Origin of the sequence: Halovivax limisalsi, from assembly GCF_023093535.1 — an archaeon.
In the GTDB taxonomy this organism is placed as follows: domain Archaea; phylum Halobacteriota; class Halobacteria; order Halobacteriales; family Natrialbaceae; genus Halovivax; species Halovivax limisalsi.
This window is the reverse complement of sequence record NZ_CP095757.1, coordinates 1315036-1370563: the sequence shown is the minus strand read 5'-3', so window position 1 is coordinate 1370563 and position 55528 is coordinate 1315036. Positions and strand designations below refer to the sequence as shown.

At 65.9% G+C, this 55528-nt stretch carries 54 protein-coding genes, 1 tRNA gene and 1 pseudogene (1 of these 56 cut by a window edge); 28 read left to right on the top strand and 28 right to left on the bottom strand.

Going from position 1 to position 55528, the window contains the following annotated elements; all coding sequences use genetic code 11:
• The 5 genes from gnd to MXA07_RS06125 form a co-directional block, all read left to right on the top strand.
• Positions 1-467, top strand: partial view of a phosphogluconate dehydrogenase (NAD(+)-dependent, decarboxylating) gene (gene gnd / locus MXA07_RS06145; protein WP_247731165.1) — the 3' portion only. The gene continues 442 nt to the left of window position 1, outside the view; 467 of the gene's 909 nt are visible here — the last part of the coding sequence; its start codon lies beyond the left edge, outside the window; its stop codon occupies positions 465-467.
• A gap of 128 nt (positions 468-595) precedes the next feature.
• On the top strand, positions 596-2578 hold the full coding sequence (locus MXA07_RS06140) for an MATE family efflux transporter (RefSeq protein ID WP_425492197.1): 1983 nt from the start codon (positions 596-598) through the stop codon (positions 2576-2578).
• Positions 2579-2861: 283 nt separating this feature from the next.
• Positions 2862-3323: a cupredoxin domain-containing protein gene (locus MXA07_RS06135; protein WP_247731164.1), complete on the top strand. Its 462-nt coding sequence runs from the start codon at positions 2862-2864 to the stop codon at positions 3321-3323.
• A 167-nt stretch (positions 3324-3490) separates the two neighbouring features.
• Positions 3491-4906 (top strand): ATP-binding protein, encoded by a 1416-nt coding sequence (locus MXA07_RS06130; protein ID WP_247731163.1) that lies wholly within the window; start codon positions 3491-3493, stop codon positions 4904-4906.
• A gap of 250 nt (positions 4907-5156) precedes the next feature.
• Complete coding sequence (locus MXA07_RS06125; RefSeq protein WP_247731715.1) at positions 5157-5984, top strand: MBL fold metallo-hydrolase; 828 nt, start codon at positions 5157-5159, stop codon at positions 5982-5984.
• Between the two features lie 20 nt (positions 5985-6004).
• Here MXA07_RS06125 and MXA07_RS06120 read toward each other — a convergent pair whose 3' ends face one another.
• The 3 genes from MXA07_RS06120 to MXA07_RS06110 form a co-directional block, all read right to left on the bottom strand.
• Positions 6005-7024: a DUF5787 family protein gene (locus tag MXA07_RS06120; RefSeq protein WP_247731162.1), complete on the bottom strand. Its 1020-nt coding sequence runs from the start codon at positions 7022-7024 to the stop codon at positions 6005-6007.
• 118 nt (positions 7025-7142) lie between these two features.
• Complete coding sequence (locus MXA07_RS06115; RefSeq protein WP_247731161.1) at positions 7143-7415, bottom strand: hypothetical protein; 273 nt, start codon at positions 7413-7415, stop codon at positions 7143-7145.
• A 285-nt stretch (positions 7416-7700) separates the two neighbouring features.
• The gene (locus MXA07_RS06110; protein ID WP_247731160.1) at positions 7701-8708 is read right to left on the bottom strand and encodes a winged helix-turn-helix domain-containing protein; all 1008 of its coding nucleotides are present in this window, start codon (positions 8706-8708) and stop codon (positions 7701-7703) included.
• Positions 8709-8856: 148 nt separating this feature from the next.
• On the opposite strand from MXA07_RS06110, the gene MXA07_RS06105 reads away from it, so the two are divergent.
• Genes MXA07_RS06105 through MXA07_RS06085 form a run of 5 tightly spaced genes read left to right on the top strand, consistent with a single transcriptional unit; the run spans position 8857 to position 11890 of the window.
• The gene (locus MXA07_RS06105) at positions 8857-10092 is read left to right on the top strand and encodes a translation initiation factor IF-2 subunit gamma (RefSeq protein ID WP_247731159.1); all 1236 of its coding nucleotides are present in this window, start codon (positions 8857-8859) and stop codon (positions 10090-10092) included.
• A gap of 1 nt (position 10093) precedes the next feature.
• A complete protein-coding gene (locus MXA07_RS06100; protein WP_247731158.1) occupies positions 10094-10531 on the top strand; it encodes a type II toxin-antitoxin system VapC family toxin in 438 nt (145 codons plus the stop codon).
• Entirely contained in the window at positions 10532-11101 is a 570-nt protein-coding gene (locus tag MXA07_RS06095; RefSeq protein WP_247731157.1) for a DNA-directed RNA polymerase, read from the top strand.
• Positions 11102-11103: 2 nt separating this feature from the next.
• Complete coding sequence (gene spt4, locus MXA07_RS06090) at positions 11104-11301, top strand: transcription elongation factor subunit Spt4 (RefSeq protein ID WP_247731156.1); 198 nt, start codon at positions 11104-11106, stop codon at positions 11299-11301.
• Between the two features lie 10 nt (positions 11302-11311).
• On the top strand, positions 11312-11890 hold the full coding sequence (locus MXA07_RS06085; protein ID WP_247731155.1) for a GTP-dependent dephospho-CoA kinase family protein: 579 nt from the start codon (positions 11312-11314) through the stop codon (positions 11888-11890).
• A 117-nt stretch (positions 11891-12007) separates the two neighbouring features.
• Here the strand turns inward: MXA07_RS06085 and MXA07_RS06080 are convergent, their stop codons facing one another.
• The 6 genes from MXA07_RS06080 to MXA07_RS06055 form a co-directional block, all read right to left on the bottom strand.
• Positions 12008-12427 (bottom strand): PaaI family thioesterase, encoded by a 420-nt coding sequence (locus tag MXA07_RS06080; protein WP_247731154.1) that lies wholly within the window; start codon positions 12425-12427, stop codon positions 12008-12010.
• A 79-nt stretch (positions 12428-12506) separates the two neighbouring features.
• Complete coding sequence (locus tag MXA07_RS06075) at positions 12507-13109, bottom strand: DUF7519 family protein (protein ID WP_247731153.1); 603 nt, start codon at positions 13107-13109, stop codon at positions 12507-12509.
• Positions 13106-14449, bottom strand: coding sequence for a DUF58 domain-containing protein (locus MXA07_RS06070; RefSeq protein WP_247731152.1), 1344 nt, complete (start codon positions 14447-14449; stop codon positions 13106-13108). The genes MXA07_RS06075 and MXA07_RS06070 overlap by 4 nt, the downstream gene beginning before the upstream one ends.
• On the bottom strand, positions 14446-15390 hold the full coding sequence (locus tag MXA07_RS06065) for a DUF7269 family protein (protein ID WP_247731151.1): 945 nt from the start codon (positions 15388-15390) through the stop codon (positions 14446-14448). The genes MXA07_RS06070 and MXA07_RS06065 overlap by 4 nt, the downstream gene beginning before the upstream one ends.
• On the bottom strand, positions 15387-16211 hold the full coding sequence (locus tag MXA07_RS06060) for a DUF4129 domain-containing protein (protein WP_247731150.1): 825 nt from the start codon (positions 16209-16211) through the stop codon (positions 15387-15389). Before MXA07_RS06060 ends, MXA07_RS06065 begins: the two co-directional genes overlap by 4 nt.
• A gap of 1 nt (position 16212) precedes the next feature.
• Positions 16213-17196 carry an AAA family ATPase gene (locus MXA07_RS06055; protein ID WP_247731149.1) on the bottom strand — a complete coding sequence of 328 codons (984 nt, stop codon included), beginning with the start codon at positions 17194-17196 and terminating at the stop codon, positions 16213-16215.
• Between the two features lie 180 nt (positions 17197-17376).
• Between MXA07_RS06055 and MXA07_RS06050 the strand changes: the two genes are divergently transcribed.
• Positions 17377-18462 (top strand): geranylgeranyl reductase family protein, encoded by a 1086-nt coding sequence (locus MXA07_RS06050; protein WP_247731148.1) that lies wholly within the window; start codon positions 17377-17379, stop codon positions 18460-18462.
• 44 nt (positions 18463-18506) lie between these two features.
• Here MXA07_RS06050 and MXA07_RS06045 read toward each other — a convergent pair whose 3' ends face one another.
• The 3 genes from MXA07_RS06045 to MXA07_RS06035 all read right to left on the bottom strand — a co-directional run bounded on the left by MXA07_RS06045 (position 18507) and on the right by MXA07_RS06035 (position 20646).
• Positions 18507-18908, bottom strand: a complete 402-nt coding sequence (locus MXA07_RS06045) for a hypothetical protein (protein ID WP_247731147.1) — start codon at positions 18906-18908, stop codon at positions 18507-18509.
• A gap of 118 nt (positions 18909-19026) precedes the next feature.
• Complete coding sequence (gene ygfZ / locus MXA07_RS06040; RefSeq protein WP_247731146.1) at positions 19027-20190, bottom strand: CAF17-like 4Fe-4S cluster assembly/insertion protein YgfZ; 1164 nt, start codon at positions 20188-20190, stop codon at positions 19027-19029.
• Between the two features lie 162 nt (positions 20191-20352).
• Positions 20353-20646, bottom strand: coding sequence for a DUF6432 family protein (locus MXA07_RS06035; RefSeq protein ID WP_247731145.1), 294 nt, complete (start codon positions 20644-20646; stop codon positions 20353-20355).
• A gap of 151 nt (positions 20647-20797) precedes the next feature.
• Here MXA07_RS06035 and MXA07_RS06030 point away from each other — a divergent pair, with 151 nt between their 5' ends.
• Together MXA07_RS06030 and MXA07_RS06025 are read left to right on the top strand one after the other, a co-directional pair.
• A complete protein-coding gene (locus tag MXA07_RS06030) occupies positions 20798-21736 on the top strand; it encodes a DUF7093 family protein (protein ID WP_247731144.1) in 939 nt (312 codons plus the stop codon).
• 196 nt (positions 21737-21932) lie between these two features.
• The gene (locus tag MXA07_RS06025; RefSeq protein ID WP_247731143.1) at positions 21933-22316 is read left to right on the top strand and encodes a DUF5611 family protein; all 384 of its coding nucleotides are present in this window, start codon (positions 21933-21935) and stop codon (positions 22314-22316) included.
• Positions 22317-22621: 305 nt separating this feature from the next.
• Here the strand turns inward: MXA07_RS06025 and MXA07_RS06020 are convergent, their stop codons facing one another.
• Complete coding sequence (locus MXA07_RS06020) at positions 22622-22945, bottom strand: 4Fe-4S dicluster domain-containing protein (protein WP_247731142.1); 324 nt, start codon at positions 22943-22945, stop codon at positions 22622-22624.
• 77 nt (positions 22946-23022) lie between these two features.
• Positions 23023-24195, bottom strand: a complete 1173-nt coding sequence (locus tag MXA07_RS06015; RefSeq protein ID WP_247731141.1) for an MFS transporter — start codon at positions 24193-24195, stop codon at positions 23023-23025.
• A 309-nt stretch (positions 24196-24504) separates the two neighbouring features.
• Between MXA07_RS06015 and MXA07_RS06010 the strand changes: the two genes are divergently transcribed.
• Positions 24505-25650 carry a lipase family protein gene (locus MXA07_RS06010; RefSeq protein ID WP_247731140.1) on the top strand — a complete coding sequence of 382 codons (1146 nt, stop codon included), beginning with the start codon at positions 24505-24507 and terminating at the stop codon, positions 25648-25650.
• 267 nt (positions 25651-25917) lie between these two features.
• On the opposite strand, the gene MXA07_RS06005 is transcribed toward MXA07_RS06010, so the two are convergent.
• A complete protein-coding gene (locus MXA07_RS06005) occupies positions 25918-27081 on the bottom strand; it encodes an acyl-CoA dehydrogenase family protein (protein WP_247731139.1) in 1164 nt (387 codons plus the stop codon).
• 309 nt (positions 27082-27390) lie between these two features.
• Entirely contained in the window at positions 27391-28719 is a 1329-nt protein-coding gene (kynU, locus tag MXA07_RS06000; RefSeq protein WP_247731138.1) for a kynureninase, read from the bottom strand.
• Between the two features lie 118 nt (positions 28720-28837).
• Between kynU and MXA07_RS05995 the strand changes: the two genes are divergently transcribed.
• Positions 28838-29869, top strand: a complete 1032-nt coding sequence (locus tag MXA07_RS05995; RefSeq protein WP_247731137.1) for an alpha/beta hydrolase — start codon at positions 28838-28840, stop codon at positions 29867-29869.
• A 314-nt stretch (positions 29870-30183) separates the two neighbouring features.
• On the opposite strand, the gene trpB is transcribed toward MXA07_RS05995, so the two are convergent.
• Positions 30184-31341 carry a tryptophan synthase subunit beta gene (gene trpB / locus MXA07_RS05990; protein ID WP_247731136.1) on the bottom strand — a complete coding sequence of 386 codons (1158 nt, stop codon included), beginning with the start codon at positions 31339-31341 and terminating at the stop codon, positions 30184-30186.
• A 237-nt stretch (positions 31342-31578) separates the two neighbouring features.
• Here trpB and MXA07_RS05985 point away from each other — a divergent pair, with 237 nt between their 5' ends.
• Positions 31579-33105: a hypothetical protein gene (locus tag MXA07_RS05985; protein ID WP_247731135.1), complete on the top strand. Its 1527-nt coding sequence runs from the start codon at positions 31579-31581 to the stop codon at positions 33103-33105.
• A 126-nt stretch (positions 33106-33231) separates the two neighbouring features.
• On the opposite strand, the gene MXA07_RS05980 is transcribed toward MXA07_RS05985, so the two are convergent.
• The 3 genes from MXA07_RS05980 to MXA07_RS05970 form a co-directional block, all read right to left on the bottom strand.
• Entirely contained in the window at positions 33232-33966 is a 735-nt protein-coding gene (locus MXA07_RS05980; RefSeq protein ID WP_247731134.1) for a type 1 glutamine amidotransferase, read from the bottom strand.
• A 134-nt stretch (positions 33967-34100) separates the two neighbouring features.
• Positions 34101-34880 carry an alpha/beta fold hydrolase gene (locus MXA07_RS05975; protein ID WP_247731133.1) on the bottom strand — a complete coding sequence of 260 codons (780 nt, stop codon included), beginning with the start codon at positions 34878-34880 and terminating at the stop codon, positions 34101-34103.
• A gap of 243 nt (positions 34881-35123) precedes the next feature.
• Positions 35124-35282, bottom strand: a complete 159-nt coding sequence (locus tag MXA07_RS05970; protein ID WP_247731132.1) for an HVO_A0556 family zinc finger protein — start codon at positions 35280-35282, stop codon at positions 35124-35126.
• 365 nt (positions 35283-35647) lie between these two features.
• On the opposite strand from MXA07_RS05970, the gene MXA07_RS05965 reads away from it, so the two are divergent.
• Positions 35648-36913, top strand: a complete 1266-nt coding sequence (locus tag MXA07_RS05965; protein WP_247731131.1) for a hypothetical protein — start codon at positions 35648-35650, stop codon at positions 36911-36913.
• 341 nt (positions 36914-37254) lie between these two features.
• Here MXA07_RS05965 and MXA07_RS05960 read toward each other — a convergent pair whose 3' ends face one another.
• Complete coding sequence (locus tag MXA07_RS05960; protein ID WP_247731130.1) at positions 37255-38418, bottom strand: hypothetical protein; 1164 nt, start codon at positions 38416-38418, stop codon at positions 37255-37257.
• A complete protein-coding gene (locus MXA07_RS05955; RefSeq protein ID WP_247731129.1) occupies positions 38415-39752 on the bottom strand; it encodes a helix-turn-helix transcriptional regulator in 1338 nt (445 codons plus the stop codon). The genes MXA07_RS05960 and MXA07_RS05955 overlap by 4 nt, the downstream gene beginning before the upstream one ends.
• A gap of 203 nt (positions 39753-39955) precedes the next feature.
• On the opposite strand from MXA07_RS05955, the gene trmY reads away from it, so the two are divergent.
• The 3 genes from trmY to MXA07_RS05940 all read left to right on the top strand — a co-directional run bounded on the left by trmY (position 39956) and on the right by MXA07_RS05940 (position 41552).
• Positions 39956-40552, top strand: coding sequence for a tRNA (pseudouridine(54)-N(1))-methyltransferase TrmY (trmY, locus tag MXA07_RS05950; protein WP_247731128.1), 597 nt, complete (start codon positions 39956-39958; stop codon positions 40550-40552).
• A gap of 81 nt (positions 40553-40633) precedes the next feature.
• A tRNA-Pro gene (locus MXA07_RS05945) sits at positions 40634-40706 on the top strand.
• Between the two features lie 609 nt (positions 40707-41315).
• The gene (locus MXA07_RS05940; protein ID WP_247731127.1) at positions 41316-41552 is read left to right on the top strand and encodes a hypothetical protein; all 237 of its coding nucleotides are present in this window, start codon (positions 41316-41318) and stop codon (positions 41550-41552) included.
• 1318 nt (positions 41553-42870) lie between these two features.
• Here MXA07_RS05940 and MXA07_RS05935 read toward each other — a convergent pair.
• Positions 42871-43491 (bottom strand): protein kinase family protein, encoded by a 621-nt coding sequence (locus MXA07_RS05935; RefSeq protein WP_247731126.1) that lies wholly within the window; start codon positions 43489-43491, stop codon positions 42871-42873.
• Positions 43492-44500: 1009 nt separating this feature from the next.
• On the bottom strand, positions 44501-44728 hold the full coding sequence (locus MXA07_RS18280) for a site-specific integrase (protein WP_425492196.1): 228 nt from the start codon (positions 44726-44728) through the stop codon (positions 44501-44503).
• 128 nt (positions 44729-44856) lie between these two features.
• Here MXA07_RS18280 and MXA07_RS05930 point away from each other — a divergent pair, with 128 nt between their 5' ends.
• Positions 44857-45102: a hypothetical protein gene (locus tag MXA07_RS05930; protein ID WP_247731125.1), complete on the top strand. Its 246-nt coding sequence runs from the start codon at positions 44857-44859 to the stop codon at positions 45100-45102.
• A 12-nt stretch (positions 45103-45114) separates the two neighbouring features.
• Positions 45115-45708, top strand: coding sequence for a hypothetical protein (locus MXA07_RS05925; RefSeq protein WP_247731124.1), 594 nt, complete (start codon positions 45115-45117; stop codon positions 45706-45708).
• Positions 45709-45725: 17 nt separating this feature from the next.
• Here the strand turns inward: MXA07_RS05925 and MXA07_RS05920 are convergent, their stop codons facing one another.
• Positions 45726-46481 (bottom strand): hypothetical protein, encoded by a 756-nt coding sequence (locus tag MXA07_RS05920; protein WP_247731123.1) that lies wholly within the window; start codon positions 46479-46481, stop codon positions 45726-45728.
• A gap of 213 nt (positions 46482-46694) precedes the next feature.
• Here MXA07_RS05920 and MXA07_RS05915 point away from each other — a divergent pair, with 213 nt between their 5' ends.
• Positions 46695-46847, top strand: a complete 153-nt coding sequence (locus MXA07_RS05915; RefSeq protein WP_247731122.1) for a hypothetical protein — start codon at positions 46695-46697, stop codon at positions 46845-46847.
• A gap of 431 nt (positions 46848-47278) precedes the next feature.
• Here the strand turns inward: MXA07_RS05915 and MXA07_RS05910 are convergent, their stop codons facing one another.
• Positions 47279-47704, bottom strand: a complete 426-nt coding sequence (locus tag MXA07_RS05910; RefSeq protein WP_247731121.1) for a helix-turn-helix transcriptional regulator — start codon at positions 47702-47704, stop codon at positions 47279-47281.
• Between the two features lie 103 nt (positions 47705-47807).
• Between MXA07_RS05910 and MXA07_RS18235 the strand changes: the two are divergent.
• The 4 genes and pseudogenes from MXA07_RS18235 to MXA07_RS05885 all read left to right on the top strand — a co-directional run.
• Positions 47808-47984: pseudogene (locus tag MXA07_RS18235) on the top strand (HNH endonuclease); the annotation flags it as partial.
• A 21-nt stretch (positions 47985-48005) separates the two neighbouring features.
• The gene (locus MXA07_RS05900) at positions 48006-48209 is read left to right on the top strand and encodes a hypothetical protein (RefSeq protein WP_247731784.1); all 204 of its coding nucleotides are present in this window, start codon (positions 48006-48008) and stop codon (positions 48207-48209) included.
• A 289-nt stretch (positions 48210-48498) separates the two neighbouring features.
• Entirely contained in the window at positions 48499-49158 is a 660-nt protein-coding gene (locus MXA07_RS05895) for a hypothetical protein (protein WP_247731120.1), read from the top strand.
• A gap of 1280 nt (positions 49159-50438) precedes the next feature.
• Entirely contained in the window at positions 50439-51428 is a 990-nt protein-coding gene (locus MXA07_RS05885) for a glycosyltransferase family 4 protein (protein WP_247731118.1), read from the top strand.
• Here MXA07_RS05885 and MXA07_RS05880 read toward each other — a convergent pair.
• Positions 51344-52654 carry an ATP-grasp domain-containing protein gene (locus tag MXA07_RS05880; protein WP_247731117.1) on the bottom strand — a complete coding sequence of 437 codons (1311 nt, stop codon included), beginning with the start codon at positions 52652-52654 and terminating at the stop codon, positions 51344-51346. The two genes, MXA07_RS05885 and MXA07_RS05880, sit on opposite strands and share 85 nt — an antisense overlap.
• Positions 52655-52876: 222 nt before the next feature.
• Here MXA07_RS05880 and MXA07_RS05875 point away from each other — a divergent pair, with 222 nt between their 5' ends.
• Positions 52877-53764: a proline dehydrogenase family protein gene (locus MXA07_RS05875; RefSeq protein ID WP_247731116.1), complete on the top strand. Its 888-nt coding sequence runs from the start codon at positions 52877-52879 to the stop codon at positions 53762-53764.
• A 50-nt stretch (positions 53765-53814) separates the two neighbouring features.
• Here MXA07_RS05875 and MXA07_RS05870 read toward each other — a convergent pair whose 3' ends face one another.
• A complete protein-coding gene (locus MXA07_RS05870) occupies positions 53815-54831 on the bottom strand; it encodes a GNAT family N-acetyltransferase (RefSeq protein WP_247731115.1) in 1017 nt (338 codons plus the stop codon).
• Positions 54832-55528 lie beyond the last annotated feature (697 nt).

Here is a 55528-nt window from a genome sequence, read left to right as displayed (position 1 = left end):
CCTTCGACGCCGTCGCGACCGGCCCGGACGGTCACGCCCGGATGGGACCGTCGGGCTCGGGTCACTACGTCAAGATGGTCCACAACGGCGTCGAGTACGCGCTCATGCAGGCCTACGGCGAGGGCTTCGAACTCCTCCACGAGGGTCGGTACGACCTCGATCTGGAAGCGGTCGCGGGCGTCTGGAACAACGGCGCCGTCATCCGCTCGTGGCTCCTCGAACTCTGCGAGGAGGCCTTCCGCGAGGAGGGCGCCGACCTCGGCGACGTGGCCGACCGCGTCGAGGGCGGCTCGACCGGCACCTGGACGGTCCAGGAGGGCCTCGAGCAGGAGGTCCCGGTCCCGCTCATCTACACCGCGCTCGCCGAACGATTCGGGTCGCGAGCCGACGACGGCCGATTCTCCCGGCGCCTCGCGAACCGGCTCCGATACGGGTTCGGCCGCCACGCGGTTCCACGACGGGACTGAAGCGAGTGCTCGGTCAGCACACGGTATCGGTCCGCCTCGCGATCGGTCGCGCCCCTCCACCCGCGTGTAGGGGAACCCCCGACGGGGTATCACAATATTGATTTTAGTCGGCTGTCACTGCCCGTACAGTGCCAGACGAGCCCCGTGACGGATCCGACGGGGATCGCGAACCGCCGGGCAAGGGGGAGGATGCCGATCGCACCGGGTCGCCACCCGGGAGCGAGAACGGGGCGCCGCCGTCCGATTCCGACGGTGCGGAACCGCCCTCGCCGCCGGCGGGCGACGATCCCGCGTCCGGAACCGACCGACGTGATGGCGCCGCCGCGAGTGGCGACGCAGCCGGTAGTGACGACGCGAGCGGCGACGGTAGCTCGGCGGACGACACGCCGAAGACGGATGACACGCCAAGTCAGTCGATCGGGCCCACGTCGTCGATCACGGAGGGGAGTCTCATCGGGCCGCTGTTTCGCCTGGCGTGGCCGATCGTCGTCATCCAGCTGTTGCAGGTCACGTACAACGTCGTGGACACGCTGTGGCTGGGGCGACTCTCGACGGAGGCCGTCGGCGCGATCAGCCTCGCGTTCCCGCTGATCTTCCTCCTGATCGCGATCGCCGGCGGATTCACCACCGCGGGCGCGATCCTTGTCGCCCAGTACACGGGCGCGCGCGGCGAGCGATCGGCGGGCCTGGTCGCCGGCCAGACGATGTCGTTCGTCTCCATCCTTTCGGTCGGCATCGGCATCGTCGGCTACTTCTACACCCGCCCTGCGCTCTCGATCCTGCCGAGCGACCCGGAGACCGCGGCGACCGTGATCCCGCTGGCCGCAGATTACATGGAGGTGTTCTTCCTCGGGCTGCCGCTACTCTCGGGCTTTTTCGTCTTCTCCGCGCTCATGCGCGGCTACGGCGATACACGCACGCCGATGCTCATCATGCTCGTCTCGGTGGTACTCAACGTCGTCGCGGATCCGTTCCTGATCTTCGGCTTCTCCGCCAACCCGCTGTTCGCCGCGTTAAACGGCCTCCCGCTGCTCGGCGCGATCGATTTCCTCGGCCTCCAGGCGTCGCTGTACGACCTGACCGGCTTCGGCGGGTGGGGCATCGAGGGTGCAGCGGTCGCGACGATCGCGGCTCGGGCAGTGGCGACAGCCATCGGGGTATGGGTCCTCATCGCGACTTCACGCGGGCCGACGATCTCGATGGAGCACTTCGCGCTCGATCTCGACGTCATCCGCGACATCGTGCGCCTGGGTACGCCGAGCATGGTCGAGCAGGCCATGTCCGCGACCGCGATGATCACGCTGACGGCGATGGTCGTGACCTTCTCGCCGGCGATCGTCACCGCCTACGGCCTGGGCAATCGCCTGATCTCGCTGGTCTTCCTGCCGGCGATGGGACTCGGGCGCGCCATCGACACGATGGTCGGCCAGAACCTCGGCGCCGGGAGAGCCGATCGAGCGGCCCGCTCCGTCTGGCTCGCGGCCTCGACCGGGGCCGGGGTGATGCTCGTCGTCGCCGTCGTCGCGCTCGCCTTCACGGAGCCGATCGTCTCGGTCTTCATCGGCGCCGACGTCGCGAACGCCGCGATCGCGGAGGCATACGGCGTGGAGTACGTACGCACGCGGACCGTCGAGTTCGCCTTCATCGGCGTCTCGCAGGTCATCCTCGGGGGCTTCCGCGGCGCGGGCAACACGAAGACCGCGATGGTCATCTCGATGCTGACACTCTGGGTCGGTCGCGTCGCGAGCGTGCTCGTCCTGGCGTTCGACTGGTCGGTCACCGTCCCGCTCGTCGACGTCACCCTCTCCGCCTTCGGCTGGGAGGAGACCGGCATCTGGATCGGGATGGCGCTGGGCAACGTCCTGGGCGCGATCGTCGGCGTCGCCTGGTTCCTCCGCGGGACCTGGCGGGAGACGTACATCGACGACCCGGACCGACAGGCGGGCGAGGATCCATCCGTCGAGACGAGCCCGGTCGCCGCCGGCGGTGAGACCGGCGACGGGCCCGCCGGTGACCCACCGGCGACGGGGGTCGGCGGCGAATCCGGGGCGAGCGGACCGCCGGGGGACGGCGACGACAACCGGCCCGCCGCGCCGGCGCCCGACGAGTGATCGGCCGGCGTCCCCCTATCGACTCGTCGCGCTTCGGCAGCCAGAACCGTTCGATCCAGCCAGTCGCCGCCTCACTGCACCCCCGGGCGGTCGCGGAGCCGCTCCGCGGTTCGGCCGATCACGTCTCGCGGGGCCGTCCGCCGCGCTCGCCCGGCGCGACGGTCGACCCGAACATGTTTCCGCCGCTCCCACGCGGTGGGAATCAAAACCCCTATTCAACGGGCATCGCTACGTACGCTCAGACGCTTCGATTATGTATTCGAACGACTCCACGCGACGGACGATGTTGAAGGCGACAGGTGGCGCGCTCGCGACGGTCGCGATCGCCGGCTGTTCGAGTTCCGAAGACGGCGGCGACGGCGGCGACGGTGGCGACGGCGGTGACGGCGGTGACGGCGGCGACGGTGGACCCTACGAAATTTCGGCCGGCGAGGACATCCGCCTCTTCGCCAGCCAGAGCGGCTGGGAGGGTCGCGCCCCGAGCGCGATCGAGGGAACGGAGAACCCGACGCTGGCCCTCGAAGAGGGCGAGTCCTACACGATCGGCTGGGAGGAAGGCGACGGCAGCACGCACAACATCGAACTCAGAAACGAGAGCGGCGACGTCGTCAACGACTGGGCGACGGACCTCACCGGAGACACCGAACCCGACAACCAGATCATCGAGTTCGAGGCGACCAGCGAAATCGCCGTCTATCGTTGCAACCCGCACTCGCAGATGGAAGGCGAAATCCAGATGCAGTAACCTCGGATCTCGCCTCCGGTACCATCCGCTCGTTTGCTTGGCGGTCGAGAACCCGTGACCGGCTGGACTGTCGATCGAGACGGCGGGGCGGTGGCCCGCCGTTCCCGTCCAGTTCGCTGGGCGACGAGACGACGCCGTTAAGGCGCTAAAGCGAGAAGCTCCGGGGAATGACTGATGGGGCAGTCGACGTCGTGGAGTTCGTTCTCACGGCGGCCGTCTACACGGACGACCGCACGCTCGACGAGAACGATCTCCCGCCGGCGTACCGCCGCGTCTTCTGGAGCGCCGACGGAGACGCCGACGCGTCGGCCGCGACCGAGCGCGACCGATCGGCTCGCGGGGGTATCGAACGGCCACTGTCGACGACGAACGCCACGGCGCGCGAGGCGACCGGGATCGACGCGCCGTGGAAGGAGATCTCCGGCCTGATGTTCACCGAGCGCGACGACTTCTCGGGGTCGATATCGTTCACCGACCGGGAGATGGCCGAATCGTGGCTCCTCGACCGGATCGACGACGAACGCCTCCTCGAGAATCCGGTCCTGGCCAAGCACTTCGAGGGCGCCGACGGCGTCGGGGCGGACTACGAGACGGCCCGCGAACGGAACCGGCCGATCCAGGCCGATCGCGTCTGGATCGACGGCCTCCTCCAGGAGTACTTCGCAGACGAGGACGAAGAGGAGATGCTCGACCTCGTCGAGGTGCGCGCGCCCGAGGAGGTCGACATCACGCTCGACGATCTGGTGCTCACCAGCGACCAGGAGGCCGAGATCAACAAGATCGCGAAGGCGATCGAACACCGCGACTACCTCGCGGACATCGGGCTGCGCGAGATCGGCAAGTTGCTCTTCGTCGGCCCGCCGGGGACGGGGAAGACCTCGACCGCGCGCGCTCTCGCGCGGGACATGGACCTGCCGTTCGTCGAGGTGAAGCTGTCGATGATCACCTCCCAGTACCTGGGCGAGACGGCCAAGAACGTCGACAAGACGTTCGAGGTGGCAAAGCGGCTCTCGCCGTGTATCCTCTTCATCGACGAGTTCGACTTCGTCGCGAAGACCCGCCGGAGCGACGAGCACGCCGCGCTCAAGCGGGCGGTCAACACCCTGCTGAAGAGCATCGACAACATCTCGCTCATCCAGGACGACGTGCTCCTCATCGGCGCGACGAACCACCCAGATCAGCTCGACGCGGCCGCCTGGCGCCGCTTCGACGAGATCGTCAACTTCCCAAAACCGGACACCCGGATGCGGGGGGACATCCTGCAGGTCATCACGCGCGCGATGGACATCGAGGAGTTCGACCCGCAGGCAATCGCCGAGATCACGGAGGGACTCACCGGCAGCGACCTCCGGATGGTGCTGCGCGAGGCCGTCCTCGAGGCGCTGACCGAGAACCGAACGACGCTCACCCAGGACGATCTGGAGCTGGCCGTCCAGGGGTTCGAGGAGCGGGACAACCTGAAGAACATGGACATGATCGAGGGCGACCACGACGCCCTCGTCGCGGGCGGCGACATCAGCGGCGCGGCCAGCGACGGTGGAGAGCCGAGCGGTCACGATCACGAGCACACCCACGAGCACTAACGCGCACACGATCGGTGCGCACTCAACCCCGGCGCTCTGATCGATCGCCGTCCCGTTCCCTGTTTCGAGTGTCCTCCGAGCGTGACCGGAGGTGCACCGGCACCGAGCGGTCGAGAAACACCCTTGTATCGCGGGTTCGAACGCCGAGGTGATGACGGGGTGTGATCGCTCGCGCGCGAGCACGATAGCCGCGAGCGAGGACCGCGAACCCGCCCTCGCCGAGCGGCCTCCCGCGGACGGGGGACCTAGCGTGCGCGTCACCCTCCTCGGCACCGGCGACACGACCGGCACGCCGACCGTGGGCTGTGACTGCGAGACCTGCGAGGCCGCCCGCGACCGCGGCGTCGAGCGCACCCGGTTTTCCGTGCACGTCGAGAACGAGCGGACCGGCGAGTCGATCCTCGTCGACGCCAGTCCGGACTTTCGGTACCAGTTCCTCCGGGAGGACCTGTCGCCGCCAGACGCCATCGTGATCACGCACGTTCACTTCGACCACCTCGACGGGCTGGGCAACGTCTACCGGCTGCTCGACGACGTCGACGTCTACGCCCCGGACGAGACCGACCCCGAGACGGGTCAGAGCGTCGCCGAAACGGTCGCCGCGGACTACCACTACCTCGACACCATCACGGTCGAACCCGTCTCGCCGTTCGAGCCGGTCTCGGTGGGCGGGCTGGAGCTGCGGCTGGTCCCGGTCGACCATCCGCCGCTGCTGTGTTACGGCCTCGCGATCGAGGACCCCGAGACGGGTTCGAAACTGTCGCTGTCGGGCGATACGTCCTACGACGTGCCCGAGCGATCGCGCGAGGTGCTGGCCGATCCGGACCTGTTCCTGGCGGACGCGATCGTCCCCGCGTCGCTCTCGGAGTACCACCCACTCGGCGGCCGCCACGAGGGTCCCGACGGCGTCCCGCGCACGTTCGGCACGAAGCACATGACGCGCGAGGGCGCGCTCGCCCTGGCGGACGACCTCGACGCGACGCAGACGCGGCTGGTCCACCTCGCGCACTTCTACCCCGTCGACGAGGCCTTCGAAGACCCGCTCGCGGTCGACGGCGAAGTCTACGACCTCTCGTGATCCGCGCCGGCCGATCGCGCTCACCCGAATCGGTCGAGTCCGGACTGTCGCCGTCGCGTCCGTTCCGGATCGGCGTTCCACGGCGTCCGCGCGTCGCGCTCTCCGGCCAGGTCGACGGCCGGCTCGCTCGCGGGGTCGAATCCGGGACAGGACGGCCCGCACTCCGACGCGGCGTCGACGAGCCGGTCCTCGTACTGACAGTGGGGGAGCGAGGGCAGTCCGTCTTCGTGCCCGTCGCCGTCCCGACCCGGGTCCCGCGCCGAGCAGGCCCCACACCCCGGGAAGCCGAACGTTCGCCACCCCTTGCCGTAGGCCCGTTCGGCAAGTCGTCGCCGAGCGTCGGCCTTCTCCGCCGGGGAGACGATCGAAATGTCGGTCCGGCCGGGTTCGAACGAGAGGGGTTCGACGCCGCGCGCTTCGACCGGGAGGGCGTCGGGGTCGCGGATCACCTCGATCTCCGGCAGGCGAGGGCGGCCGGCATCGCCCGTCCGGCGGTGGACGCGCCAGATGCCGACCGCGTCGGGGAGGCGATTGCGGTGCGCGCCGGTGACGTGACTCTCGGTGGCGAGGATCACTTCGTCCACGAGCGCAAGCGAGACGTCCGTCCGGAGTTGGGCTTCGAGGTCGCCGGGTCGCCCGAGATCGGGTTTGTTCTCGATTCCGACGATGCGATCGACCCAGTCCGGGTAGCGCGCCACCTGCCTGATGCAGTCGCGGCCGTCCCGGCGCTCGCGCTCGAGGACGCCGATATCGACGCCCCGTTCGACGGCTCGCTGCGCCCGGTCGGGGTGGCAGTCGAACGCGTCCCGGACGGGGGTCCACCGGCCGGGCCCGACCTCGGCCCCGAGGATCGCGTCCGGGATCCCACTGGGCGTGAGCGCGGCCCGTCGGTCGATCGCCGCGGTCGGATCGACGACCACGACGTCCACGACGCGCCCGCCCGGATTCGCGACGCTCGCGCCGAGCTGGCGGGCGACGATCCCGTCCCCCCGCGCTTCGAGCGCCGCGCACAGTTCGAGTTCGAACGCGAACTCGCTCACGTGGGGAGTCACGCGCGGATCGAGGAAAAGGCCGCCGGTTATCCCGTCGGCACGGCGGCGGTCAGTTCACCGTACGGCGGTCGGTTCGTCCGGTCGGGAGTCGCTGGCCCGGCGGCGATCAGCGCGTCGGACGGGATCCCCGACGACCGACGCGAGCGACGCGCTGGATCGTCCGGATCAGGACGACCGGGAGCCCGACCATGACCGCGACCGTGACGCCGATCGCGACGAGGTGGCCGACGACGTCGACGCCGCCGACCAGGTGCCAGGCCGCCAGTCCGGCGGTGGTTCCGACGACGATTCCGACCGTCAGGACGGCGACGACGATCGCCGTCTCGAGGGTGGTACCGTGCAACTGGACGCGGTGTGGATCGACTGGTAGGTGCGACATCTGTCTTCACTCGGTTCTGGGACCCAGACCGGCATAAGTGATTGCTGAATTACATTTCTGTAATCGCACGTACTGAAATTCGCTTCAGTCCGTTCGGCGAACCGTGGCCACTGATCGCGGTCGGTGACCGCCGCTCTCGCATGCGTCGCGGCCGTTCGTCACGATCGCGGGGGCGCTGCCAGGTATCGTCGACCGCTGACGAACGATCCGTCCGGGTTGCAGAAATTCACGACGGGGGGCGACGGGCCGGCCGAATCGGGCCGGAGTACGATTACGGGACGCCGGTCACTCGGCGGCGGCGACCTGATGAACCGACGTCTCGACGACGTCGAGGTCGCCGGTGAGCGTCACCCGAAGCTCCTCGTCGTCCAGCGGCATGCGAACCTCGATGCGGGCCGGGTCGCGCCCGCGCAGTTCGGTGTAGGCGTCGGAGACACACCACGGTAGGGTCCAGTAGGGGCGGTCCTCGAGCGAGACGCCGTGATCGCGGTGGAAGGAGACGACCGCGGAGTGATCGAGCAGTCGGAGGCCGGGCGCCGAGCACAGGGTGTGGCCGCACTGGACGCACTCGTGGTCGACGCGCGTCGTCGCGCCCAGGCAGCACTCGCCGTCTTCCTCGACGACGCGACTCTCCATCCGGCCGCTGCACTCCGGACAGACGCCGTCGGCCGCGAGGCAGTGGAGGTGGCGCACGCGCTGGTCGAAGGCGTCGGCGATCTCCTCGCGGGTGCGATCGGTGAGGCCGCCGGGCGGGAATTGGTACTCGCCGTGGCCGTGCCCGCAGGCGGTGCAGGCGATCTCCAAGTGTTCTTCCTCGTATCGCGCTTCGAGCGGGCCGTCGCAGGCGACGCAGGCGCCCTCCACCGGGAACGGCTCCATCGTCGGGTGCTCGTTGAACGAGCCGGCGATGATCGAGCGGACGACCTTCTCGCCGGCGTGCTTGAAGTCGTAACCGCTCTTCGTGTTCCCGTCGGCGTCGACGGGCCCGTCCGCGCCGTCACTGTCGGCGCTCGCCGCGGGATCGACTTTCGTGACGAAGTGGCCTTCGAGCTGCTGGAGGTGGTAGTTAAACTGCGCCGAATCGCGCATCCCGACCGCGCGCCGGAGGTCGGAGAAGGAGACGGGTCGCTCCTCGGCCGCCCACAGCGCCTCGAGGATCGACAGCCGCGTCTCGTTGGCGACCAGCGAGAACGCCTCCGCCGGGTCGACGCAGTCCGAACACGCGAGAAGCGACGCCGCCGACTCGTCGGCGTCGGCGAACGGGTCGAATGAGTCGTCGTCCGTTCTGCTCATACGGGATACAGGCGTTTGGATCCGCATATAGCTTCGCCAAATCGCGTTTACGTTGGACAACTGACGTTACTCCGGGCCCGGCGCGGGGCAGAACAGTAGGTTTATCAATCGCAGACGGCGAAATCCCGATAGAGATTACTCTCGTCTTATGTCAGAAAACGATCAACCGGAGGTGAACATCGGGCTCGTCGGTCACGTCGATCACGGCAAGACCACGCTGGTACAGGCGCTGTCGGGTGACTGGACGGACCAGCACTCGGAGGAGATGAAACGCGGCATCTCCATCCGGCTGGGCTACGCCGACGCGACGTTTCGGCAGTGTCCGGATCTCGACGAACCCGAACGGTACACCGTCGCGGAGGAGTGTCCGGACGGGTCGGCCGCCGAACCGTTACGGACCGTCTCGTTCGTCGACGCGCCGGGCCACGAGACCCTGATGGCGACCATGCTCTCGGGGGCCTCCCTGATGGACGGGGCCGTCCTCGTCGTCTCGGCGAACGAGCCCGTCCCGCAGCCACAGACCGAAGAACACCTGATGGCGCTGGACATCATCGGGATCGACAACATCGTCATCGCCCAGAACAAGGTCGACCTCGTCGACGGCGACCGCGCGCGCGAGAACTACGAGGAGATCCGGGAGTTCGTGTCGGGCACCGTCGCCGAGGACGCGCCGGTCGTCCCGGTCAGCGCCGGCCAGAACGTCAACATGGACCTGCTCATCCAGGCCATCGAGGCGGAGATCCCGACGCCGGAGCGCGATCCGGACGCCGACGCGCGCCTGCACGTCGCCCGGAGCTTCGACATCAACAAGCCGGGGACGACCGCCGAGGACCTCGTCGGCGGCGTCGTCGGCGGCAGCCTGGTACGGGGCGAACTCGAGATCGACGACGACCTCGAGATCCGTCCCGGCCGGGAGGTCGAGGAGGGCGGCCAGTCGTCGTACGTCCCGATCGAGACGTCGATCCGCTCGCTGCAGGCCGGCGGCGAGTCCGTCGAGCGGGCCCGCCCGGGCGGCCTGCTCGGCATCGGCACCGGGCTCGATCCGTCGCTGACCAAGGGCGACGCGCTGGCCGGGCGCCTCGCCGGCCCGCCGGGATCGCTGCCGCCGACCTGGCAGTCCTTTACGATGTCCGTCGAACTGCTCGAGCGGATCGTCGGCGCCGACGAGACCGGCGGCGAGATCGAGGAGATCTCGACGGGCGAGCCGCTCATGATGACCGTCGGCACCGCGACGACCGTCGGGGCCGTCACCAGCGCCCGATCGGGCGAGTGCGAGGTCAACCTCAAGCGGCCGGTCTGTGCCGAACCCGGCGCGAAGATCGCGATCAACCGACGCATCGGCGCCCGCTGGCGGCTGATCGGCGTCGGCACGCTCCAGGAGTGACATGACGACGCGCGTGGCCCTCGATACGAGCGCGCTCATGATGCCCGTCGAACTCGACGTCCGCCTGTTCGACGAACTCGACCGGCTGCTCACGGGACCGCCGTCGATCGACGCGCCGGACGCGGACGGGCCGGAGACGGCCGACGGGTTCGAGGTGATCACGCCGCAGCCGGTTCTCGAAGAGTTGCGGCGCCTCTCGGAGAAGGGCGGCACGGAGGGCACCGCCGCGACCGTCGGGCACGACCTGGCGACCGAACGCTGCCTGCCGGTCGACACCGCCGAATCGTACGCCGACGACGCCCTGGTCGAACTCGCTCGCGAGGGTGGCGTCGACTACGTCGTCACGAACGACCGACCGCTACGCGAGCGGGTACTCGAGACGGGCGTACCGGTAATTGCATTACGCGGGAGAAACAAACTGCAGATAACGCAACCATAGATGTACAAACGGGTCAGATTGAAAGACACGGTTGAAGTGCCTCCGGAAGAACTGGGCGACGTCTCGCCGGAGCTGGTAAAGCGATTGCTCCAGGACAAACTGGAGGGCCGCATGGACGAGGAGGTCGGGAGCATCGTCTCCGTGACGGCCGTCCACGATATCGGCGAGGGCGCGGTCCTGCCGAACCGTCCAGGGGTGTACTACGAGGCCGACTTCGACGCCGTCACGTTCGACCCGCAGATGCAGGAAGTGGTCGACGGCACCGTCGTCGAGGTCGTCGAGTTCGGCGCCTTCGTCGGGATCGGCCCCGTCGACGGCCTGCTGCACGTCTCGCAGATCTCCGACGAATATCTCGCCTACGACGGCGAGAACCAGCGCCTCTCCTCCTCGGAATCCGACCAGGCGCTCGGCGTCGACGACGCCATTCGCACGCGCATCGTGACGAAGAGCATCGACGAGCGCAACCCGCGCGACTCCAAGATCGGCCTGACCGCCAAACAGGTCGGACTCGGCAAGCACGGCTGGCTGGAGGAAGCGCGCGAGGAGCGCGAAGCCACGGCGGGTGAGTAATCGTGGCATCGAATCGCCTCGTCTGTCGGGAGTGTCACCTCGTCAACGACGCCGACGCCGAAACTTGCGCGTCGTGTGCCTCCTCCTCGCTCACCGAGGACTGGGCGGGCTACGTCGTCATCGCCCACCCCGAAGAGTCCGAGATCGCCACCGAGATGCAGGTCACCGAACCCGGCGCGTACGCGCTGAAGGTCCGGTGATCGGGGATCGGTGACAGCGCCATCCGCGCCGGACGGCCCGGACGAATCCGCTCGCCCCGAGCCGCTGGTCTCCTTGCCGAAATCGCTCCGTCACGAACTCAAAGACCCCGTCGGCCCGATCGAGACCGATTCCGAGACGCTGCTCGGCGCCGCGGGGGATCCGCTCGTGACCGTCGGCGACGTCGTCACCTACCACGTGCTCGAAGCCGGTCGGCGGCCGGACGTCGCCCTCGTCGACGGCATCACCGAGCGAGCGGCGGTCGACGCGGCCGTCCGCGAGACCGTCACGGCCGGTGAAACGGTCGACGTCGCGAACCCGCAGGGAACGATCACCGCCGCGCTGGCCCACGAACTCGTCGCCGCGATCGACGATCCGGAGCCGGTCACGATCCTGGTCGACGGCGAGGAAGATCTGGCCGTGCTTCCGGCGATCGTCACCGCCCCGGAGGGCGCGAGCGTCGTCTACGGCCAGCCCGGCGAGGGGATGGTCCACGCGGTCGTAACCGACGAGCTCCGGGCGGAGATCCGGTCGCTGCTCGCTCAGTTCGACGGTGATACCGAAACCCTGTTTTGGATCCTCGATCGCTGAGTCTCAGCCGCGTGAGCGACGGCAGGTAGTCGGCTAGGAGTGCCGTCGGGAAGCCGGTTCGCGAGTGACGGCAGGTAGCCAGATTTCGAGTACCATCAGACGCGGACACCCGACGGATCAGGAGTCGACGAAGGGATTCTCGCCGTCGACGAGGTTCGTCTTGTACACGCCGCGCGTCGTCGCGAGCCGGCGGTCGTCCGCGTCGGTGAGTTCGACCTCGACGACGCCCGTGTCGCTCCCGTACCGGACCACCTCGGCCGCGCCGAAGATGTCCCCCGTCGCGGGTCGGAGGTAGTCGATTCGCACGTCGAGCGTCGGGCCGGGCGTCCCCTCGACGGAGGCGATGGCGGCGGCCGAGAGGGAGTCGGCCAGCCCGAACGGGACCGCGCCGTGGGCCAGTCGGGTCGACTCCGAGAGCGAGTGGTGGTCGTCGAGTTCGATCCGGCCTTCGACGTAGCCCTCCTCGACGTGGGTTACCTCGACGCCGAGGTGCTCGCCGAACGGATACCGCTCGTTGAATCGGTCGCGAACGTCCATACGATTGGTGCGTCCGGCGCTGCTTTCAGCGTTCCGTTCGGCGTACGAACTCGTTCCGGGACCGCCTCGGCCGCCGGACTCACGTGCGCATCGACGAGAGCAGGACGACCGCCCCGAGGAGGGCGAGCGCGACCGCGGTGACGGGCCGGTCCCCGGGACCGACGAGGGCGGCGCCGTAGCCGAGTCCCACGGCGGCCAGCCCGACCGCCGCGCTGGCGACCGCGTGGCCCAGTTCGATCCGGGTCGTCCCGGCCGCCCGGCCCAGTTGCTCGCCGACGGTGACGCCGTAGCGGCCGACGTCCCAGGCGACGGTCGCACAGACCGCCCCGAGGAGGAGCGCGAGCGGTGCGAGTCCCTGGAAGCCGGCGACGAGGAGTCCGAGGACGAGGACGCAGAAGCCGGAGCCGACGGCGCGACGCGACCCGGCGAACGCGCCGCCCGCGAGCAGCAAGACGCCGGGAAGGCCGAGCAGTCGGACCGTCGGCTCGGGCATCGTGAGTGCTGCCAGGATCGACAGCGCGGTCGCGAGCGTCGCACTGGTGCGTGCGGGAGCGCGATCGATCGATTCGGTTGGATCGGTCGACTCCGGGCGTGAGTCGCGACCGATCGCTTGGCGCAGCCGACGGCGGAGGCGCTCCAGTCGGGACTCGGTCGACTCGCGGCCGCGCGGCGACGCGCTCACGAGCGCACCCCCCGACCGCCGACCAGCGCGCGTTCGAGCGGCTCGTCGCGCGGCCAGTCGATCACGGAACACCGCTCGCGCCGGATTCCGTCGAGTCGATCCGCCCGTTCGAGGCGCGCGAGTCGCGTCTCGACCGACGTCGCGACCGTCGGATCGGGGCTGCAGACCGTCACCGTGCGGCCGTACTCCCAGAGTCGCCGCGCGATCGTCGTGGGCTCGTCGTCACAGCACGGCGAGAGGAGGACGACCGCAGCCGAATCGGGGAGGCGGCGGTGGAGCCGCTCGACCCGGTCGGTCACGCGTCGGCGTCGCGCGTCGGCCGTCGGCGCGGCCGACCGATCGCGCTCGGGCGGGTGGGTCGACAGGGCCGGGTGCTCGTTCAACAGCGCCCGGCCGGTCGCCCGGTGGTCGTCGCCGGCACCGGGATCCAGCCAGCAGTCCGCTCGCGGCCCGATCGCGGCGAGGCCGACCCGGTGTCCGGCCGAGAGCAGCGCCGAGAAGAGGTGATCGGCGGCCTCGACGCTCCGATCGACGGCGTGGGTCGCGTCCGGGCCGGGACTGCGGTAGGCCCCGCGCCGGGCGTCGATCAGGAGGACGACGGTCGCCGCCCGCTCCTCCCGGTAGTCGATCGTCCCCAGCTCCCCGGTCCTGGCCCGCCGGTACCAGTCGATCCGCGTCCGCGGGTCGGTCGGGCGGTACTCCCGCGTCGCGTGAAACTCCAGGCCGGCGCCGCCGGTGTCCGTCTCGACCGGTCCCGGGAGCCAGTCGGTGACCGCGCGGGCGAGCCCGTCGTCGGCGGGCGTCTCGGGGAGCGAACAGCGCAGTCGCGTCTCGCAGGCGACGTCGAACGTGCGCTCGACCACGTCGAGCGGATCGGCCACGGTCACCGCCGCGTCGCCCCACTCGTGCTCGCCGCGCCGGGCCCGCACCGTGTAGGCAAACGTCGATCGGCCGCCCGGCCGAAGCGCCGCGCCGTGACGGGGCGTGCCCGCGACGACAGCGAGCCCGTCCGGAACGCCGTCGACCACGCGCACGTCCGGACAGCGCGTCTCGCCCGCGTTTCGAACGGCGACTGTCACGGTGACCGACTCGCCCGGGTCCGGCTGGGGCTCGTCCAGGTGGCGCTCGATCTCGATGATCGCCGCGCCGTCTGCGTGCGTCGCGACCGGCCGGGCCGTCCACGCGTAGCCCGCGAACGCGACGAAGACGACGCTCGCGAGGACGAGCCCCGGACGGGCCGCGATCGCGCCGACGGCGCCCACCACCAGCGCCAGCGCGGCGATCCCGCTCCAGTGGTACGTGCGCCGCTCGGCCTCGATGTCGGGCGTCGACTCGCTCACGGATCGAGCACCTCCCGGTCGGTGGCGTCGCTCGGTTCGGCGTCCCCGTCCTCTCGTTCGGTGCCCCACCCGCCCAGTGAGCCCGTCGCGTCGGCTCGGTCGGCGCTCGTGCCGTCCCGGTCCGTACCGCCGTCCAGATCGACGTTCGAATCCTCGACGGCGTCGAACCCGCGTCGGCCGCCCCGGTTGGTCGTCTCGGACCCAGCCGAAGGCGCTCGCCCCGACGATCGACGCCCGGCCCGAATCGCCGCGAGTTCGGCCAGCGCTCGCTCGCGTGCGCGCCGATCGAGGTCCGCACCCGTGAGCCGCGCTCGGAGCCGACGACGGAGCCGCGGCCGCACCGCCTCGCTCAGGGCGGCCGCGGCCAGCCCGTCGCTCGTCCAGGCGCCCGACGCCAGGCGGGACTCGGCCGTCTCCTCGGAACAACCCGTCGCGTCGGTCAGCACGTCGATCGCCGCCGCGCGGATCCGCTCGTCGAGGGCCGATCCGGAGAGCCGTTCGAAGGACTCGCCCGGTCGCGGGATCTCGCTTCCCGGCTCGGGGTCGGGCGGGCGCCAGAAGCGGTGGCTCGTCACCCGTTCGTCGCCGGCGTAGACCAGTCCCAGGATCAGCGCGCCGGTGGCGACGCCGGCGATCAATAGTCGGGTCTCCGTCTCGAGGATCCCGGGCGCAGGGACGACGAACAACGCGACGCCGGCGACGAGCAGCGCCAGGCCGAGGCGCTGCCGGCGTCCGAGACCGGCGTCGTCTCCGGATCCGGGAGCGGGCGGTCCGTCGGGCCCGGCGTCGGTCCGGGCCGACCCCGTTCCGCCGTTCGGGGTCCTCCCGGAGTCGTCCGGATCGGCCGAGTCCGCTCTCGGATCGTCCCAGCCGTGGCCCGATCGGTCGGGAGCGTCCGCGTTCTCTCCGCACGCGTCGTCGACCCGCGCCGGATCGGTCATTCGGTCTCCTCCGCGTACTCGCGTTCGATGCGCTCGAGGGCGGAGATCGCCCGCTCCGCGCGCGGCGCGGGATCGCGCTCGCCGTAGCGAACGTCCCTGAAGCAGTCGGTGAGCGTTTCGACGTCCTCGCGGCGCATGCCGGCAGCGATCGCGCGGCGTTCGAATTCGGCCGGCGTCGTGGTCTCCGGGCGGACGACGCCGAGGTGGTCGGTCATCTCGAGCCAGGCGCGGTACACTTCGTTCTCGACGTCGGCCTGCGCGTCGATCCGCGCCGCGGCCGCCCCGGCGGCCGTCGCCGCCGCTTCGAGGTCGACGGGCGGGTCCGGATCGAACGGCTCGACGGACTCGCCCGTCCACTCGTCGTCCGACGTCGCCCAGAGCAGGCCGATCGCGCCGACGAGTCCGAGGGCGAGGAGCGCGAGGAGGAACGTCGGCGACGGCGAGAAACCCCGGAGCCAGCCGACGCCGGGAACCGGTCCGACGAGGGCCGAACAGCCGAGCGACCAGAGGGCGATCGGCGCTCCGACGACGACCGAGGGGATCGCCGAGTCGAACAGCCGGTAACCCGCTGCCATCCCGCCGCCGATCACAGCGAGCGCTGCGATGAGACCGCCCGGCGCGTCGAGAAACGCCGGGCAGAGGCTCCCGTCCCCGACGCCGCCGGGACCCTGGAACAGTTCGAGGAGGTCGCCGTCGAGCGGCAGCTCTCCGGCGCCACCCGGACCGCCGGGGGCGGTGCCGGTGTCGGCCGTCGCGGCGAGGAGGCCGAACGCGCAGACGAGGACGACGACGGCCGCGACGCGGCTCCGGATCGAGGTCATGTCACTCCGGCGCGGGGGCCTCCCCCCGCGAGACGGTCGGCACGGGGACCGACTCGAGCGCCCGCTCGAGGACCGCCCGCTTGGAGACGTCCTCGACGGACGCCTCCGGCGTGAGGACCAGGCGGTGGGCCAGGACGGCCGGCGCGACCGATTTGACGTCCGCCGGCGCGAGGTAGTCGCGACCCTCGAGGACGGCCGTCGCGCGCGAAACCTCGAGCAGGCGCTGCGTACCCCGGGGCGAGACGCCGACGCGAACGCGTCCGGCGCGTCGGGTCGCCGCCGCGATCGCGGTCATGTAATCGATGAGGTCGTCGGACACGCGCACGGATTCGGGCGCGGCCTGTAGCGATCGAACCGCCTCGACCGATTCGAGGACGGGGTCGACGGACGGTCGCTTGCTCGTCCGGGCGGTGCGCTCGCGCAACAGCGTCGCCTCGCCCTCCCGGCCGGGGTAGCCGATCGAGGTCTTCACGGCGAAGCGATCGACCTGCGCCTCGGGCAGGGGGAACGTCCCCTCGCTCTCGACGGGGTTCTGCGTCGCGATGACGACGAACGGGTCGGGCAGCGCCATCGTCTCGCCGGCGACGGTCACCTGCCGCTCGCTCATGGCCTCCAGCAGCGCGGCCTGGGTCTTCGGCGGCGCGCGGTTGATCTCGTCGGCGAGGACCACGTTCGCGAAGATCGGCCCCTCGGTGAACTCGAAGGTCGCCTCGCGCTCGTCGTAGACGTGCGTGCCGGTGACGTCCGCCGGGAGCAGGTCCGGCGTGAACTGGATCCGCGAGAACGAGAGGTCGAGCGCCGAGGCGAGGGCGTCCGCGGTGAGGGTCTTTCCCGTCCCCGGGACGTCCTCCAGCAAGACGTGTCCGCGCGCGAGGACGCCGACGAGAACGGTCTCCAGGAAGTCCCGATCGGCGATCACGGCATCGCCGACCGCGTCGAGCACGCGCTCGCACGTCGTCGCGGCGTCGGATGGTGTCGTGGTCATGGTAGGTGGGTTCGAGTGTGTCGGCCCGCAAGTCGCCGGTTCCGGACCGTCCGGAGACGGGGCGATTCGTGTTCGTTGGGGGACAATTACAGCGCCTCACCCCTAATACTGTTGATCTATCTGTCGCCGCGACTGACATCGTCGAGAAGCTATTTATCGATCGCTCGACGTAGTCGACCCATGTACGACTTCGCGGTCGTCGGCGTCGGCCCGCCGGGCGCCCGCTTCGCCCGGCGGGCCGCCGAGGCGGGCCACGACGTCGTCGCGCTCGAGCAAGGTCGGATCGGCGAGCCGCTCGCCTGTTCGGGCCACGTCAGCCGGGACATCTGGTCGTTCACCGGCGACGGCGCGCGCGAGCGACTGAAGCAGAACGAGATCTACGGCGCGCGATTTCACGTCGGCGGCCCCGGCAGCCGCGCCTACCCCTTCTACAAATCCGACCCCGTCTCGAACGTGATCGACCGCGTCGAACTCGATCGCCACCTGGCAGCGCTCGCCCGCGAAGCGGGCGCGGACGTCCGCGAGCGCCACACGGTGACGGACGTCGAACAGCGAGCGGACCGGGTGGTCCTGACCGCGAGCGGCCCGAACGGGACCGTCGAACTCGAGGCGCGTATGGTCGCCGGCTGCGACGGGCCCCGGTCGCGCGTCCGCGACGCCCTTTCGCTACCCGAGCCCGACGAGCACCTCCACGGCGTCCTCGCGTTCGACGAGACGCCCGACGACGACGATTTCGTCGACGTCCACCTCACGGCTCCGACCTTCTTCGCCTGGCGCATCCCCCGCGGCGAGGCGGGCGTCGAGTACGGGCTCGCGGCACCGCCGGGCGTCACCGTGTCCAAACACTTCGACGACCTCGTCTCCGGCTACGACGTCTCCGTCACCCGCCGGTGCTCCGGGGCGATCCCGATCGGCCCGCCCGACCGCGTCACGGCCAGCCGTGGTTTCCTGATCGGCGACGCCGCCGGCCAGACGAAGCCCTTCACCGGCGGCGGCATCCTCTACGGGATGCGCTGTGCCGATCACGCCGTTCGCGAGATCGACCCCGACCGCCCGTCGACGGTCGAGGCCTACGAGCGCGCCTGGCGCGACGACATCGCGCGCGACCAGTCGCTCGGCCGCTGGCTCCGGCGCGGCTACTCGCTGCCCGAACCCCTCCAGCGCGCGGGACTGCGGGCGCTCTCGGGCGAGATCGGCGTCCACATGGACCGGCCGACCTCGATCGTCTCGCGCGAGCACCTGAAGGCGATGTTCTCGCCGCGCTGACCGGCTCGACATCCTCCGGCGGCAGTTTCGTGTATCGCCCCACTTCAGGTGTCCGCCTGCTTGAGCGTCCCCAGCGCGATCGCCGACGGCGACCGCAGCTCGCCGTCCGCGACGGCGTCCGGATCGAGCAGCAAGACGGCGTCGTCGGGCATCCCGTCCGCGACGCGAATCGGCGTGCCGAGCCGTTCTTCGAGGGCGTCGGCGTGGTCTCCATCGGCGCCGGCCCCGCCATCGCGGACCGACGACGCGGTCGAGCGCGAAAGGACGTACGTCAGGTCGGCGCTCTCGATCGCCTCCTCGTCGATCGCCGCGCGGAGTTCGCCCAGCGCGTCCGGGTCGGCCGACTCCAGCGTTCGGATCGTCACGCGCTCGGTGTCCGACCCGGGCGCGTCGCTCGAGTGCGTGCGGATCCGGTCGACGAGTTCCTCGTAGTCCGGGTCGTCCATACTCGATCGTCGGCCGGCGAGTCGCTTTATCGTAGGGCCTGCGGATGACGAGTGTCGCGGGAATCGGCGCGGCCGGTGATGACGGGGAATACTCAGTGGGCAGTCGGTTGCCAGTCCGTCAGGTGTAGGTGGGGAGCCGCGCCGATCGATCTGAGCCTTCGACGAAGGGTAGTTCCCGGCGCTCGGCCGGCACCTCGTCGCCGTCGATCCGGACGGTGAACCGCTCGTCCGCCCGGTCGTACTCGACGAGGGCGAACGCGATCGACGCGTCGACCGACGGCGCGTGCGCGGCCCGGGTCACCTCGCCGACGCTCGCGTCGCCGGCGAACACGGCGGCGCCGGCGTCGGGAATCGGGCCGGTTGGCGCGTCGGCCCCCGGGTCGGACCAGTCCGTCGATCCGGTCCCGGCCGCCGACTCGACCTCGCCGTTCGGATCGACGACGAGGCCGATCAGGCACCGGCTCGGCTGGCCCCGATTCTCGACGCGCGAGACGACCTCCTGACCGACGTAACACCCCTTCTCGAAGTCGAGCGCGAATCGCAGTCCGAGGACGTTCGGGATCGTCCCCTCGAGTTCGGTCGCAAACAGCGGCGTCCCCGCCTCGAGCGTGAGCGTCTCCCAGGTCCGGTAGCCGAAGGGCGTGGCGGAGCCGCCCTGCATCGTGAGGAGCTCGTAGACAGATTCGGCGTCCGCGGCCGCACAGACCACCTCGTAGCTCTCCTCGCCGGCGAGACCGTCGGTCCGGATCACGGAGACGCCAGCGTCCCCGATCGAGCCGCGGACGAACGTGAGTCGGTCCTCCGGGGTGCTCGCCCCGTTGAGGACGCTCGCGACCTTCTCGGTCGCCTGCGGACCGTGGACGCCGAAGACGCCGAACTCGTCGGTGGCGAGGCGAATCTCGACGTCCTGGATGAAGATCTTCTCGCGCCAGTCCTCGACCAGGGGCCCGGCGGTCCCCGGCGGCGTGAAGACGAGCAGGCGCGAGCCGGCGTTGTAGACGTAGAGGTCGAGTTCGATCCGGCCTTGCGGATCGCAGACGACGGCGTAACAGCCGCTGCCTTCCGTCTCCGGAACCCGATTGGAGACGACGTTGTCGACGTACTCGACGCGATCGTCCCCCTCCACCACGACGACGCCGCGACCGACCTCGATGCAGCCGACGCCGTTGCGCACGGCCAGGTGGGCCCGTTCCGGCCGGCCGTAGTCCGCGACGACGCGCCGACCGCCGCGATCGGCGAACGTCGCCCCGCGCGCGTCGTGAATCGACTCGATGACGGTCATGAAACGTAGTCGGTGCGGGCCGCCCTTCTACGTGGCGGTCCCGGCCGTTCGTCGCGGACCGATCCCGGTCGTCTCCGTTGCAGTGTCCTGACCGCCGTCTTCGTTGGAGTGGCAATCCTGGCCCGCTTCGTTGGAGTGGCACTGTCGGCCACGATGGGAGGGTCAGAACGGTAATCGGTCGCGTATCCACTCGCCGATCGACTCGTCGGGTTCGTCCGTCGGGCCGGGAACGACGCTGTCGGCCGGTCTGATGACGAGTTCGGTTCCCGAGTTATCGACGTCGATCAGGCCGTCGGCCTTGAGGGCCGCCAGGCCGTTTTCGAGTTCGTCGATGTCGGCGGAGACGGCCGCCCGGAGTTCGAAGATCGTCATCCCGTCGTCGGTTCGATCGACGAGCGCGTCGAGAATCGCCACCTGGACCTCCGCCCGGTCGCGATACTCGCGTTTCGCTCGCATACGTCACCCTTTGCGGGGCCGGGATTTGATCTTTGTCGTTACCGCGTCCGCCGGCTCGAGGCCCGTTTCATCCGGGTGATCCGCGGATCGAAGGCGCACGCGACTCCCCCAGGCGGTACGTTTTTACCGCCGCGGTCGGCTACCTCCTCCAATGGCTGTCCGATGTTCGCTGCTCGGCCACGCGTTCGGGGACCCCGAGGTCGATCGCCAGCGAGAGGAACGCGGAAGTGAAGTCGTGGTGACCGTCGAGGAATACGAGACCTGTTCGCGCTGTGGCAAACGGAACGTCCTGAGCGAGAACACCGAGGTCAAGCGCATCGCCGATGCCGAGGAACCGAGCATCGATCCCGACCCAAGCACGGCAGCAGCGGCGTCCGGAGCCGAACCGGGATCGTCGTCGAGCGCACCGGCGGCCGAATCCGACCCGAACGCGTCGACGCCGGCGCAGTCGGCCGAGGACGCCGGAACTGACGAAGCAGTCCCGTCCGAGGTGGCCCGGTCTGAGCCGTCCCCGGCGGATGACGCGACCGCGGTCCCGACCGACGAGAACGGCGAGCCGATCACGGACGACGGCGAAATCCTCGACGAAGACGGACCCGACGGCGACGAGGAACCGACTCGCGAACACGGCGAGTGGCCCGAGTCGGACGACGTCGGAGCCGAACCGGAGGCGGAACCGGCCGCGTGGCCGGACGCCGATGGCGCCGGAGCCGAACCGAACGCCGAGCAGGCGGCGTGGCCCGACGCCGACGAATCGGAGCGCGACCTCGACGGAGACGCCGCAACGGCCCCGTCGGAGTCTCGAACGCCCGAAGCTGGCGGGAGGGACGCCGAATCGGACCCGTCCGAGACCGGGGAGGCGTCGGCCGCGGACTCGGCCGAGACGCGATCGGACCCGACGCCGGCGTCCGGGATCGAGAGCGCCGGCGAGGCCCCCGATCCCGGTACCTCCCCCGCGCGCGACGGCGTGCCGACGGTGTTTTTCTGCCCGCGCTGTTCGTTCGTCGCCCCGAGCGACCGCGCGTCACTTCGGGCCGGCGACATCTGCCCCGAGTGCAAGAAGGGGTACCTGGGCGAACGAGAGCAGTGAACGGCGGTTCCTCGCGACGCAGCCGGTCGGGCCGGAGTCGGTCGGATCGCGGTCGGTCGAGCCGGTGAGTTCGGCTGCCGATCGGCCGTACCGGGCGTCGCCGCGAAACCCGTCCTCGGACGGGGACTCGGTCCCGCCCCGGCTCCATCACGACGGATGAAAAGAGGTAAAGAGCCTCCCGTGTTTCCAACGAGGCATGAAGGAGTACAAGATGCGTCGCGGGGAGTACCTCGAAGAACGAATCCCGGACATGGAGGAGACGGTCGAGGACTACTTCGGCCCCATCACGGGCACCGAGGAGTACAAGGGCTCTGACCTGTACGTCGTCGGCGAACCCGAGAACCCCGTCTTCGAACGCATCGTCGTCGGCGCGGTCTCGTACTCCGGCAAGAAGGACAAACTCGCCGTCGAGTTCCACGAGCGCGACCCGACCGAACTCGGCCCCGACGAACTCGAGGCGGCCGCCGACGCCGTCGACGCGAAGAACGACTTCCTGCTCGAGGCCACCGCCCGAGACGCCAAGGCGCGGCGCGACTCGCTGAAGCGCTCCGTCGAGGACGACCCCGACCACGACTTCTGACCGGTGCTCTTTCGGACGGTTCTCGCGAGTCACTCCCGTCAGTCGCCAGTCGGGTCGTCTGGCACCGGACGTCGGGCTGTCGGTCCAGCGGACACCAATCGCCAGTTCGAACGGGACGGCGGGCCATGCGAACGCGGTTGCGTCCCGACGCAGGAAACTGACGGCCCAGCCGAGCGGATGCGACCGTCCGGCCGACGGAGACCATCGATTATCCGTAAGAAGCGACGAGGCGATTCGCCGATGCTATCGACCCGATTGTCACCCACCGTGGTACTGAAGGCGGTCGGAACCGACGGTGAGCGCCTTCAAGCGGTTCGACCGGCGTCGACGTCGATGGCGTCGACCGGACAGACGTCGACGCAGAGCATGCAGTCGATACACTGGGCTTCGTGGGTCGGATCGGCCTTCTCCTCGCTCTCGGGGTGGCCGGGGGTGTCGACCCACTCGAAGACGTCGACCGGGCAGTCCTCGAGACAGGCGCCGTCGGCGATGCAGATGTCGAAGTCGACGGCCACGTGGGTGCCGTGGATTCCGAGTTCCTCCGGTTCGTCGACCGGCCCCCAGACGGCGTGTCCGTTACACTCGTCTACCTGTTCGCGGTTCTCGTGAAACTGTGGATCGATAGCCATCGCTAGGCGCAAGGAGTGTCCCGCGCGCCTTAAAGCTATGTTCGAATTCGATCGGCGGGCCGCGATCCGGCTGGCCATCAGGCCCCGAGGTCGAGCAGGGAATTGCACGCGAGCGCGAGGCAGACGACGACCAGAAACGACGCCAGCACGCAGAAGGCGACGGCCCACCCGAAGGAGTCGGCCAACAGGCCCGTGCTCACCGAGCCGAGTGCCCCGAGCAGGCCGTACACCGTCCGGACGAGGCCGAAGCCGGCCCCTTCCTCCTCGGCGGAGAGGAGATCGAAGAAGCGCGGCAGGAACGCGGCCGACCAGCTCAGGCCGACCCCGAGGACGACGACGGCGAACGCGACGGCGAGCCACCCTGGGATGGCAACCAGCGAGAGGAAGCCGGTCGCGGCGATCGCCAGTCCGGCGGCGGTCGTCACGTCGCGGCCGTACCGATCGGAGGCGGTCCCGACGAACGGACTGGCCACGCCCTGAATCAGGAAGTACGCCGAGAAGATCGCGCCGGACGCCTCGCCGGAGACGCCGCGGTACTCGACGAGGAACGTCGGGAGGAACGACGTCGTCGCCTGCCAGACGAACGCCGAGAGCACGGAGATCGCGACGGTGAAGGCGATCGGCGGCCGCGTCAGAATCTCGAGCAGCGGCGCCAGTTCGAAGCGTTCCCGCATCGGCTGGTCGGGCCGCTGTGGCGTCGTCGGTCGCACGAATCGGGCGAAGCAGACGAAGATCACGACGGCCACCGCCGCCCCGATCGCGACGGCAGGCTCCCAGCCGTAGCGCGTTCCCACCCAGGCTGCGAGCGCCGGCGCGACGATCCCCGCCGCCGGCCCGCCGGCCGTGTGAACGCCGATCGCCCTGCCGACGTCGTCGAACGTCCGGGTGAGCAGCGTCGTCCCGACGCTGAAGTGCAGGCCCGCGAGGGCGCCGAGCGCGAGGATCGACAGGAGGAAGACGGCGAAGACCGGCGAGAGCGCGAGCGCGACGCTCGCGAGCGCCGTCCCGGCGAGCGAGACCAGGATCACCCGGCGCTCGCCGTACTTATCCGCGAGGACGCCGCTCGGAAATTGCGAGACGAAGTACGACATCCACAGCCCCGTCATCGCGACGCCGATGACTGTGTTCGAGACCCCGAAATCGGCCCGGATCTGGGGCACCACCGGACTGATCACCAGTCGCGCGGCCATCGTCGCGAAGAACGCGAGCGTAACCAGCGCGAGCACCGTCCGCCTGTATGGCCATCGCATCTCGGGTCCTCACCAGTCTCCGTGCGACACTTACTGCGTCGGGAAAAAGGATCGTCGGTTCCGAGACCGACTGGACGAGTTGGCGCTCTCCCGCCCGGTCGGCGACGGTGGTGTTCGACGACAGGACGGTGTATCCGGGTGCGTCGAGGGCCGCTCGGCGCGTCGAACCGTCCCGGCCGATGTCGGTGGTGCCCGTAGACACCCTCCGATTCGCGGGATCGGCCGACACGACTGGTTGAATACGGAGTTATGAGGATAGATATAAGTATTCCGCTATCGGATAATACTGTAGGTAGTGGTGTGACTGCAATGAGACGGTATCAACAGGCGTCTGGAAGAGCCACCCGCGACGCCCCGACCCGCGAGGCCTCGCGGCGAGGCGTGTTGCGCGCCGCGACGGCGACGGTCGCCGCCACGTCGATCGCGGGTATCGCTCCCGCCGAGACGGCCGCACAGAGCGACGAGATCAAAGAGATCGACTTTCGTGACGGAACGCCGCCGGTGTCGGACGGCCCGCAGGGGCGAGACGAGGTGGTCTTCCACGTCCACGGCTACACCCAGTCGGGCAACAGCGTGGGGGTTGCGGAGACGTTCCAGTCGACCGCCAGGGACCAGGGGTACGAGGGGACCGTCGCGGCGATTACCTGGGACGACAGCGGCTTGCCAGGTACGGCCGAAGGCAACGCCCGCGACACCGGCCCGATGTTCGCGAACTGGCTCGCGGACTTCCGGGCCGAGAACCCCGAGACGACGGTCCGACTGCTCGGGTTCTCCATGGGCGGAATCGTCGTGATGGAGACGATCGCGGCGATCGACGGGTCCTTCACCGTCGCCAACGCCGACATGATCGGGTCCTACGAGTACGCGGACGCGCCCTGCCAGGGCGCCGGCTACTACGACGCCATCGCGAACTCCTGCGATGGCATGTACAACTACTGGTCGGCCAACGACGGACTCGCTCGCCTTGGTGCCGGCGGCGCCAGTTGTGCCGACTCAGAGACGCCGGGGAACTACGCGGACGTCGACGTGACCGACTCGGTCGGCGGCCACACGGAGTACCAGTCGAGTTCGGGTTGCGTGCAGGCTATCGTCGAGAACTACGGTGACGATGGGGGCGGCGGCGATTGCGGCGCCGAAACCGAGACGACCGAACGAGACGGATTTCTGGCCTGGTGGAACGGCAGCGACACCGACACCTACAGCACGGCCACGGCCAGCCCCTGCGGCGTCGCCGTCGAGCTCACGAGTCCGTCGTCGGTCGCGGACTTCGACCTCTTCGTGACCTACGACGGTCGCGAGCCCACGCGAGACGACTACGACGACCGCTCGGCCGGTTCCGGCGCCGAGGAGGCCATCCAGTCCTCGCTCGACGGACAGACGACGCTCGGGATTCTCGTCGACGCCGAACGGGGCTGGGGCGAGTACGATCTCACCATCACGGAACGCGGGCAGTAGCCGTTCGAAACACTACCACGGCGGGCCTATCGACCGCCCTCACCGGTCGCCGTTCACTACTCCGAGGTCTCGCTATTGCTCGGCCTCGCCACCGCTCCCCGTTCGTCGTTCCGAGGCCCCTCGCTTCGGTCGGCCCCTCGCTACTCACGCCTCCCGCTGGTCGCCGTTCGTCGTTCCGAGGATTTCGTTCACTCCGCTCACGGCGCTGCCGTTCGCCTGTCCGAGGCGGTCACTTCGTTCCCGCCTCGCATTCGCTCAATCCACGCTCTACTCGAAGGCCGCGATGCCAGTCAAATCCTGCCCGAGAATCAGCGTGTGTATGTCGTGGGTGCCCTCGTAGGTGTAGACCGTCTCCATGTTCGCCATGTGGCGCATGGGCGAGTAGTCGAGCGTGATGCCGTTGCCGCCGAGCATCTCGCGGGCGACGCGGGCCTGGTCGCGGGCCATGCGAACGTTGTTGCGCTTGGCCATCGAGACATGCTGGGGGCGGAGGTCGCCGCGCTCTTTGAGTTCGGCGAGGCGGTACGCCAGCAGCTGGCTCGTCGTGATCTGGGTGGCCATCTCGGCGAGTTTCTGCTGCTGGAGCTGGAAGCGCGCGATCGGGCCGTCGAACTGGTCGCGATCGAGCGCGTAGTCGCGGGCGGTCTCGAAGCAGTCGCGGGCGGCGCCGACGGCGCCCCAGGCGATGCCGTACCGGGCCTGCGTGAGACACGACAGCGGCCCCTTCATGCCGGAGACGCCGGGGAGGACGTTCTCCTCGGGAACGCGGACGTCGTTCAGACCGATCTCGCCGGTGATCGAGGCGCGCAACGAGAGTTTCTCGTCTAACTTGTTCGTCGAGAACCCGTCACGGTCGGTCTCGACGAGGAAGCCCCGGACGGGCTCGTCCTCGGCCGAGCGGTCGCGCGCCCAGACGACGGCCACGTCCGCGATCGGCGCGTTGGTGATCCAGGTCTTCGACCCGTTGAGGACGTACCCGTCCGCATCTCCCTCGGCGTGGGTCTCCATCGCCGAGGGATTCGAGCCGTGTTCGGGCTCGGTGAGGCCGAAGCAGCCGACGGCCTCGCCTTCGCCGAGTTTCGGGAGCCACTCCTCCTTCTGGGCGTCGCTGCCGAACGCGCGGATGGGGTACATCACGAGCGCACCCTGCACCGAGGCCATCGAGCGCAGCCCGGAGTCGCAGGCCTCGAGCTCCTGCATCAGGAGGCCGTAGGCCGTCTCGGAGACGTTCGGCAGGCCGTAGCCGTCGAGATTCGGCGCGAAGAAGCCGAGTTCGCCCAGCTCGGGGATCAGTTCGGTCGGGAACGTGCCGGCCTCGTAGTGGTCGGCGATGTCGGGACGAACCTTCTCGTCGACGAACTCGCGCGCCGTGTCGCGGATCATGCGCTCCTCGGCGTCGAGGTCGTCCTCGAGCGAGACGTAATCGAGCATACCGGACCCTGGGTCAGGTGACGTGAAAAACGCTCCTATGTTCCGGGCGACGCTGGTGCAGGTGCCGAGGCGCTACGGAGCGCAAAAGCCCATCGGCGAAGTCTCCGCTCACTCGTCGTACAGCCGCGGTTTGAGGTGCCGGTCGTAGAGCCAAGCGCCGACCACGCCGAACCCGAGGTAGATGCCGACGGCGACGAGGATCACGAAGAATTCTAGCATTCCTTGCATGCAAGGGGATGGTACAATCACCAAAGTAACTGTTCGGATCGAGACCGATCCCCCACGACACTCCACACCGATTCGGACCGCTCACGTCACCTCGCTCTCCGCGTCGTAGGCCTCGTAGCGGCGATCCGCGAGCAGTTCGGCGAGCAGGTCCACGACGTCGAAGACCGCCTCGAACGAGGTGTACAGCGGCGACGGGGCGACGCGGATCACGTTCGGCGGCCGGTAGTCGACGATCACCCCGTGGTCGCGCAGCGCCTCGCTGAGCCGGCCGGCCTCCGGGTGTTCGAGCGCGACGTGGCCGCCGCGGCGGGCGGGCTCTCGGGGCGTCCCGACGGCGACGCCGCGATCGGCGAGGCGATCGTCGGCGAGCGCGATCAGGTACGAGGTGAGTGCGATCGACTTCTGGCGGATCGCCTCGATGCCGGCCTCGTTGACGAGTTCCAGCGCGCCGAACAGCGGGGCGGCGCTGAAGACGGGGATGGTTCCCGACTGCCAGGCGCCCGCGCCCGCCGCGGGGGTGTACTCGAGATTCATCTCGAACTGCGTCCCCTTCTCGTGGCCCCACCAGCCCGCGAGCGCGGGCGTCTCGTCGAAGTGCCGTTCGTTGACGTACAGTCCCGCGACGGCGCCGGGACCCGCGTTGAGGTACTTGTAGGAACACCAGACGGCGAAGTCGACGCCGATCTCCGAGAGCTGGTGCGGTACGACGCCGATCGAGTGCGCCAGGTCAAACCCGGCGAGGATGCCGCGCTCGTGGGCGGCTGCCGTGATCGCCTCGACGTCCAACAGCTGGCCGCTGCGATAGAGCACCGAGGGCATGAAGACGATCCCGACGTCGTGAGCGTCCATCGCCGCGACGACGTCGTCGGTCCGGATCGTCCGCCCGTCGCGACTCTCGACGACGTGGAGATGTGCGTCGGGATCCAGCTCGCGCTGGCGAAGCTGGGCCCGGATCGCGTAGTGATCGGTCGGAAAGTCCAGCTCGTTGACGAGGACGCCCGTCGGATCGTCTCGTCCGCAACCGTCCAGAAACGTCCCGATCAGCGTGTGAATGTTGACCGTCGTCGAATTGGCGACGACGACTTCCGCGGGTTCGGCGCCGACGACCGGGGCGAGTTGCTCGCCCAGTCGTTCACCGTACCAGAACCACGGCGGTTCGGCCTCGGTCCAGCCCCGAACGGCCAGGTCGCGCCACTGGTCGATCGCGCGCTGGAGACTCGCCTCGGCCGCGTCGGAGATCGGGCCGAGCGAGTTACCGGCCGCGTAGTGGGCGTCCGGGATCTCGAAGCGCTGGCGAAACTCCGAGAGCGGGTCGGCTCGGTCGCGCTCGCGAGCGGACTCGCGATCGGCGTGGAGATCGTGCCGGGTGCGGTCCGAGTCGACCGCTCCGTCTTCGTCGCGCCTGGGCATATGGTCGTTCTCGGGGGCGAGCGACAAGTAGAATTCGACGCGACAGCCCGCTCGGATCGAACGACGACCCGCCACCGCGGGCGGTGGACTCATGTGCCGTTCGCTCGACGGTTGGCGCATGGACGATTCGGGCCCCGACGCGACAGCACCGGCGGACGTGGCGGCCGGGGCCACCGACGCACTGGATCCGGAACTCGCCGCCGTCGTCACGGAGATCGAGGCCGCCGGCGTGCCACAGTGGTCGTCGCTCTCGGTCGCGAGCGCGCGAGCACTCGAGGACGAGGTGTTTGCGAGCGAGTCGGGGCCGCCGTTGCGGGCGGTCCGAGACCTGCGAGTCGACGGGCCGGGCGGCGACCTGCCGATTCGGGTCTACCGACCGGAGCGGGAAGCCCCGCCGACGCTGGTGTTCACCCACGGCGGCGGCTTCACGCTCGGCACGCTCGATTCCGCCGACGACATCTGCCGGGAGCTCGCGGATCGGGCCGGCGCGCTGGTCCTCTCCGTCGACTACCGCCTGGCGCCGGAGCACCCGTTCCCGGCCGCGACGGACGACGCCTACGCCGCGCTCGCCTGGGCGAGCGAGCACGCGAGTGACCTCGGCGGCGATCCCGACCGCTTGGGCGTCGCCGGGACGAGCGCCGGCGCGAACCTGGCGGCAGCGTCGGCTATTCGGGCGCGGAACGCCCGACGGGCGGCCGAGTCTGGACGCGCTACCGGGACCGACTCGATGCGCGATCCCCCCGTCTCGCTCGACGGACAGTTCCTCCTGTATCCGATGACCGATCGCCGGTTCGACCGTCCATCGTACGAGGCCCACGGCAACGGGCCGTTGCTCACCGCGGCCGACGTCCGCTGGTTCTGGGACAACTACCTCCGCAGTCCGGTGGACGAGCACAACCCATTCGCGACGGTCGGGCGAGCGACCGATCTCGACGGTCTCGCCCCCGCGACGGTGGTGACCGCCGGCCACGACGTGCTTCGCGACGAGGGAGCGGCGTACGCCTCCCGGCTGTCCGAGGCCGACGTCGCCGTCGAGCACGACCACTATCCTGCGATGGCCCACGGCTTTCTGAGTCTGACCGACGCCGTCTCGCGAGCTGACGAGGCCATGGACCGACTCGCAAAGCGGGTACGCGAACGATTGTCCTAGCGTCGGTCGATCGGTCGACCCCGCCGACGCCGGCCCCTTCCGGACCGTCACGGTCGTCGAGGACGGAGGGACGGCGGCGAGTATCGAGAACAGGTTGCCGCCGATCATCGATAGTGGGGCGACGGGGAGCATCGACGGAGGGTCGCTCCCGAGAGCCGTCCCCGAGTCCGGCCTCGGACTCCGGACGCACCAGCTATCGACCGCCAGATAGCCGACTTCGCTGAGCAGTTCAGATCGACGGAGAAACGCGTCGAGAGTGGCGGTATCCGTTTCGATGCCTCGCACGCGGGTTCGAACGGTTCGAGCCGGTCGCCTCAATCGAAATCGAATTTCTCCGCCGCTGTCTCCATGTCCTTATCGCCGCGTCCGGACAGATTGACGAGGATGGTCTCGTGATCGCCATCTTCTGCGAGCTGGATCGCCTTCGCGACGGCGTGGCTCGACTCCAGCGCGGGGATGATGCCCTCGGTCTCGCTCAACTCGCGGAACGCGGCCAGCGCCGCCTCGTCGGTGACGGCCTCGTAGCTGACGCGGCCCTCCTCGCGGAACATGGCGTGTTCGGGGCCGACGCCGGGATAATCGAGACCGGCGGAGACGGAGTGGACCTCGACGTCGTCGGCGATGACGCGCGTCTCCATGCCGTGGATGACGTCGTCCGTTCCGGCCGAAAGCGGCGCGGCGTGGCGCGTCGAGTCGGGTCCCTCGCCGCCGCCCTCGGCCCCGTAGAGGTCGACCGCGTCGTCGTCTCGGAAGGCGTCGAACAGCCCCATCGCGTTCGAGCCGCCGCCGACGCAGGCGACCGCGGCGTCGGGCAGCTCGCCCGTGCGGTCGCGGAACTGCTCGCGGGCCTCCTCGCCGATGACGGACTGGAAGTCCCGGACCATCCGCGGGAAGGGATCCGGCCCGACGACGCTGCCGACGAGGTAGTGGGTGTTCTCGACGTTCGCGACCAGATCCTCGAGCGCCGCGTCCACCGCGTCGGCCAGCCCGGCCCCGCCGCGGGTGACCTCGTTCACCTCGGCGCCCATGAGGCGCATCCGGAAGACGTTCATCTGCTGGCGCTCGGCGTCCTTCTTCCCCTGGTAGATCTCCGTCTCGAGGCCGAAGAGCGCGCCGACCATCGCCGTCGCAGTGCCGTGCTGGCCCGCGCCCGTCTCGGCGATGAGTCGCTCCTTCCCCGCCCGCGTTGCCAGGAGGGCTTGCCCGAGACAGTTGTTTATCTTGTGCGCACCGCCGTGAAGCAGGTCCTCGCGTTTGAAGTAGAACTCCGCGTCGTACCGATCGCTCAGGTTTCGGGCGTGATAGAGCGGCGTCGGCCGCCCCGCGTACTCGCGAAGGTGATCGCGAAACGCCGCCTGGAACGCCTCGCTCGTCCCGATCTCGTCGTAGGCGTCCGCCAGCTGGGAAAGCGGTTCTTCGAGCGGTTCCGGCACGTGTCTGCCGCCGTATCGACCGAATCTTCCGCGCGTCATCGTCCGCCGACGTACGTGTCGGAGCGACTAATAATTCGCCATTCTCCCACAGGTCCGATCGGTGGCGTACAGACGTGTTCGTTTCGACCGTGCGATCCCGCGACGGCCACTCGGTCCCACCGACGACGATCGACCGCTGAACGGTCGCCGAGACGGAGCGTCCCCCTCGGAACGGTCGATTCCGCGTCGGCGATAGGCGGTCCTTTACTTAGCCGTCCGAGGGCGTACGCGGGAGCGATGATTCCGTCGAGACGGCAGCTCGAAGCCGCGCTCGTCCCGGGCGAGCGCCTCGAACGCCTCGCGTACGGACGGCTCGTCGACGAGGGCGTTCGCGAGACGGTCGCGGTCGGGGTGACTGATCGGCGACTCGTCTGTCTCTCCCGCGCCGGCGATCGACTCGACGTCGACTACGCGTCGATCAGTTCGATCCGGAGTTACACGCACTCGCGCCTGCAGTTCGAGGGCGTCGATTCGCGACTCCTGACGGCGGGATCGGGTCTCGTCGCTGCCATCTGCGTGCTGTCTGCAAGCTTCCTCGCGCTCCCGACCGACGCATCGTCGGGCGGCTACGCCGGGGCCGCGCTCGTCTTCGCGACGGTCGCGTCGTCGCTCGTCGCGATCGGATCGATCGAGCGATACGTGCTGTCGTCGGCGTCGGATCGACCGCGGCGCGAAACCCGTCTCGCGCGATGGGTTCGTTCGGGGTGGATCGCCGACGGTCGCCGGCGGACGCGTCGAACGATTCGCGGCGTCTGGATTCGGGGGACCGATCGCACGCGCACGCTGTACCGCCGGAGCGTCCGAATCCGAACGTCGCTGTCGGTGGCACTCCGGGCGCGGACGCGACTATTGTACCGGGGACTTCGGGCGGTCCTCAGATCGGGCGCGTGCTGGTCGCGGCTCGCGATCGAGCGCGCCTATCGACACCTGGACGCCAGCACTACGTCGTCGCGGGCGCGTCTCGAGGGGCGGATACGAGGGCTCGAGTTTCGAATGGGGTTCGACGAGCGGGCACGACGGCGCGATCGGTCGAGACTCCGCGATCGGCGAGGGACGGGAGAGCGGGCGCCGGGCGACGACCGGACGAACGCGGACGGGCGGCCGAATGCGGGCGCCCGTCCGGGGCGGTCGGTGGCGGATCGAGCATCGCGGTTCGCGACCCGAGCCGGCGGTGCGATCGAGGCCGGCCTCCGTCGAGGCGGATCGCTGGTCGGATCCGTCGGTCGATCGGGCGTCGATGGGGCGAGATCGATCTGGCCCACCCTCCGGACGGGCGCGGGGGTCGTCGCGGCAGGCTGGCGAACGACTCGGTCGGCTGGAGTGGCCGCCCGGAGGTCCCGCCCGGTGAACCTGGGGAAACGGATCGGCGCGAACGCGTGTCGGGCGCTCGCGAACTGGCGTCGGGGGCTCGCCCCCGTCTCCGCCTCGATCGCCGTCGGCTCGTTCGCGGCGATCGTCCGTCTCGACGTCGGGATATCCGTCGCGGCACTGACCGCGCTGGCGGTCGGCTGCACCCTCGCGGCCGCGTTCGCGTATCGAAGCGAGTCGCATCACACGGGCATCGCCATCTCGCGCGTGCGAGAGCGCGAACTCACGATCTACACCGTCGAGGGCGACGCGATCCGCCTCGTCCTCGCGTCGGAGACCGACGTCGACTCCGAACTCAGCCGACTCGCCGCGTCGGTTCCGACGGCCGACCCGTCGACCGGTCCCGGCGGCACCGCCGAACCCCCGGCGAGCGACCGCGTCTCCGTCGATCGGTGACCCCCTCCGGCGAGCGGCGTCGCGGTGACCGCGACCTCCCGCTCGGAGACTCGCGTCCCCGTCCGCGAAGAACCCGCAGCCGCTGCTCCGAGCGAGCCCCGAGCGGACGACTCGCGGCCGGCCCGCTCATTCCGGCGACTCCGGCCCGGACGTGGCGCGGGCGCTGGCGCCCTCGGTCGCCGGGGAGACGCGCTCGACGTAGGCCGCGAAGTTCTCGAAGAGTCGCTTCGGTTCGGCGGCGAGTCGAACGGCCTCGTCGGTGATTCCGTCGAGCACGGCCTCGCGCCGATCCGGGGAGAGATCCTTCTCCATCGTGAGGTCGCGGGCGCTCTTCGCGTCGTACTCGGGGTGAAACTGGACGCCGAAGACGTCGCCCGCCCGGAAGGCGTGGTTCGAGTACTCGTTCCTGGCGAGTTCGACGGCGTCGGCCGGCAGCTCGACGACGGCGTCCGTGTGCGTCGTGAAAGCCACGAACGTCTCGTCGACGCCGTCGAGGAGGACGGAGTCGTCGGTCGTCCGCTCGATCTCGTGATAGCCGATCTCGTAGACGCCCATGTCGGCGACCCGCCCGCCCAGGACGGTCGCGAGCAGCTGGTGTCCCCAGCAGACGCCGAGACAGGGGAGGCCGGCCTCGATCGCGCCGTCGACCCAGGCTTTCGTCTCGTCGATCCACTCTTCCTCCCAGTAGACCGACGAGCGCGAGCCGGTAATGACGACGCCGTCGAACTCGTACCCCGGCGGCCGTTCGCCCGCCGTCACGTCGAACTCGGCGAGCGATGCCGGCAGTTCCCGCCGGAAGTTCCGGGGAACGTTCTCGTCACCGTGGCTGGCGTCGAGCATCGCGAGTCGCGGTCGTCGCATTCGTGGCGATGTACGCTCCGAGTGACCAATAGGTCTTGTGCCGGTCGAGCGCTCGAATCGAGTCCGGACGGCACGCGATCGCCGAACCGCTGTCCGCGTCGGTCGGCGTCGGCCGCCCGCGGCCCGGTCGCCGCTCACTCGTCCGCTCGATCCTCGAGGAAGCCGCGCACGTAGTCGTTGAGCGCCCGCGATCGTTCGATCTGCGGGAGGTGGCCGGCGCCGTCGATCGGGCGGAACTCCCCCCGCGGAAGCGAGTCGGCCAGTCGCTCGCCCGACTCGACCGGGACGACGGCGTCGTCGGTGCCGTGGAGGACGAGGACCGGCTGGGTCACCTCGTACCCCCAGTCGGTGGCGTCGTAGCCCTCGAGCGCGGCGAGCTGGTCGCGGGTCCCGGCCGCGTCGGCGTCGCCGTCGCGGCGCCACTCCACGATGCCGTCGACTACGTCCGGCTGGGCCGACCGGAACTCCCTGGAGAGGATAGCCTCCGTGGATTCCCGGAGCGCGTTCGACCTGTCGCGATCGACGACGAGCGCGTCGCCGTCGACGGCGTCGGCCCGCGCGGGCGTCCCGATCACCGCGATCGACTCGACGCGGGTCGACTCGCGAGCGGCCCGCAGCGCGATCGCGCCGCCCAGGCCCGCGCCCGCGACGTGGGCGTTCCCGGCGTCGACGGCCCGAAGCACCGTCTCGAGATCCTCGACGAGCGTCGACAGCGCGTACGGCCCCGGCGGTCGGTCGGACCGGCCGGTCCCGCGGAGGTCCCAGACGACGCTGCGATACGGGCCGCAGACGGCCCGGTGTTGCCAGCCCCAGGACCACCCGCCGAGACCCGCCTCCGCGACGAAGACCACGGGCGGACCGTCGCCCTCGACCGCGTAGAACAGCGAGACGCCGTCGTTCGAGGCGGTCGGCATGGGCGACCGGAGGCGGTCGGGACGGACGTGGGTTTCGATCCGGGGACGCCGTCGCTGGCGATCCGAGTTGCGATCAGCCGGATGCCCGCCGGCCGGTCGCCCCCGAGATGACGGTCGATCGGCTGCCGACCCGGCCGCGTGCGCCCGGGATCGGCTCCCCGACGGGACGCAGCTGTCCGTTCGGTCGGTTCGTCCGGCCGGTCGTACCCGTTCCGGCGGATCGTCTCGGTCGGCCTCGCTCGCTCACCACAGTTGCGCTCGGGGCGTCTCGCAGGCCTCGCACACCACCGCCCGGTTGTCCTTGTACGTCTCGACGACGAGCGTTCCGTCCCCGCACGCCGGACACGTTTCGCCCCGTAATCGGCCCAGTACGCCGTCCTCGCGCAGCTCCGTTATCGCCATACCAGCAGTCGTCGTCGACACCACCGATACCGATTATCCCTGTGTATGCAACCCGCGAGGGCCTATCACGGTCCGGTCGGACCCCGGAAACCATCGGCGCTCCGGCCGGCCAGGCGTACTGTCGGGCGCGTGGTCGCCCGTCCGAACGGACGATCCGCGACAGTCTCGAATCGTGCTCCGGACCGAACGCCGGGCGCGGGAGGGGTATTTTAATCCTCCGACCGTTCAACCGCCCGTTCTCCGGATGTTGGCCGAAACCGCCCGAATCGATAGACCCGGATTCGAGGGGAACGGGGCGGATTCGTCCGGATTCGGCCGTCGTGCCGGCTATTTATATACCTCGGCCGGGCCGAGCGACGGACGCGATGCGACGACAGATCACGATACTCACGACGCTCGCGCTGGTCGGTGGCGTCCTCGCGGTCGCCACGCTGGCCGGCGCATTCGCTTCGCCCACGGGGGCGATGGATCAAATCGAGCCGATCGAACAGCCCGCCGAAGACGAGGCCGTCACGACCGACGGTTCGGTCGCCGACGCGTCCCACGAGCGGCACTCGCAGAACGACCGAGACGCGGCCGACGAGACGCATGCTCGGAACGACCGCGCGTCGACGCGCGACGGCGACGCGACGACCGGAGAGGCCCCGGTACTGCGCTGGTACTCGGTCGACGATCCGACGGTCACGGCGGACGAGCGCCTCGGACTCCGTGCGCTGTACCAGGGGTCGGGCCAGACGCCGACCGCGTTCGACGTCGCGATCGAGGTCGACGGCACCGAACGCGAACTCGGGGAGGCGACGGTTCGGCCGGGCGACGAAACGGTCGCGTTCGAGCCCACCGAACTCGGTGCGGCGGCGGACGTCGAATTCCCGTGCGAATTCGGCTGGAACGAGGACGACGGCTGGGACCTCCACTGCGAACTCACGTTCGACGTTGCAACCCTCGAGGACGTCGACCACGACCGCGCCGACGCCTACGAAGTGAGTCTCGGCGATCGCGGGCCGACGTCGGTGCTCGTCGCCGACGACCCGACCGCGCTCGACGACATCCTCACGCTCGACTACCGGGTCGAGGATCGACGCCTCCAGGGCGAGCAGCCGCTCGAACTGACGCTCGCGTTCGCCGTCGGGAGTGACGAGCCTGCCGACCGGGACGTCGTCGTCCGCTTCGATGACGACCAGCGCGAACTCGGCCGGTTGTCCGTCGATCCCGAGATCGACCGGGTCGACTTCGATCCCAGCGAGTGGGTGCAGCAACGCTGGGACGATCCAGACGAACCCGACTGCTGGGACGGTCCGTCGACCGAGCCACTGGTCATCAGGTGCGAGATGGAACTCGGGCCGCTCGCCCAGGCGGTCGAGGGCTCCGGATCGGGTTCCGTCGACGTCGCCATCGACGATCTCCAGGCGACGTCCGTCACGGTCGAGCCGAGCGACGGCGGTGACGGACTCGGGCAGCCGGCCGTGGGCACCCTCGTGTGGACCGGCGACTGGAACGGCGACGTCGCCGAACTCCCGTCGTACTGCTACGATTACGTCCCGATGGGCCAGTTCGCCTGGTGTCCGGTGAGTCAACACGCCTTCCTCGACAGGTACGATCCGCTGAACGACGACCCGTTCGGCCCTCCGTGACGTCGGACCGTCGCCCCGGGTGTGATACTGCAGTCCGGAGTTCCGGCGTCGGAAGCAGGATCGGCTGGGCCGTCCGGCGGGACTGACGGGTCGGCGCCTGGCGCCGACGCGGTCCAGACGGGCCAGTGCGGTGTGACACTCGATTTTTCGAGGAGCCATGGCAGACGTTCGTGTCCCGCCCGGGTCGGTCTCGCCTCGCCGGGGCGTAGAGTCGATCCAGCCGCACCACGTGACGGTCGATCGGCCACAGCTCGCTCGAACGCTCCCGCGAATCGGCACCGACGTCCGCATCGGACCGGCTCCAGCGACAGAGGCGCCCGTCGGACGGCACCCGATTCGCGTCACTCCCCGGCGACGTACGCCACGACGCCGTACTTCACCGACGAGCGCAGGCCGACGCCGTCGATCGCGATCCGGCCGGCCGCCAACCCCTCGCGCAAAACCCGGGTTGGATCCCCGCCGCGTTCCAGGGCGCGGATGACGCGGTAATCGGTGTGGACGCGAACCGTCGGATCGGCCATCGCACCCCGTTCGACCCGCTGGGAATCGCTCCCGGCGCCTTCGATCCCGAACCGCAGTGCGGTGCCGTTGGCGGCCCGAACGTGGAGGTCGATTCGCTCGGAGCGAAGTTCCGCGACGGACCAGCGTTCTTCCGTCCCGAGCCGTGCCATCGCCGCCGCCACGTTCGGCGCCGAAATCGGCGTCGTTCGGATCGGACGACCGGCCGCCTCGACGGCAGCGACCGCATCGCCGGTCCGCGCTCGAAGCGAGTCGAGGCGGCCGAATAGCCCATCGATCCGCTCGTCGAGGCGGCGCGCGGAGCGCACGTCGGCGGGAAGGTCCCCGGCTGCCGCCTCGACGACGGCCAGGTGTGCCTCGATGGACTCGGCCTCGAACCCGATCGCAGCTCTCCCGGCGGTGTCGGTTCCAGCCCCGACGCGTTCGTCCCGGCCCGATTCGTCGAGCGAGCGGTGTCGCCGTTCGAGCGCCGTCAACCGCCGCTCGAGGTCGCCGAGCTCGCGATCCACGACGGCAGCCCGTTCGACCGAGGCCCTCGGTTCCTCGAGGCGTGCCCCGAAGCTCGCGCGGTCGACGCGCTCCCGAATCGACGCCGCCTGGCCGGCCGTGACGGCCGCGAGCTGCGCACCCGGTTCGAGATCGTCGGCCACGGCGTCGGTCGACGCGTTGGCGCCGATGCCGGCTGCGGTGGCGGTCGAGGGCTCGCTTCCGACGCCGATGGCGTCGCCCGAAACCGCGATCCCGGCCGTGAGCGCCTGTCCAGCGAGGAGACAAACGATCGCCAGAACGAGGATCGCGCGTGGGCGTCCCCGAATCGATCCGCGCCCCCGACGTCGTGAGGGGAAATTGCGACGACCGACCCGCCCTCCGGACCACGGGCCGCCCCGATCGGCCTTCGGATCGTCGGAGCCAGCCGTCGACTCGCGCGCGGCTGTCCGCCGTGAACTCGCGTCGGAACGCGCCTCGTCGATTCCGTCCCCGTTCATTCGCGGTCACCCGTCGCTTCGTCCGGAGGCCCGTCTGGGCGGTGGCGGGCGACATCGGGGAGCGCGAGCACGTTCTCCCGCCCGAGGCGGTAGACTGAAACGGCGTCCGCCGCTCGAAGCTCGCCCACGACCTCGCTGGTTTTCGTCTCCGACCACCCGAAGGCCGCGACGACGTCCTGTTGTTTCACCCGCCCGCCGCGCTCCTCGAGGAGTTCGAGGACGCGCTCCTCGTTACTCAATAGGGACTCAGGATCGGTCCGTTCGCCGGAAGCGTCCGCTCCCGCCGGCGATGCGGTTGCCGTCCCCCGCCCCGACTCGGCCGCTGCCGCCCGACCGGCCTCGGTTGGACCGGCCGACTGCGACTCGTCGACGGCCCCCGAATCGCGACCGCTCGATCCCGTCGCGTTCTCGGGGTCGGCGTATTCCGCGACGTGCGCCGGCTCCCCGGTCCCGGGCGCGCCCTCGGGTTGCTCCCGCGTCGGGTCGGACTTCCCCCTCCTGCGCCGACGGCGCAAGACGAACGCCACAGCGAGACTCCCGAGTACGGCCCCCGCCGTGGCGAGCGCCAGGGCGGCATCGTTGCTCCGGGGCGCGGCGTAGTCCGATCCGAACGAGCGCGCGTCCGACGCGAGGACGATCCGCGGCTCGCCGCCGGCGAATTCGAGCGGGCCGCGCCAGACGGCCCCACCGTCCCGCCTCGTCGCCGGGTCCGGAGCGAGTTCGACGGGTTCGGTCGCTTCGGGCCAGCCGATCGCCAGCGTCGTCACCTCGTCGAGGAACAGCCCGGAGAGGGCGTCGCCGGCCCGAAGCGTGTCGCCGGTCGCGGCGAAGCCGTGCCACCGGAATTCGTAGGCGACGATGCCGTATTCCCGTGGAAGGTGTTCCCGGGAGGCCTCCACCGTGACGTTCTCGACGACCATCGCACGGCCCGTCTTCGCCTGCGCCGTCGTCGCCATCGCGCGGACGGATTCGGCGAACGGGACGCGAAACGCGGATCGATTCTGCCGGATCTCCCGGCGGGTGCGCTCGAAGCCGGCCGTCGCGTTCGGGTCGTCGAGGCGAACGCGGTGTTCGATGCGCCAGTCGGCGGTACCCTCGGTCGTGAGGTCGACCGAGAGCAGGATCGCGTCGATCTCGACGGCGTCGTACGTCGACCCGGGCAGGCCCGGATCGCCGGCCTCGGCGACCGTCAGGTCCGCCCCAGCGGCGGTTTGCGAGTCCGATGCGGCCGGCACCGACGTCGCCGACCCTACCGCCCCCGGTTCGACGACGATCCAGCACCCGCTGGCCAGAAGGATCACGAGGCCGGTGAACACCCACGACCGGTTCTCCATCCGATTCGTGAACCATCACGCTGCGATGAAATAGTAATTTCGGTGGGAAATATCATCGTCGGGTGCGCATCCCGAAACGAGAGCCACCGAGTCCGATCGGGAACGGAGAGTCCGAGGGACCGAACCCGATCGTCCCCCGGCATCGAGACACCGCCACACCTCGACACCGTGGCACATATACGCCGACCGGTCGGACGGGTCGTATGCGCCAGTTCGTCTGCCTGGGCCACGACGTGCCGACGGCGCCGTCGTTCTCGCTCGACGACCTCGCCGGCGGGGCGGGTCGCCTCGACGCCCTCTGTCGATCCCTGACGGCCGCGCTCCTACGCTCGCACGGAATCCGCGAGGACGTCCGCGTTCACCTCGTCCTGCAGGACGAACTCTCGATCGTCGTCGACGGGGGCGCGGTTCGCCGGTTGAACCCGGACGAGCGCTCGACCGCCGCGCGAATCCGGACGGCGCTCGAGCACCGCGACGAGGCCATCGGCGCGCTGCCCGCCGAACCGAGTCCGGGATTCGAGGTCTATCGGCGCGGCTTCGAGGCGACCCTCGACGCGCTCGCGGCCGACGCGACGATCGTCCACCTCCACGAGGACGGCGACCCACTCGTCGAGGGGGCACTGCCGGAGCACCCGGCGTTCGTCCTCTCCGATCACGGCGATTTCACGGACGCGGAACGCGAGGTGCTCGACCGGGTCGCCGATCGGCGGGTTCGCCTGGGGCCGGTCGCGCTGCACGCCGACCAGGCTATCACGGTCGCCCACCACGCGCTCGACACGGACGGGTACGAGCGGTTCTGAGGGAGAGCGCAGTGACGTCGGTGCTCGTCCGCCGGCGCACAACGCAATTATTATACGCGACCGTCACCACCTGTCGATTGCGGGCCGGTGGGGTAGCTTGGTATCCTTCGGCCTTCGGGTGGCCGTAACCGCAGTTCGAATCTGCGCCGGCCCACTTTTCCCGCACCGCAACGCGAGGAGCGTAGCGACGAGTCTACGTCAGCACCGAACAATATGTCCCATTCACCGACTTCGTCGGTGGTGTTGTAGTCGCTTACGTCGATTGTTAGCTTCTCATCATCGGTTTCTTCCTCAACTTCGAGTTTGAGGTCGATTGATGTGATGTCATCATCTGGTCGGTGCAGATTCTCCCTATCGAATTGGACTTCACGGTGGTTGCCACCTCGTGGGCCTTCCAATACAATGTACTCGTGGTCGTTGAATTCACCCTTCTCTGATACGGTCAATTCATCCTCTCGGAACTGAACCACATCTCCTTCTTCTGCGGCAAGGACAGCATCTCCACCCATCAGCGTCTTAGTCTCGGTTTGTGCATCGTCCATCCGATTTGTATCAGATTTAATACCGAAACCAATGATCGGATATGTTATAAGTCCTCCTCCTTAACGGGTGTTATAGCACGCGATATACCAAACAAGTGTTGAAAATCAGGTCTAGAAACCTGCAGACCCCATTTCTCCGATGACCTAGGGAGATGGCTCCATCAGGCTGTTGAACTCATCAACAACCAGGACTAAAACGAACGATAACGAACAGGTCCGGTATGGTCAGCGACGATGCCAAAGATATGTACGAAGCTATCTATGATAGAACCATCAAGAGCCCTACCACTTGGGTAGACCGGGATGTATTGTATGACCATTTAGACAGAGAAGGGTGGAGCGAATTGCGCATTGAAGAAACTGAAAGCGAATTATTTCAGGAAATGATGATTGAGGAGAGTCTCGATTCCGAGTCATTGCGACCGACAGGCAATACCCCAGAAGGATTTGAAGGATAATCTCATTTCCACCAATACTGACGCTGAAAGTGGTTGTAGCTGATTGGCCTCATTCAGACCTTCAGTTGTGCTTGCCTAGAGTTCTCGCCATTGGTCGAAGAGAGTGATGGTCTTCGAGACTCAGTTCTCAGTCTCTACCAGCCTGAAGGAGGAATCAACTGCATACTACCCTCATGTAGTCTATGGCTGATTCTATCCAACCCAAGTGCGAGGCCAAGGGTGCTGCCAGCAGTAAGAATATAGAGACGAACGTGAGAGCAATGCAGATGTTAAATCGTCTGAACTTCGGGTCGTTCATCTCCTTATTTGTCAAAGTCACCTCTGAGTAATCGAGGAGCAGTTGTTCCTGTTGGTCAGCAGGGTCGTCAAATCCTGAATACTGGTAAAAGTCTTTGATGTCTTTTCCCGGTCGTTTGTAATCGCGGGAGCGGATTGTGTATAGACCTAGTCCCGCAGAGATGAGTGCTGGGGTAAGGACTCCAGCGAGAACTAGAACTTGGAGGTCGGAGAACAGTGCGCCGAAGGAGATGAGCAGTGCATCTACCGTGACGACAATCCCAATTTTGTTCTCAACCGTATCTCGCCGACTCTCTTCATTGTCATATTTCCGCCGTGCTTCTTCGAGTGTGAGGCGGAGTGTTGGAAAGTCAGATGGGTCTATTACATCACGCTCCTCATCGTCACTACTCTGTTGCTCGTCTCCGTCTCCTCCACTTCTTCAGTTTCATCCGGCATATCCGACCCGTGCTAGATTCGCTTCCCACATCGGTCACACCGTTTTTCGGAATCATCCTCGCCAGTATTCACTCGGATTGAGAACTCTGCTTCTTCTCGGCACTCGGAACAGAGAGGCATTATCCTATTTCCTTTCCGCATCGGTCGCAAATGATTGCTTGGCACTCAGCATCGGTGAGAGCATCCCACGATGCCTCCGCCTCGTTTCGACAATCTGAACAGAGGGGCATCAGAGTGACTTACCGCAACGGTCGCACGTTTTCGAACCATTGTCGGTGTTTTTCGCGCTCTTTCCACCTTGGAGTGAGGTGAACTCTGCTTCCTCTCGGCATTTGGAACAGAGGGGCATAGTTAGTATCGTTTGCCGCAGCGGTCACACGTCCGAAATTCGCCCTTTTCGACGGTGGTACTCTCTGCCTCTTTTCGGCATTCTTTACAGAGTCCCATGTACCTCTTTTGCCACTTGGTTGTTTAAAGCCTTTGCCACTAATGAGCGCGTTCAGCCCTGTTCTGTGGGTAAAAGGTTTTCAGCCGCTGGAATTTTTCACTTTTCATCAACGAGCGGTATCGTTAGCAGGGCCGACTAATGGGATTCCCAGAGAGGGTCTTTCACGAGGTCTAATTCAGGCGCTTTATCCTCACTGATGACAACACTCGCTAGATCTCGCAGGACAACTTCACCTTCATATACACCCCAACTCTCAGGAATTTCTATATCTGCCGTCCCAGGCATTTCTCTCTGAGTTGCGATAGAGACCTCATTTATTGATTTGATTTCGTCTACTTTCTGCTCAAACTCATCCATATGTTCGTCACTCAGGTCATCTAAGAAGGGATAGACAACCCATGAGCCAAGTTCAGAATAGCTAATTATGGGTGGTGCCAATCCTTCCTTCGATAGATATTCTGCTGTATATACTGAGCGTATATTCTGGTCAGCGCCTAAATGTTCCAAGGAATAACTCTCAAAGAAATCTGTTCTTCTTCCTGGTATTTTCAAAACTGCTCTATCGGTTCCAGCTATGATGTCGTTCGGAAGTGCGAAGACGTACCGTGTGGTCGCCCCCTGAGAAATCCTCAGGAAGCCTTTCTCTTCTAAGATTCTTCGAACAGTCTCCATTTCGTCGCTTGAAGGGGACCGGCCCAACTTTTGCTCTATAGCAGACAGGATTTTCTTACCGTCATTGGTAATCTGGGGCATCATTCGCCACCAATGATATTATATCCCGATAATCATTTCCTTTAGAAGAGTGTATACAGCTCAACGGCGATGGAAATGGTTGGAGACTCGTTCCTGGTGTCAACTTAAGATGAGAATCAGTTAGTACGAATCCTCATCGAAATACTCTATCTGTCTCACGTTGTTACGACCGACCATAATGGGAATTCCCTCTATGACAGCTCTGTGTGGTGTACAGATATAGAAGACATCGAATCGCTTATCATCAGATTCGAAGATAGCGATTGCTGGCTCCCCTACCTGAGGTACGGTGTCACCGATGGACACATCGTATGTCTGGTCTTTATCGGCACATAGTATTTGATGCGACTTATCCGAGGCTCTCTCTTTACCGCCGCACGCTGTTGTTCGACAAACTTTGCTGTCCCCTCGTAAACCTCCTCAGCTTCCTCAGCATCCTCTGCGTGAGGGATGTGAAAATCAACCATTAGTGACTGGTTAGAAACCAGAACGTATAAGCTTTGGTTGGGGGAGATTGTCTATAAGGGCTCGAAAATTCGAAAATCAGTCGACATCGGGACCATCGCCCAATGGTGAGGTGGTTGAGATGAACGAAGAATCCATTCAGGCGAAGCTTGACGAATACACGAAATAGTATGCAACTACCAGTAAGCGATATACTCACGGGATTCGGCCTCTTGATGAACATCGTCGGAGTGTACTATCTAACGTTGGTGGACCTCTTCACGTCGAAACCAATCCGAATGTGGTGGTTCTACCATCGACATGTCGACCGAGAGAACCCAGAAGACACGGAGCGGGACCCACCTGTTGGTAAAATATCCCCAGTTGGTGGCGGAATGGCGGGTCTTCCAATACCAGACTCTCCAGAGAGTTATGACAATAAGAAACAAATGATGTGGAATCAGTCAATAGCAGCAATCGGTCTAATCGGAGGATTCGTGTTCCAGTTTCTCGGGTTACTGGTCTAGTTAGCGCAGCTGGAAGTGGTCGTACACTCTCTCAGTCGTCGTCACCGACCGATTCGAAGTCGGTTTCGGACATCGACGAGGTGTGTATCCTCGTCGGCCAGCATGTAGTTCGCGAGCGAGTGTCGGAAGGCGTGCGGATGAAGTTCCTCCGTGTCGGCGGGTTCCCCATCTGAACGGTGAACCGTAACGTCGGCGTGGGTCGCGAGATCTCGAACGATGTTCCTCATGCTCTCCGTAGTCATTTGGTCGCTCTGTCGAGACGGGAACACGAACTCGCTATCTCAGTTCTGGTACCTACCTTGATTTGAGGTCGATATAGGGGTGAAAACGAGGTTGAGTTTGGGAGTCTACAAGAAGAAACCCAAACTGACTATTACAATCAGTTCAACTCGTAAGTATGGCAGTAGCTTACGGTGCTGATGACGAAGAAGCAATTGGTAACCTCATAGAGCAGTTAGCACCGAGGGAGTTTGCCCTCAATAAAGCTGAACACGTTGATGTACAAGATACGATGGATGGTGTAGTGGAAACAGAATACGATGTTCATGTTACATTCTTTGAACCAGAGGAACGGCGTGTTGTACGTGTAGAGATCTTACAGAAAGATGAAAGATGGAACGCTGAGAACCTAACTCAGCTCTGAAGCACTGGAGAAATGGTCGCTGAATTAATTATTAGCCTTATACGTGATTTGGGTCTAATTGCTATTGGTGCGGCTGTCCTCACATATATTGCAAGGCACACAGTCAACCAATACTTCGAGAAGCAGCTCAAATCCTATCAGGCCGAACTCAGTCGTGAAGAAGTCAGATTTGCTGAGTTGCACGAAGAAAGAGCGAACGTGATGAAGGACCTCTACGGTAAACTAACTGAATTTGATGAAGATATGCGGATATTGGTTGACCCGATCGTAAGCCGGGGCGAAACTGACCGAGACGAGAAACTGGATATTGCAGCTGAGTCTGTTGAGGAGCTTCGCCGGTATTACTTACGCAATAAAATCTACCTCCCACCTGATGTTTGCGAAACAATGGATGACCTCCTGAAGACATATCGGGACATGTTCCACGAGTTCGCTCTCCTGCGAATACATGATCGGAAGGAGTCTGCGCTTGAGGAAAGGGAACGGACGGAGAAGTGGCTAGAGAACTGGGAAGATTTAACGACCGATGAAGTCCCCGAGCTAAAGTTGAAGTTAGAAACTCAGTTCCGAGACCTTCTCGGTGTCGATATTGAAGATTCTGATTAATACTCCTAATCACCGGGTTAGGTGTTGGCCACCGCTCCCCTCAACTCCCGATGGAATGCCTCAAAATCCTTGTATATTTCCAACTCGGTTTCTCCATCGATATTCTCAGTCACGGCCTCCACAAGTCCTAAATTCGCCCATTTCGCTTCTATAAGGAGCATATCGCAGTCTGAGAGGATTGCTTGTGTACAAACAAGCATATCCGCAACATCATTCTCCTTGACCGCCTCGTTCGGGTCCATCATCAAAACTCGGTGAAAGTATATCTCCTTCTTTACGTACTCGACAATGTCGACCTCGTGTTCGTGGAGGACATATTGGTCACCACGACGTTTTAGATAATCCTCGAATGCCACCCCCTTCAGATTATCATGGCCCCATTCCTCGATGAGGTCTCGTGTCTGTTCCATCCCTACGAAGTATTCGTCTGTTGCACTCCAAGTCGAGTCCCGAAACGCCTGTTGGAGGATGTCTATCAATGGTAAATCGCTAATCTCCCTTCTAACGGTGGCTCGATATTCGTCATCCGGTACGATGTCGAGAAAATAGTCACTGACGTAGAATTCGTGCCCTTTTTCAGGAGTGGGTGGCAGGACTTTGTCCGCTATCGCTACGATAATCTTCGTCATCAAGTCCTGTTCTTTGGCCTTGACGAGGTCAATGAAATTGCCCGTGCTGAAATACACTTGCACATCGTCAGATGATGCAGTCTCATAGAACGATTTGAACCGGTCTGGGTCTTGTTTTAGAGAAATCCAGTAGTTTGTATCCATTACAACACGCTTCATTGTGAACTCCTTTCGGTGTTAACCAGTTATAAAAGCCAATATCCCGTACTGAATAGACAACTCAAGCTGATTCAGTAGATTTAACAACGGGCAGAATTCTATACATATGAGCAGTGATAGTGTATTTGGCGTGATTACGGCGTAACGGGAAACAATATACTTCTCACCTTTATTTCCTACTCCTCCGCATCGCTTGGTATGGCCGAAAAAGAGAGCGAGATTGACCACCTCGAAGAATCCAACGACAGATATGAGTGGTTCGTAGCCACCTCCACGGAACACGACATTTCGAATTTGTGTGTGGGATTGATAAGGTGTATTATAGGCGTTTCGTATATTCTGAAATATTAGGTATGTTCGACATGCAACGTCTCACATCAAACCAAACCACCCTTTTAGCGCTCATAGCCGACAGGAAATAGAGTTTGGTTCGACGTCAAGTCGGATCATGCGGTATTATACGACACTACTCAGAATCGTCTTCCGTAAGAATCGAGTGGTGTCACTGGATAGCGTCTCTCGGCACTTCGGGCTTTCTCTGGCTATCCTCAAACGCATCATCTCCGAGCAACTGTCGGGCTGCTTTCTCCGACACCTCCTCTTCATTGTAATGTTTCGAGGAATTCCGTACGGTCGCTATCGTCCATACATTCACAGATTTGGTTGATAGCAATAGGTCTCCAGTGATAAGAGACGGAAAACAAATCCGTCTGAAAACTGACTTTGGTCGAGCAGGTTCCCTGTGTATAATAATATTTATATAATGGTCTCAATGACTTTGCTCAACGCATTCGCCGTCCTGCCTTGATATGGGACAGGTATTGTTGGACTGTGCTCTTGGAGACTGACATCACTTCAGCAATTTCTTCATCCGATTTCTCATGTACTACGGCCAGATAGGCCATAATTGGTGCTTTTCCGCTACTAGCAACTTCAATGGGAATTCCAGAACTCGGTGCTTTAAAGGGTCCTAAATTAGTTTGGAGTTCTTTAAAGATAGTTGCGAGAGTCTTTGAGCTTCTACCGTTCCCAGGGGTAAAATAAAACCTTTCGCCAGTCTCTGTAACTTTGCAAGGAACTGCATTTTCCGTGATTGTAGGAGTATCCCCCTTGAACCGCTCCATACGAATATCTTTTACAATTTGTATAGATATATCCTCTGTTTGGTTGCAGGTATTTCTTTTAAGTATTGCACCGTCTCCTGACATAGAGCGCGAGAGTAAGAGGGCGACAGGACCGCTTGACGATGAATTGGAGAAGTAGCTGTCCTGCGATGAGTGGCCACACTCTCGTGCTCAAACCACAAAAACCATGAAAGGATGTCAAACTGGAGACCTCGTGACGGCGATCCGAGAACGGGACCAAAATCAATGCATGAACTGTGGGAGAGAAGATGAAGTGAAGCTGGATACGCACCATATCGTCCCTCGTTGCAATGGAGGGTCGAACCGGTTCAGCAACTTGATTACCCTGTGCAGACAGTGCCATAATGCGGCTCATGGTGATGCAATGGCTCCCCGTGTGCGTTTTTACTCCCTTGGTAAGATGGAACCCGAGGAGTTTGAGGTATACCGGGAGTTCCAGAAGATGATTGATGTAACCCGGTTCGACGAAGATGAGGGGTGTTGGTATATCCCGTTGGCGGATGCGATTGGGCTAGTTGATGAAGCGAAAAGGAAGACAGTACCCGACTCAGCTCTGATTAAAATATAGATTGACCTCTATTCTGCTGTCTACGATGGTTCCTATTAGCGTCACATTTGGTACTAACAAAGACGGTCCTTGAGCCACCGAATTAGTGACCATCGCCAAAAACTAACCCGATTCGACTGCATATCTGGGGTCCTCTGTCTCACCCATAGTTATCAAGGAACCGTTCACATTTCATGAACAAATGTGCTCGGCTGTCGTCGGTCTTTCTCTGTGTCAAGGCCTGCGGAAGATGATTGATACTCCTCGATAGAGCAAGAACATTAATCATTAACGAGTGTCAGGATAGGTGATGGACCGACGTGCATTCCTGGCTGCAGCGATCTCAACGGTCTCGATAGGACTTGCTGGGTGTTCAGGAGTCCTCGAATCCGTTACGGGTGGTGGTACGAACGAGTTCGGAGATCCCGTTGAATATCGGGGAATCGAGATTACACCAATGCATTGGTTCACGGCGGGAAAAGTTGGTTGGGATACTAGTCACACGGTTCTGGAAACTACAGCCCAATCAGGGGCGACTCTACTGTTATTCGGAGTTGAGGTCGCTCACGTAGGAGAGAACGAGCGTCAGTTTCCTTCCAGAGCGAGTGGGTACGGACATGGGACTGGCGATATCCGAGTCATGCATAACGGTGAAGAAACCTCACACCCTCGCCCGATGACGGCTGCGGAATCTCTCAAAGTAGGTGGTAAGAGTTTAACTCATTATGAGAAAGCGTGGCGACAAGAAGCTATGAGCTCTGTATACTCGGGAGTTAAGATATCTGGATGGCTGGTGAACGAACTATCCGCTAACTTCGAACCTGTTGATGTGGAACTCGTGATTGAATGGGGTGCAAAATCCTCAGTCGAGAATGAGGATTTGAAAGAACACTCGTGGGTCCTCACCGAGGACACAGAAACTACTGTAGAAGAAGCAGCCGGGGTTGAGGCAAATTCCGTCGCATTCTGATAGGTCAAAGCCACAATTCGAACCGATATCGGTAGATTATGTTTCTACGTTCGAATCTGTGCGTTTGTGGGCGAAAACACGTTTGTCTATGCGGATCCGTTCACGCGAATGGTGGCGGTAGATTTTCACCCACTTCGATCTCTCGAACAACAGCGTGAGCGCGGCGCGTAGCGCCGCGTCAACGTGAGCGGCGAAGCCGCGAATGAGCCGTGGGAGTCGAGAACGCCGCGAGAGCAAGCTCTCGCGAGCATCGCAGAAGTTTCGCTTCTGCTCAACGCCAGGGACTTTTACAGTGGTAGCGACGATCTGATTACTTGCAGTATAATCTAAACAATCCTGTCAGAGGCTTACCGAAAGAGGAGGTCGACCATCCCGCTGACTTCTACGAGTGAACAGGACGAACGCGGAAGGCACCCCACGAAATCGTACCTCGCGCTCGTCTACTCCCGCTTCGCGTGCGCCTTCCAGCAATCTGCGAAGTCAGAGAGGTTCATCGCGGCCGCGCAATGTGGACAGCAGAACCGTACCGAGCGCGCGTACCGCGCCGAGAGCACCGACGGCGGTTCGACCGCTACGCGGAAGAGCGCAGACGGTGCCACGTCACGGTCACACCGATAACACTCTCGCGGACGAGTCGAATCGCCAGCCCCGGCGCGCGATCGCTCGACGGATTTCATCCGAGATCCCTCCGCTTCGATCGGACAGACCGATCGGTGGACCTCGGCCCCCAATCCCCGAAAACGAAAGTGGACGGCGGATAGCGATTCGACTCTCGGTACCGAATGCGTGCGAGACCTTTTTGTCTCGGCGGTGTGTTCCGTAACATGGCTGCCAGAACCCTCGTGAGGGTTTGGAAGCCAAGCGTCTCGGGTGCGCCCACACCCGGGACATTTCTAGGAGCGCAGTCCCCTGCGACGAGTGGAGACGCTGGCTTCCAGCGACGGCTACGAAATACAGCGTATTATAATTACCGAACAGGTTGGCGTATTATCTATTACAGCAAGGCCATCGATGTATCCGGATCGGGAGAAGATCGTCGCGTCAACAACCTGGGACCGTTCGGGTTTCGGGTGCCGCCGTTTCAGTAGTCTCGGCCTGCGGATTGCCGAGGCACCACCGTCCGCGCCGTCACGGAACTGGATCGAACGATCAGTGTTTGCTACCGGCAGCAGAAGGATGAACGGAGACGGGGCGACCGCCGGGAGAAGGAATACACCCACCGACAGTTCCGTTACGTGATCGCTACTAATGGCCTCGACGACCGTTTGCCCGCCCAGTATATGACGTCTCACTCCTCGCTCGCGTCGCGACAGTCGGCCCGCGAACCCATCTCGGTGCTCAATCTCGTTCCGAACCCGGCGACCGGGTTTTTCCGGACGCAGGTCGAGTCGCTGCGAGGCGTCGGCGTCCGAAGCGACGTCCTGTCGGTCTTCGACGAAGCCAACTGTGCGGATCCGGAGACCTATCGGTCGCCGGTGAACTACGCGCGATTCGTTCCCGAGGTGCGGCGAACGCTCCGTTCCGACCACGACCTCGTCCACGCCAACTTCGGGTTGACCGCGCCGCACGCGCTCGCCCAGCGCCGGGTCCCCGTCGTGCTGTCCCTGTGGGGAACCGACGTCTACGGCTCGTTCGGCCGGGTGAGCGAGGTGTGTGCGACGTTTTGCGACGCGGTCATCGTCGTCTCCGAGGCGATGGGCGAGCGACTCGGGTGCGAGTACACCGTCGTCCCCCACGGCGTGGACCTCGATCTATTTCGCCCCGAACCGCGACCCGCTGCCGCGGAGCGTCTCGGCTGGGACCCCGACGCCGCTCACGTCCTCTTCCCGGGAAGTACGAACCGACCGGAGAAGGATTTCCCGCGGGCGGAGCGCGTCGTTCGGGCCGCGCGCGAGCGCCTCGACGCGCCGATCCGGATCCACACCCCCGACGGTGCCGTTCCGCACGACGAGATGCCGACCTGGATGAACGCGTCGGACGTGCTCCTGCTCACCTCGCGGTACGAAGGCTCGCCGAACGTGGTCAAAGAGGCGATGGCCTGTAACGTCCCCGTCGTTTCCACGGACGTCGGCGACGTGGCGGAGCGACTCGACGGCGTCACGCCGTCGACCGTTTGCGGGGCCGACGACGAACTGGTCGACGCGCTCGTGAAGACGCTCCGCGCGGACGAGCGGTCAAACGGCCGTCAGGTCGTCTCGGACCTGCGGATCGGGCGGACGGCCGAGCGGATCCGCTCGGTGTACGACGCGGTGCTGGCCGACGCCCGGTGATCCCCGGCCGCTGGGGATGCTGACCGGGCGCACGCTCGCTGCGCCGACCGGCAGAGCCGCGGACGAACCGAGCCGAGGGAACCCAGAAGATCGCTCGGCGGGGTCAGCCACGCCGAGAGGTCGCTCGGGTCGACCGACCAGGCCGCCTCCGGTCGCACCAGCGTCGCGATGCTCCGACGGACGTCGGTCGCCTCGGGGTTGCGCGCGCAGTAGTTGAGTTCCCGGAGCGGGTAGACGAGTTCGTCGGGCCCGTTCACGCGCTCGGGCTCGCCGTTGACGTCGAGCCCGAGCGCGTCGGCGACCATCGTCGACGCAAACCGGTAGCCGTTCCGGCTCGCCAGTGCGTACGAGGCCCACAACTTCGGGTTGATCTCCAGGAGCGCGTACGAGCCGTCGGCCCGCCGCACGCACTCGACCAGCGCGACGCCCGTCTCCCAGTCGAAGGCTTCGAGCAGTTCGACGGCGGTCGATTCGAACTCGGCGTCGCGGTGGACCCGGAGGTGCGTCCCGCTTCCGCCTCGGCGGGGGACCGAGCGGAGTTCCTCGTGCCCGAACGTCAGTTCGACTTCGCCGTCGAGAATCAGGACCCCACAGCCGAACGTCGAAGAAGAGTCGCCGATACACTCCTGGACGATCACCTCGCCGTTCGGCGCCTGCCGAGCGATTCGATCGTAGGCCGCCCAGAACGCCGCCGGCCGGTCGACCCGCGCCGTGGTGGTGTCTCCGGTTTCGTGACGCGCCTTGATGAAGCACGGAAACGGGAGCGCCGAGAGGCCGTCTCGCGGGCGACCCGTCGCGTCGAGTTCGGAGACGACGTCGGTGTACTCCGCCGGAACGTCGAACCCGACCGCGCGCCCTCGTTCCCGGGTCGCGGCCTTGTCCGCAGCGGTCCGGAGTGACGACGCCGACGGGAGCGACGTCGAAACGGCGTCCGGAATCGCGGTGCGAATCTCTGCGATCGCAATCGTCGATCGATAGCCGACGGGAAGGACGAAGTCCGGACCGTGGCGTTCGAGCGCGTCCAGTACCGCGGTCCCGTACGATTGGTCCGACACCGGCGGGAGCGTAACTCTCTCGTCACAGTACCGCGAGCGAAGCAGTCGACTGAACGGCATCGTTCCGGCTCCGATGACCGTCGCGTCGAGCGCCTCGGAGAGTTCGGCGGCAATCGTGAGACTGTTGTCGGCGTCACCGTCGAGGAGGAGAACGCGCGGAGACGTGCTCATCAGTACCGTCCCTTGTCGAGACGTCAACAATGGTATCCGGTCGCTAGTCCGTCGTGTGTCCCGGTGCCACACGGTAGCCGCCCGATACGGAACCCCGCCGCGACCGGCGCTCGTCCCACCCTCCCGACCGGTCGGAACGGGCCGAGCCGAGCCCCGTCCATCGGCCGGTCCGCTCATCGAAACGGGGTCCTAGCTATAGGCCACGGAACCGTCCGTGAGGGCATGATTCCGCCCCTGGCGAGTCGATTCGTCGCCGGAGAGTCGATCCCGGCTGCGGTCGCCCACGTGGAGCGGCTGAACGACGCCGGGATCGCCGCCGCGGTGAACAACCTGGGCTCCCACGTCGAAGCGTACGAACGGGCGGCGGACGCCACCCGGACGTATCAGACGTTGGCAACGACACTCGCCGATGACGATCTGGCGGCGAGCATCGCCGTCAAACCGACGCAACTGGGACTCGACCTCGGCGAGGACGCGTTCAGGGAGTCGATCAGGACCATCGTGACAACGGCCGACCGCAAGAACGTAGACGTGTGGATCGACATGGAGGAGCCGGAGACGGTGGATGCAACGCTGGATGCCTTCGAGTCACTGTCCGAAACGTTCGGCGACAGCGTGGGCGTCTGCCTGCAGGCCGATCTGCACCGGACCCCCGACGATCTCGAACGGATCGCCGGCCGGTCGGGAAAACTCAGGCTCGTCAAAGGCGGCGCGTACGACGTGGGTCCCGGTCGGGCGTACCAGGATCGGTCGCGGATCGATAGTGCCTACCGCGAACTGCTCGAGAGCGCGTTCGAGATGGTCGATAACGGCCTCGCCGTAGCCACGCACGATCCGGAGATGATCGACCACGCGACCGCGCTGCACGATAGATGCGGCACGGACTTCGAGATACAGATGCTAATGGGCGTGCGAACGAAAGCGCAATCCGAGCTCGCCGATGCGTACACCGTCACCCAGTACGTCCCCTACGGCGAGCAGTGGCAGCGGTGGTTCCTCAACCGGGCGCGCAGCAACCTCCGGTTCGCCACCCGCGCGGTCGGCGGCGCGATCGTCGACGCGGCCTCGGGAGTCGTAGCCGGGAGTAACGACCGCCACACCCGGTCATAAGAGGCGGGTACCAGCCTGGGACGGAGAGCTCGCGCTTCCAGGAGTCTCGCTCACTGGAGGTACCGTCGGTAGATCGACCGCCCCGCTCGCAACGCCGAAAGCGCGGGGGCCGGTCGGCCTCGCTCCCAGACGAGTAACGGGATCGCGTTCGCCCCGAACTGGGATTTGAACCGGTAGACGCCAGTTCGGAAGTCGGGAGCCGAGCCGCGCAACTCGTAGGTCTCGTAGCCTTCGTCGATTCCCCACTTGATTGCGTGTTCGTGGAGCAGCGCGGGCGCGTGGAATTCGAAGTGGTCCTCGGTGACGGCGGTGAACAGGTGTTGCAGCGTCGATTGCTCCTCGTCGAGGAGGTACAGGTACGATCCGGCGTGGGCCCCGTCGACCCGCAACGAGAATAGTTCGATTCGGCCCTCCAGCGAAGCGAGTTCGAGAACGAACGGTCGCGGGAGCGTCGGCATGCCGACGCGGTCCATCACCCGGACGTAGTCGTCGTAGAACTCGGCGAGGGACTCCTCGGTGATCGGTTCGGAGACGACCTCGACGGACTGATCGTTACCGCGACGGATGTCTCGCCGCCGCTCGCCGTCCATATCCGCGAATAGCGCGTCCCACCCCCGCGTCAGGTCGAGCGTGAAACGACAGGAGAGCACCGTCACCTCGTATCCCCGTTCGCTGAGGACGTCCTGATAGCCGACGTACGACTGGTCGTAGGTCCGGAAGGCGTTGAAGAGGATACGCCCGCTACACAGGTCCGCGAGTTCGTCCAGAAGCAGTTCGAGAGCCGCCGCCTCGTCGGTCATGGCGATAGGGCCGCCGTAGCCCGGTTTGATGGACGTCAATTGCGAAACGGGCCCCAACTCGGTGACGAAGTTCGGGAGTACCGCCACGGGATTATCCTTCTTCGAGACGAGGAGGTGTCTCGGGTCCCGTCCGGTTCCCCGCTCGACGGCCCGGAGCCAGCCGTACCGGTGGTAGGCGCAGCCGTGTTCGGACTGCTCGACGACGTTATTCCACTGGTTCTCGTTTACCGACTCGATGCTGTCGAGCCGGCGTACCTCGAGACTCATGTCCGTTGAACGTCGTGTCGGACGCCACGCTCCGTTGTAAGTAGGATGCTCGTACCCCCAGCGCCGTCCGTCAGGCCGCCAACTGTATCGACCCGGTCGGGAATGACGCGACCGCCTGTACGAGCGACACGGCTCCGGATTCGCGACGATAGAAACGGGGCGGCCGCACTGATCGAGCGCGGAACGATTCACCCGGACTCCTGGAAGCGTTTGCACCCGCAGGAACAGGACGCCGTTCCGATCGGGCGAATTCGTCCATCCAGGAGCTCTTTCGCTGCGTATACCGAGCCGCAGCGTTCACACACGCCCACAACTCGCTTGTGGTCGCGCAAGGCAATCACCCCGACGGGGCAAGGGGCCGGCCACAGTATAAATCCCATGTAACGTATATCAATAATTCATGCGATAGATACTGTTCACGTATCACGGACACCCGACACGAGGGATGACCAGAGCAGGGTCGATTACGCCGAGCCGGGTCGTCGAGTGCGACCGTCTCTCCGATCCGACGGCTCAATGCCGCGTGTACTCGTGAGTCACCAGCTTCGGAGTGAACGACGTGACCGGGTTTCGATATCGGCTCAACATGGTGCTGAAACGCGGTTGTCACTGGGACGCCACCGACGACGGTTTCGAGAGCGGTTATCGGGGAGTGGTGTAGCTGGGCCCCTTTCGGTCCGTTCTGCGGCCGAAACCG

What these genes read in the sequence shown, in the direction of transcription:
- MXA07_RS05875 (WP_247731116.1), top strand. Translation starts at nt 52,877, where the DNA reads ATGATTCCGCCCCTGGCGAGTCGATTCGTCGCCGGAGAGTCGATCCCG.
- MXA07_RS06135 (WP_247731164.1), top strand. Translation starts at nt 2,862, where the DNA reads ATGTTGAAGGCGACAGGTGGCGCGCTCGCGACGGTCGCGATCGCCGGC.
- MXA07_RS06010 (WP_247731140.1), top strand. Translation starts at nt 24,505, where the DNA reads ATGAGACGGTATCAACAGGCGTCTGGAAGAGCCACCCGCGACGCCCCG.
- MXA07_RS06080 (WP_247731154.1), bottom strand. Translation starts at nt 12,427, where the DNA reads ATGGACGTTCGCGACCGATTCAACGAGCGGTATCCGTTCGGCGAGCAC.
- MXA07_RS06065 (WP_247731151.1), bottom strand. Translation starts at nt 15,390, where the DNA reads ATGACCGATCCGGCGCGGGTCGACGACGCGTGCGGAGAGAACGCGGAC.
- MXA07_RS05975 (WP_247731133.1), bottom strand. Translation starts at nt 34,880, where the DNA reads ATGCCGACCGCCTCGAACGACGGCGTCTCGCTGTTCTACGCGGTCGAG.
- MXA07_RS06100 (WP_247731158.1), top strand. Translation starts at nt 10,094, where the DNA reads ATGACGACGCGCGTGGCCCTCGATACGAGCGCGCTCATGATGCCCGTC.
- MXA07_RS05920 (WP_247731123.1), bottom strand. Translation starts at nt 46,481, where the DNA reads ATGGATACAAACTACTGGATTTCTCTAAAACAAGACCCAGACCGGTTC.
- kynU (WP_247731138.1), bottom strand. Translation starts at nt 28,719, where the DNA reads ATGCCCAGGCGCGACGAAGACGGAGCGGTCGACTCGGACCGCACCCGG.
- MXA07_RS05940 (WP_247731127.1), top strand. Translation starts at nt 41,316, where the DNA reads ATGGTCAGCGACGATGCCAAAGATATGTACGAAGCTATCTATGATAGA.
- MXA07_RS05895 (WP_247731120.1), top strand. Translation starts at nt 48,499, where the DNA reads ATGGACCGACGTGCATTCCTGGCTGCAGCGATCTCAACGGTCTCGATA.
- MXA07_RS06005 (WP_247731139.1), bottom strand. Translation starts at nt 27,081, where the DNA reads ATGCTCGATTACGTCTCGCTCGAGGACGACCTCGACGCCGAGGAGCGC.
- ygfZ (WP_247731146.1), bottom strand. Translation starts at nt 20,190, where the DNA reads ATGACCGTCATCGAGTCGATTCACGACGCGCGCGGGGCGACGTTCGCC.
- MXA07_RS06130 (WP_247731163.1), top strand. Translation starts at nt 3,491, where the DNA reads ATGACTGATGGGGCAGTCGACGTCGTGGAGTTCGTTCTCACGGCGGCC.
- MXA07_RS05980 (WP_247731134.1), bottom strand. Translation starts at nt 33,966, where the DNA reads ATGCGACGACCGCGACTCGCGATGCTCGACGCCAGCCACGGTGACGAG.
- MXA07_RS05885 (WP_247731118.1), top strand. Translation starts at nt 50,439, where the DNA reads ATGACGTCTCACTCCTCGCTCGCGTCGCGACAGTCGGCCCGCGAACCC.
- MXA07_RS06055 (WP_247731149.1), bottom strand. Translation starts at nt 17,196, where the DNA reads ATGACCACGACACCATCCGACGCCGCGACGACGTGCGAGCGCGTGCTC.
- MXA07_RS05900 (WP_247731784.1), top strand. Translation starts at nt 48,006, where the DNA reads ATGGCTCCCCGTGTGCGTTTTTACTCCCTTGGTAAGATGGAACCCGAG.
- trpB (WP_247731136.1), bottom strand. Translation starts at nt 31,341, where the DNA reads ATGACGCGCGGAAGATTCGGTCGATACGGCGGCAGACACGTGCCGGAA.
- MXA07_RS06095 (WP_247731157.1), top strand. Translation starts at nt 10,532, where the DNA reads ATGTACAAACGGGTCAGATTGAAAGACACGGTTGAAGTGCCTCCGGAA.
- MXA07_RS06045 (WP_247731147.1), bottom strand. Translation starts at nt 18,908, where the DNA reads ATGGACGACCCGGACTACGAGGAACTCGTCGACCGGATCCGCACGCAC.
- MXA07_RS06060 (WP_247731150.1), bottom strand. Translation starts at nt 16,211, where the DNA reads ATGACCTCGATCCGGAGCCGCGTCGCGGCCGTCGTCGTCCTCGTCTGC.
- MXA07_RS05925 (WP_247731124.1), top strand. Translation starts at nt 45,115, where the DNA reads ATGGTCGCTGAATTAATTATTAGCCTTATACGTGATTTGGGTCTAATT.
- MXA07_RS05995 (WP_247731137.1), top strand. Translation starts at nt 28,838, where the DNA reads ATGGACGATTCGGGCCCCGACGCGACAGCACCGGCGGACGTGGCGGCC.
- MXA07_RS05935 (WP_247731126.1), bottom strand. Translation starts at nt 43,491, where the DNA reads ATGATGCCCCAGATTACCAATGACGGTAAGAAAATCCTGTCTGCTATA.
- MXA07_RS06020 (WP_247731142.1), bottom strand. Translation starts at nt 22,945, where the DNA reads ATGGCTATCGATCCACAGTTTCACGAGAACCGCGAACAGGTAGACGAG.
- MXA07_RS05970 (WP_247731132.1), bottom strand. Translation starts at nt 35,282, where the DNA reads ATGGCGATAACGGAGCTGCGCGAGGACGGCGTACTGGGCCGATTACGG.
- MXA07_RS06015 (WP_247731141.1), bottom strand. Translation starts at nt 24,195, where the DNA reads ATGCGATGGCCATACAGGCGGACGGTGCTCGCGCTGGTTACGCTCGCG.
- MXA07_RS05870 (WP_247731115.1), bottom strand. Translation starts at nt 54,831, where the DNA reads ATGAGTCTCGAGGTACGCCGGCTCGACAGCATCGAGTCGGTAAACGAG.
- MXA07_RS05930 (WP_247731125.1), top strand. Translation starts at nt 44,857, where the DNA reads ATGGCAGTAGCTTACGGTGCTGATGACGAAGAAGCAATTGGTAACCTC.
- MXA07_RS06105 (WP_247731159.1), top strand. Translation starts at nt 8,857, where the DNA reads ATGTCAGAAAACGATCAACCGGAGGTGAACATCGGGCTCGTCGGTCAC.
- MXA07_RS06050 (WP_247731148.1), top strand. Translation starts at nt 17,377, where the DNA reads ATGTACGACTTCGCGGTCGTCGGCGTCGGCCCGCCGGGCGCCCGCTTC.
- MXA07_RS05960 (WP_247731130.1), bottom strand. Translation starts at nt 38,418, where the DNA reads ATGAACGGGGACGGAATCGACGAGGCGCGTTCCGACGCGAGTTCACGG.
- MXA07_RS06025 (WP_247731143.1), top strand. Translation starts at nt 21,933, where the DNA reads ATGAAGGAGTACAAGATGCGTCGCGGGGAGTACCTCGAAGAACGAATC.
- MXA07_RS05985 (WP_247731135.1), top strand. Translation starts at nt 31,579, where the DNA reads ATGATTCCGTCGAGACGGCAGCTCGAAGCCGCGCTCGTCCCGGGCGAG.
- MXA07_RS06035 (WP_247731145.1), bottom strand. Translation starts at nt 20,646, where the DNA reads ATGCGAGCGAAACGCGAGTATCGCGACCGGGCGGAGGTCCAGGTGGCG.
- MXA07_RS05955 (WP_247731129.1), bottom strand. Translation starts at nt 39,752, where the DNA reads ATGGAGAACCGGTCGTGGGTGTTCACCGGCCTCGTGATCCTTCTGGCC.
- MXA07_RS06115 (WP_247731161.1), bottom strand. Translation starts at nt 7,415, where the DNA reads ATGTCGCACCTACCAGTCGATCCACACCGCGTCCAGTTGCACGGTACC.
- MXA07_RS05910 (WP_247731121.1), bottom strand. Translation starts at nt 47,704, where the DNA reads ATGTCAGGAGACGGTGCAATACTTAAAAGAAATACCTGCAACCAAACA.
- MXA07_RS06110 (WP_247731160.1), bottom strand. Translation starts at nt 8,708, where the DNA reads ATGAGCAGAACGGACGACGACTCATTCGACCCGTTCGCCGACGCCGAC.
- MXA07_RS05965 (WP_247731131.1), top strand. Translation starts at nt 35,648, where the DNA reads ATGCGACGACAGATCACGATACTCACGACGCTCGCGCTGGTCGGTGGC.
- MXA07_RS05880 (WP_247731117.1), bottom strand. Translation starts at nt 52,654, where the DNA reads ATGAGCACGTCTCCGCGCGTTCTCCTCCTCGACGGTGACGCCGACAAC.
- trmY (WP_247731128.1), top strand. Translation starts at nt 39,956, where the DNA reads ATGCGCCAGTTCGTCTGCCTGGGCCACGACGTGCCGACGGCGCCGTCG.
- MXA07_RS05915 (WP_247731122.1), top strand. Translation starts at nt 46,695, where the DNA reads ATGGCCGAAAAAGAGAGCGAGATTGACCACCTCGAAGAATCCAACGAC.
- MXA07_RS06030 (WP_247731144.1), top strand. Translation starts at nt 20,798, where the DNA reads ATGGCTGTCCGATGTTCGCTGCTCGGCCACGCGTTCGGGGACCCCGAG.